The organism is Peptoclostridium litorale DSM 5388 (genome assembly GCF_900141635.1).
GTDB classification, from domain to species: domain Bacteria; phylum Bacillota; class Clostridia; order Peptostreptococcales; family Peptostreptococcaceae; genus Peptoclostridium; species Peptoclostridium litorale.
This window is the reverse complement of sequence record NZ_FSRH01000017.1, coordinates 1-57,671: the sequence shown is the minus strand read 5'-3', so window position 1 is coordinate 57,671 and position 57,671 is coordinate 1. Positions and strand designations below refer to the sequence as shown.

Genomic DNA, 57,671 nt, shown 5'->3' with positions numbered 1-57,671 from the left:
GTAGCTGATGCAGACTGTATTCTGTCAGGGTTAGCAACTGGCACTATACCACCTGTAGTAACTACAGCTATTGAAGCCTTTGAAAGGTCCTTTATAGGCGCAGCTATTTCAACTCTGTCTGATTTTGGTATTGGAAGTTCTGTCTGGAAAGGCTCTCCAGCGATCTTCTTAAGAAGCATCTCTACAACTCTCTCAGAAGCAGGCTTTTGTCCTTCTGGCCAGCACTGATGTCTCTTTCCTCTTGGGAAGAATCCTTCCTCGTCAGCTGTTCCAACTGGCTCTCCTGCAAGTATCTTGTTTGCAAGCTTAGCCATTTCTCCCATGTCTTTTCTCATTCTACCAGCGTTGTTTCCGCCAACCATTACGTACATGTCCTTTTTGAACATTAGAACTCCTGGGTTCTCTACGTGCATTGATGTAACAACAGGTACGTTGAACTTCTCTTTAACAGCCTTAGCTATAGCACCACACGCAGCTCCGTATCTACCTGCCTGGAATGCTGGTCCTGCTAGGAATATGTCGAACTCTTTTCCTTCTAGGAATCCAAGTATTCTCTCTATAGCCTCGTCTCTGTTAGAACCTATGAAGTTGTCTCCGCATATTACCGTATGACTAACCTCTGCACCTTCAAGAGCACTGTTAAGCATCATAGCGGCTCCAACTTGACCTTCTCTTATTTCTGGCTCATAATCAGCCTTGTCTTCTCCACCAACCTGACCGAAGAACTGGTTTAGATATAGAATTGCCTTTTTCATCTATGTGCACCTCCTCAAGTTTTCTATATATTAAAATTCCTTCATTGTTTTAACAGACCATCCAACAACCTGGTCTCCACAGAACATTGCGTTGTTTTCCATTATTATAGATCCATCTTCCTTAACTGATGATCCCAGTATTTCGTCGCCTTCCCATCCTCCAGAAAGACCGTCTCTTGCAAGTGCCTGAAGTTCTCCAAGTACTACTGGCATTGGAGGAAGCTCTATAAGCTCAGAAACGTTTCCGCAAGATACTATAGCGTTAGCTTTCTCATCAAGAGTAACTAGCGGCTGAGACATTCCATCTCTACCTGTACACTCGTTTGTAAGACCTACAGTCTTTATTCCTTCGTTCTCAAGTGCAACTATGCAAGCTATGAAGTCTGCATCTGGGTTTCCGTATCCTTCTTCTGCAACTATTGCAGCTTCAGCTCCAAGTGACGTAGCCATTTGAGCTACGAATAGAGCTGCTCTTTCCTTTTGCTCAAGAGCAACGTTAAGGTTAGACATTATAACGCCTAGGAAGTTTACAGTCTTTCCATGCTCTGCATAAAGTCTCTTAAGTGCAGGGAAGTTTTGGAAGTCGTAAGTTGACCACTTCGATGAACAAGGCATGAAGCTTCCTGATATTACTGCTCCGTCAAGAACTTCGTTTGGATGCATGAATGATGGAAGGAATTTGTTCATGTCCCATCCGTAAACCATGTCATTGTATCCAAGCTCTTCCATTTGCGACTGAGGCTGCATTACGAATACAACTCCTGGAAGCTTATTTACATCTGCAGATCTCTTTGTAACAGGCTCAAGCTCGAAAGTTTCAACTTCTTCAGGCTCCATGTCCTTAACAGCGCTTCCTATATATTCAGCAAGCTTGTGTCCAGCCCATCTAAGCGCCTTGTTTTTCTTTTGCTGCTCTCTTTGCTCGAAAGTCTCGTCAGTATCTCCAACAAGAACTATGTTCTTAAGAGTAGAGTAGTAAGTGTACTTAGCTCCTTCTCCACCCATGTCTATAAGTCCGTCCTGGAATCCACCCCAGTGCTTTCCTACAACAAGAACGCTACATCCTTTAAGCGCGTGAGTTCTTCCCTCTCCACATCTTGTAAGCTCGTTATCAGTGATTCCTGGGAAAAGTGTTCTTCCGTCAACCTTTACTCTTGGCTCTATTGCCTCTTTAACAGGGCAAAGACGAACCATGTCTCCTGGCTTAACTATGTGAAGATCAGCTTCTGTTATGTGCTCATCTTCCATTACAAAATCAAGAGCTTCTTGCTTGTTAACTGTAAGGATACCATTTTCGTAAGAAGTTTTTTCGCCGAAAACGATGTCCTTAACGTAAAAATTACCCATTTCTAATTTCATTAAGAAACACTCCTTTCATCTTTCAGAATAATAAGTCTTTTCAGAATACTTTTTTATTAAATTCACAGGGAGGGGCCCCATGAGTTATAGCATTGTATACAAAATAGTTAATTTTTTTATAAACATATCAACTCCCATGTTGATGTTTGCCTATACTTTTTGTAGTGCCGATAGTTTTTTTCTATCTGCAATACGTTTGTTACTATCTTATCATTCCAATCGCTTGGCTTGAAATAATTATATCATAACCCAGACTATTTTGTAAATTCGTTTATTTGCTAATCGTGATTAATTTAGATATTTTTATAACAAATTTGGCTTGTTTACTGGGTTTTAAATAGATTAAATTTATTTTTAATTTTTTTTCTATTATTTTTTCATATACTTAAACATTCATAATTATTTAAAAATATCCTATTTCTTCAAAAAACTTCCTTAAGTAACCGTTTTCCTTGTTTGATTATGCAAAATCTTTTTTTAATCATAAGTTGCATTATAATTAAGTTCCCTTATAACCCTGTAAAAAAGCCATTTTTTATGTTATAATCATTTGACAGATTCTATTAGCTGTAAAAAACAGGGTAAAGGTGATAGTTAAAATGTATAGCACAACTGCCGATGACAAAAAAAGAATTCAAAAGATAAGAATGATGAGTTATTTCATTGAAGCCACTCATAAGATAATCGAAGAAGAGGGCTTTGAATACATTACAATAAGAAAAGTTTCCGATTTAGCTGGATATAACAGCGCAACCATATACAACTATTTCGAAAATCTGGACCATCTGATATGTTTTGCGTCAATGAAGTATCTCAAAGAATACTCTCAAAATCTCTCAGTATATACAAAAGGTGCTAAAAATTCAATCGAAAAATTCTTGAACATATGGAAGGCATTTTGCATATATTCATTTAAAAAACCTAAGGTTTTTTATACTCTTTTCTTTGATAAATTCAGTCAGTCTTTAAAAAACATGGTTCAGGAATATTATGAAATATTTCCAGACGATCTGGGTGAACATTATGACGGGACTCTGCCAATGCTTTTAAAGCAGAACCTGAATGACAGAAACAAGGCAATACTTCTCAGCTGCGTAGAAGATGGTTACATAAGAGAAGACGACGTAGACGAGTTAAACGAAATGATTATACTCATATATCGGGGAATGCTTGAAAGGATACTCAAAGATACTGATTCATACTCTCCCGAAGAAGCAACTGAAAAAGTGATAGCGTACATAAGCAGATCGCTTAAAGCTTATCAGGTCGAACATTCAATAGATGATACTTTGAAACTAATAAGCTAGTATCATTATTTGGCATGCTAAACAGCCCCGGCTCAGATTGATGAGCCAGGGCTGTTTTTGTCATTTGCTGTCTGTTAATTTTATGTTTTTGTGCTCCTATATTCTTTTTAAAGCAATACGTTCTACATGCCAAGCACCTTTATATAATCGGCACCTGGGTCTTCAGTGCCTGTTATTGATGCATTTTGGCTTTTTAGAAATTTTATATACTCCACCATGTCTGACGTTATTCTCTCTCCCATGGCAAATATAGGTATCCCCGGTGGATATGCCATTACCGCCTCTCCACTTATCTGTCCTATTGCCCTTTCAAGTCTCACCGTTTTTTGACAGCTGTAAAAAGCATCCCTTGGAGAGACAACTACTTCTGGGTTTTTAAGTATCGGCTTTGCAGTGCTTATATTTTCACGCCTGTATTTTTTTGATATTTCAGATAGCGCCTCTACAAGCTTTTGGACCGCTCCCTCTGTATCCCCAATGCTTATTATGGCAAGCACGTTATAGGCATCCGCCATTTCCATTTGTATATTATACTCGTCTCTCAATATGTCATACATCTCGAAACCCGTAAGCCCTATTTCAGATACACATATTCCAAGCTTAGTCTCATCAAAACTGAATACATCGTCACCGTTTACAAGTTCGCCTCCAAATGCATACAGCCCTTCTATATCGTTTATCTCTTTCCTTGCATTTCTTGATATTTTTAAAACCCTGTCCATAATCTCCTTTCCTTCAACGGCAAGGTTTCTCCTGGCCACGTCAAGACTGCTCATTAAAAGATATGATGCACTTGTAGTAAGTGTAAGCTTTATGACTATCCTTACAAACTTATTATCTACTAGTCTATTTTTCACGAGCAATAAAGAACTCTGTGTAAGGGATCCCCCTGTCTTGTGCATGCTTACAGCGCTCATATCCGCTCCGGCTTCCATTGCCGATACGGGCAGCTGCTCATGAAAATGAAGGTGAGCGCCGTGCGCTTCATCCACAAGTACTGCAATTGAGTTTGAATGCGCCTCGTTTACTATTTCTTTGATATTCGATGTCATTCCATAATATGTCGGGTTTATTAAAAATAACGCCTTTGCATCGGGATTCTCCCGTATCGCCTTTTTAACATCTTCCAGCTTTACGCCGTTTGCAATGCCTAGCCTCTCGTCAACTCCCGGCTGGATATATACGGGTATGGCTCCGCTTAATACAAGTCCGTTTATGGCTGATTTATGTGCATTCCTAGGAAGTATTATCTTTTCTCCGGGCTTGCACACACTCATTATCATGGCCTGCACTGCAGATGTTGTCCCGTTCACCATGAAAAAACACTCCCGTGCCCCAAACGCCTTTGCTGCAAGGTTTTGAGCCTGCTTAATGACCCCTATGGGATTGCCTATGGAATCAAGCGATTTCATGGAGTTTACGTCCACCTGGAGAGTCGTTTCCCCTAAAAATTCGACCAGCTGTGGAATTCCTCTGCCATGCTTGTGTCCTGGAACATCAAATGGAATAACATTTTTTCTGTGATATTCGCATAATGCCTCGAAAAGCGGCATACTTGTTTGACTTTTCACATTCATCCCTCCCCGCTCGTTAAGCTATGGTATTCTCGTGTAGTTTCAATACTCCCAGAACAATTTAATCTAAAAAAGACGTTCAATGTCTTGAACGCCTTTTCATCTTTATATTTATTTGTACCCTCTTTGTTTGTCTTTATCACTTGCTTTTAATTTCCAGCAGTGCGTGTGTCTTTTCGTCTGCTATCCTGAGCATATGGCTTGAGTAGTCGATCTCAAAATTGGATATCGCCGAATATATGTCTATGTTTCTTAGTATGTGTACTGTACATACCTTTTCACCGTCGGCCGAAAGCCTTATTAGAATCCCCCTTGCCATACAAAACTGTATTCTGGATGCTATTACGGCAGGCATTGATTCGACACTCATATTGAGAGTGGTTCCCTTTATGTCGACAAACAGGTCCACATCCATATCTGTTTCCCTTATTTTTCTTATTTCAAAATCACTTTCTATTTCAAGCCCCATAATGTTCACATTTTCACCCGCTTGCTCTAAATATTAGACTCTATTATTCCCCTTACTCTTTCAGAGAGCATCTTTTCATCTTCTTTTGAAATATCACTTGTATCTATAGGCTCTGATATTACAAGCTGTACATTCGCAGCCCTTATGGCTTTTTTGCCCTTTGGCATTATATCCTTTGAACCCTTTATTGTAACAGGCACTATTTTTGCCTTAGCCTTTGTCGCAAGCTTTAGGCTTCCCTGTTTGAATTCTCCAAGCTCTCCGTCAACGCTCCTTGTACCTTCTGGAAATATGACCATCGAATAGCCGTTTTTTACATTCTCAGCTCCCTTTGAAATTGACTTGAGCGACTGCCTCACATCATTCCTGTCCATGAATATGCATCCCATCTTGCTCATCCAGCTGCTGAGTATGGGCATATTTTCCATTTCGACCTTTGCAATAAATGCCTTGGGTTTTTCTATGCACGACATTAGTATTGGAATGTCGAAATTGCTCTGGTGGTTGCTTACGAATACCACAGCCTCGTCCTTTGGAATATTGTCTGCTCCTTTTACTTCAACTTTCGATCCGCTCAGCCTAACTATTCCATCCGCCCAGTCTTTGGCCGTTTTTCTAATTATAGCATCCTTTTCTTCTTTCTCCCCTGTTTCTTCAAGCTTTGAAACCTTTTTAAGCTTTGGAATAGAAAGTAAAAGATATAATACTACATAAGCCGCAAGTATTATAGTCCTAATCATATCCAGTCCGCCTTTCCTTATCATAATGAATTATTGCCGCCATATTTATTTGCAACACTCTAATTATATAGTAATATGGGATTTTGCGCCATATATTCTAAAAATGCAAAAGAAAAGCCTGATTGACTCAGGCTTTATGCATATATATATATTCCATTGTAATTTTTCTTTTTTCTCATATACTCTTTCTTCATTGAGAATTTCGATTTAAGGTGTTCCTCCCTTTTTGCAAAATGTGTTATCTCTTCACTTGAAAAATCCTTTCTTATGTAGAGCACATCAAATATGTCTGAAAGCATTTCAAAATCCTTAATTATAAGCCTTACTTCCCTATTGCTGCCTATCTCTTTTATATTGCGTTCCATGATTTCATAAAGCTTTTCAAGTTCTTTTTTCACAACTTCCTTGTCTGGGGTATTCAAATAAACATATTTCACAAGTTCTCTGGTTATTTTTATTCCCATTTCAAACCCTCCCTGTATTTTTTACCGGGCGCGACTGAAATGCCAAAAAGCGCCTTCAAAGGAAGACGGCTCTTACGTCAATGTAACATACATCACGCATTTCCGGCAACCTGGCAATCGTAGGATAATCCCTTAGACCCATAGCTTTGCGTCCCTGCCTTTCAACAGGTTTGCCTTTTTCTAAACTGCTTCCGTATTGTTATTCTACCACAAAAATAGTATTCCTTGAATATTTTTTAAGTTTTTTTAGCATTAAATTTACTTTTTAATTTACATTCGACATATTTCTGCCTATATTCCAGTAGATCCAAATCCATTTTCTCCTCTGCCGCTTGCAGAAAGATCCTCCACTTCTTCCACATCCACTTTAAGAACAGGCTTTATAACCATTTGAGCTATTTTCATACCTTTTTCGACAGCAAAGCTTTTCTCAGAATGATTTATAAGTATTATGCAAACTTCACCTCTATACCCTTCGTCTATTGTTCCCGGAGTATTGAGCACTGTTATTCCGTTTTTAAGGGCCAGACCGCTTCTTGGCCTTATCTGTGCTTCTGTATTTTCAGGCAGTTGCATGCTTATTCCGGTTCTCAAAAGCGCCCTGTCTCCCGGATCTATTCTCTTTTCCTCTATCGAGAAAAGATCAAGTCCCGCGTCTCCATCATGGGCATACCTTGGAACCACAGCATTTTCGTCTATTTTTTTTATCTTAAGCTTCAAATCCACCCTCCTCCAATCAATAATAGTTATTATAGCATATTCGGTCATTTTTTGACAAAAAAAAGACCGCATTGTCTGCGGTCAAATAGTATAGCTATTCATTTTTTATGGCTTCAAGCGCACTCAGATTCATTGCTCTTCTTGCCGGATAGTATCCCGATGCAAGCCCCACAAAAGTTGAAAATACAAGGGCTGAAAGCACAAGCCATATTGGAATTACCGATATGCTGGCCTGTTCTCCAAACTCACCCATGAGACTCTTTCCTACATGGTTTATGAGAAGCGAGACACAGTAGCTAAGCAATATGCCCACGACCCCGCCGGTAAACCCTATCATGCCGGCTTCAAACAGGAAGAGTCTTTTTATGTCGGATATCTTTGCCCCTATTACTTTCATTACGCCTATTTCCCTAGTCCTTTCATATATTGACATTATCATCGTGTTCGTTATTCCCAGCGCCGCCACAAAAAGAGATACCGCCCCTATTCCTCCAAGAACCGCCTGTATTCCCGCAGAGGTCTTCTTCATCTGCTCCAGTATCTCGGTAAGGCTTCTTGCCTGAAATCCCATTCCCTCTATTACCGCCTTTACTTCCTCAACTCTTTCTATATCCTCGACTTTGACTTTAGCCTTTTCGTAGCCCTTGTCTTTTTTTCTATTTTTTTTATTTTCTTTTCCGTCCTCGGCGTCTTTGCTTTGCTTTTTCATCTGCTTTTCGTTTTTTTCTATCATTTTTTCAAGCGTCTCTATACTTGTATACGCACTCCAGTCGCTTTCATAGCTGCCTTCCTGGATTACGCCGACCGCATCCACCTTTATTGCGCTTGAATGGCTCTCCCTTGCTCCTCCGTCCATTGAAAGCTTGAGCCTTTCGTTCATAATGTCTATATTGTTTTCGCCCATGTCCTCATATGGATCCCTTGACTTTGGATCGTAAAAATTCTCTCCTGTCTTTGCTCCAAATATAAGGGCATTCTTGTCATGCTCATTTACAAACCTTCCCTTGGCAAGCTTTATTCCCATGTCCTTCATTTTAGAAGGGTCCATGGCTATTATGGACATGTCGGCCTGCAGGTTTCCAGCCGTTATTACAACGTATTTTTCAATAACGGGTGTCACAACTTCAACCCCAGATATGGCTTCAAACTGCTTTAGCATATCGTCGTTCAGCTGGACTTCCCCCTTTTTTTGCCTTTCGTCATCATCTCCATAGCGATCTCCCGAATAGACATCTATAACGTTTATGCTTCCCATCTTTTCAAGCTGGTGCTTGAAGTTCTCATTCATAGCTATACCCAGCGAAAGCATTATTACTATCGACGATGTCCCTATTATGACACCCAGTATTGTAAGTATTGTTCTGGCCTTTCTTCTCCAAAGGTTCTTAAAACCCATCGAAATAAGGTCTGAATTATTCATCTTCCTCAAGCTCCTTGGCTTTTTTGGCCTTTCTTTTCTTTTTAATCACTAAAAATGCAGCTGCAGCTGCAGCTGTTAAGAGTGTAGCTGCAATAGCGCCTTTTTTGCCTCCTTCAGGTTCTTCCATCTGAGCCTGAATCATGTCTTCTTCTGCAGGCGGCTCCTCTGCATTTATTGTGAATTCTTTTTCCACACGCTGTTTTTCCCCTATTGCATCTTCAAATTCAAACACTATTTTGCCGCTGAACTCCCCCACTTCCGCAGGCTCTATACTGGCTTCAAAATAGTCTGAACTTCCCGCCTCAAAGTCACCTACAAAATACTTTCCCTCTTGCACCTTAAAGTCTCCCTCGACAGTGACCATCATATTTGATATCTTGGATTTTCCCCTGTTGTAAAAATCGACGTAAATGTCATTCCCTCTTCCAACGTTCACCTCTGGTGGAAGCTGTATATCTGCAATTTCAAGATCCGTCTCATGTATAACAGGTATTGTTATTATCTCCTTGCTCACATACGGCTCACCCTCTAAATCTTCTCCGTACTCCATTTCGACATTGATTTCATAAGTCTTGTGCTCTGCGTCAGTCTTCGATTTTAGTCTTATTGACTTTTGAGTGCTTTCTTTGGGCGAAAGCCTGTCTACAACAAACGAGTTACTGCTTCCAACAGGAGTGAATATTGCATTTTCGGACTTTAGCGATATTTTCACATCCTCCACAGACTCATGCGCATTAGTGTTTGTAAGTGTAAGCGTAAGGTCAAACGGCTCTCCCGCTTTTACGTATTCGTTTTCAAAACTATAATCCTCTACTATTATCTTGGCTCTTCCTTCTCCTCCACCTTCAACGAACACACCTATATGCTGCACCGTCTTCTCGCTTGAGCCGTCCGGCTCCTCGTATTCTATGTTTATCGCCACCGGATGATTTTTCCTCTTTGCATCTGCATCCGCAAACATTGTAAACGAAAGGCTTTTTTGATCTCCAGGCTCCATGGTCCCAAGATTTCTTACGGATAGCGATTTCGACACTATTTCTCCTCCGCCGTCTACTGAAACCTTCACCTTTTTGGCCTCTCCGCCCCCGCTGTTTTTAAGATTGAATTTTATTTCAAAATCCGTTTCCGAAGGAACTTCCCCGCTTGGATATTTAATATCCAAGAGTTCAAAATAAGGCTCCTTCTCGTCTATTCCAATCACGGGCAAGAACACCTTCGACTCCCTTGAATACGACTGTGAATTCTCGTCCACATAATCCAGCTTCATTGCAAGGTCATAATTTCCGCTCTTTATGTCCTCATATGGTGTTATTTTGAATGATACCGCCTTTTCCTCTCCCGGCTTTATATTGTCTATAGTGGCTGTATTCGAGCCCGACATAGTAAGCCCTTCCGATTCAAATCCTGAAATAGTCGCATATATTTTTTTTGCATTGAAGCTTCCAGTGTTTTTTATGTAAAACTTCACATCTGAAGCCTGGCCCGCAGACAGCTTTTTCCCACCAAATTCTGTTTTTGAAACGCTCAGTATTGGCTCTATTTTGTCGTTTACCACCTTAACATATACAGTCTGAGTTGTCTTAAACTTGTCTGAATAGAAGTTTTCATACTCTACGGTAAACTCAATTGGATATGTACCTGTTTTCACGGCGGCCGGAACCAAGAACTCGTACTCTATCTTTTCACTTGAATACCTCCCCACTCTCGAGAGGGTCTTCTTTACTGTAGACGTATTTATCTCAAATGGAAATTTGTCGTTTATGACTGGCTCTATTTCTATATTCTTGGATGTGTCCGGAGTGTCATTTCCCACTGTCATTCCAAATTTCACCTTCTGGCCGGCACTCGCCTCGACCATTTTATCTGTCTTCACAGTGATTCTAGGATCATAGTTTTCAGTGCCTCCTGCATATGAATATCCGGCTTGCATAAGTGCCATGATGACAATCATTATTATCGCCGTTATGTTTCTTGATTTCCTCATTAAACAAACATCCCCCTCTATTTATTTTTCTCTTCTATTTTTTCAATATCTCCATCCAGTATATATACAACCTTGTCTGCAAATTCAGCTATGCTGGGGTCGTGAGTTACTATCACAAGGGTCTGATTGTTCTTCTTCGCCATATTGAGCATGAGCTCCATGACCTCTTTCGTCGTCTTTGAGTCCAGGTTTCCCGTAGGCTCGTCTGCAAAAACTATTCCTGGCTTTCCTACAAAAGCTCTTGCTATTCCAACCCTTTGCTGCTGGCCGCCCGACATTTGAGTAGGTTTGTGCATTATATGCTTTTTAAGTCCCACCGCCTCAAGCAGCTTTTCCGCCTTTTTTTCCCTCTCTCCTTTAGACATTCCCTTGAATGTAAGGGGCAGGCTTACATTCTCCAGTGCCGTAAGAGAGCCCATGAGGTTATACGACTGGAATATAAACCCTATGTTCTTCTGCCTGAAAATCGCAAGCTCTTTTTCACTCATTGACTCTATCTTTCCCCCGTTTACAGTGACCGTTCCCTTTGTAGGTTTTTCCAGGCCAGCCATGATATTGAGCAGCGTCGATTTTCCGGAGCCCGAGGTTCCAAGCAGGCAACATATCTGCCCTCTTTCTATCTCCATGTCTATACTATTTAATGCTATTACCTTCTCGCTTCCCACCTTGTATACTTTCCTCAAATCTCTTATTTTCACAGCCGGTTCTATCTCAAACCCCTCCCGCAATATTAATAAATGCACCTCGCTTAACTACTTCTTATAACATGTATATATTTTAGTGTCAATCCTCACCCTAAAGCCTTACTATATCAATTATATTAAGATATTATATGTCTGTAAAAATTCTTATAGTAGAAGACGAAGAGGATATAAGGCACCTTTTATATCTTCACCTTGCAAAAGAAGGCTACGAAATATTCGAGGCGAGAGATGGAGTTGAAGCTCTCGAAATATTCAACCGTGAAAATATAGATCTCTTGATAGTTGATGTTATGATGCCCCGAATGGATGGGTTCACTCTGGTAAAAAACATAAGGGAGTCAAGCCAGGTTCCCGTCATATTCCTTACCGCAAAGGCTGAAGAACAGGACAAAATTTTGGGCCTGGGTCTTGGAGCGGATGACTATGTTGTAAAGCCGTTTAGCATAATAGAGCTTTTGTCTAGAGTCAACGCCCATCTTAGAAGGTATATTCAATACTCTCCGAAGGGCCAGCCCTCAAATTTGATTAAAAATGGAATACTTAGAATAGACCTTGACAATTATGCGCTCCAAAAAAACAGTATTGAAATTGACCTCAACCCCAAGGAATTCAAAATGCTCAAGCTTTTCATGGAAAATCTCGGCAGGGTGTTTACTAAAAAACAGATTTACGAAGCCGTTTGGCAGGAACCCTATTTTGGGGACAGCAACACAATAATGGTCCATATAAGCCATCTTAGGGATAAGATAGAGCCCGACCCCAAGAATCCATCATATTTGAAGACAATAAGAGGCATAGGCTACAGGATGGAAAACAACAATGAGCAAACGTAAGTTTTGGATATTCGACAAAATATCCATATCCACCCAGTTTTTTTTGAATTACATGGTGCTTTTTTTCCTTTTGATTTTGATTATCGCAGCCACTTCATACATTGGGTTTTTGTATATAGACCGCCACGTAGAGCTCTATAGTGTTGATATGGAAAAACTCAGTGATGACATACATTCCATGGGCATTTATTCTGCATGTGCAAAGCATGGAATACCCGAAGACTCATATGTTGAAATCCTGGATAACAATTTTAAAATAACAGATTCATACAACAGTATTCATACAACTGGCTACAAATATCCACGAGATGATTTCATAGATCTTCTTTTAAGCAACAATCCCGATTTCCAGTTCTACAACTGCATCCAGTGCCAAACACTGCTATTGTTTGCAACTCCGGGATACACCGAAGGCATAGGAATAGAAAAGCTCATGGGACTTCTCCTTAAGACGTTCATGCTAAGCCTTGTTCTTGTGATGCTAATATATGCACGGCTCACATCAATAATAATACTGCACCCGATACAAAAGCTTTTGGACGGAGTGCGGAAAATATCCGCTGGCGACTACAGTGCAAAAATAGACTTTAGCTCACGAAATGAGCTCGGGGATTTAAAGAATGCCATAAATCACATGTCACAAAAAATACAGAGCGAAACCGAACTTAGGGAAATGTCAGAAGAAAACCGTAAAAAACTCATACTCTACATTTCCCACGATCTGAGGACGCCTCTTACAAATGTACTGGGATACTGTGAAACCATCAAAAGCGAAAAGGACATTGCAAATGAAACACGCGAAAAATATCTTGATATAATAATCTCAAGCGCCCAAAGAGCAGACAGGCTCATACAGGATTTGTTCGAGCTTTCCAAAATAGCAAATGACAGTGACTCAAGCACCTTTAAAACACTTGATATTTGCGAGGTTTTGCGTGAAACTCTTATAAATTTCATACCTGAACTTGAGCAAAATGAAATGGAGTACGAATTCGAGATTCCCGAAAAACTTATACTTTGCAGAGTAAACCCTCAAAAGCTTGAAAGGGCCTTCGGAAATATAATTCACAACAGCATAAAATACAGCGGCAGGGGGACAAAGCTCATGCTGTCTATAAAGCATGTCGACGACTCTGTGTTCATAACAATAAAAGACAACGGAGGGGGACTTTCAAGCGATTTTACGTGCGACATTTTCGAACCCTTCATAAGGGGCGAGCAGTCCAGAAATTCCAAAACCGGAGGCACAGGCCTGGGCCTTGCCATAACCAAAAGAATAATCGAAAGCCATTCGGGCAGGATAATAATAGACAAGTCATACAAAATAGGATGCAAGTTCATAATACTTCTGCCAGTTGCAGGTCTTGGCGAGTAAACTTTGCGCATACAACACCCGTTCGTATTTTTTCACAATGAATGCTTGACGTGCAAATGGTCACAGCCAAGGCTGTGACCATTTGTGTGTCATTTATTTTCCATGCTTATTCCTCAAATATCTGTCCATCTCTTTTGCGGCATTCTTTCCGGCTCCCATGGCAAGTATTACCGTAGCAGAACCTGTAACCACATCGCCGCCTGCAAATATGCCATTTCTGGACGTTCTGCCCGTTTGTTCGTCTGTTTCTATCCCATTCCAACTTGTGGTGTCAAGCCCTTTTGTAGTGGACGGGATAAGCGGATTTGGAGAAGTTCCAAGAGCCATTATGACCGTATCTACATCAAGCACGAACTCCGATCCTTCTATCGGAACAGGTCTTCTCCTGCCCGACTTATCAGCCTCTCCAAGCTGCATTCTTATGCACTTCATGCCCCTGACCCATCCGCTCTCGTTTCCAAGTATCTCTACCGGATTCGAAAGCAGTTCGAATATAATTCCTTCTTCCTTTGCATGGTGAACCTCTTCGGTCCTTGCAGGAAGCTCGGACTCTGACCTTCTGTATACCACAAACACCTTCGAGCCGAGCCTTGCGGCGGTTCTGGCTGCATCAATGGCCACATTTCCCCCGCCTACAACCGCAACCTTTTTCCCCGATTTTATAGGGGTGTCATAGTCTTTTCTAAAAGCCTTCATGAGGTTTGCCCTTGTCAGGAATTCGTTCGCAGAAAACACCCCGTTGAGATTTTCTCCGGGTATCCCCATGAACTTCGGAAGTCCCGCGCCTGTTCCTATGAATACAGCCTCATAACCTTCCTGTTCCATAAGCTGGTCTATAGTCACAGTCTTTCCAACCACCACATCAGTCTCTATTTTCACACCCAGCTTCCTTATGTTTTCTATCTCGCACGCCACTATCTCCTTTGGAAGCCTGAACTCTGGAATTCCATAAACCAACACGCCGCCTGCTTCATGGAGAGCTTCAAATATGGTCACCGCATATCCTTTTTTTGCAAGCTCTCCCGCACACGTTATTCCAGCAGGCCCGCAGCCTATAACAGCAACCTTTATACCGTTTTTTTCTTCCGTTTGCGAAAGGTCCACATTGTTTTCCCTTCCCCAATCCGCCGCAAATCTTTCAAGTTTTCCTATGGCGACCGGCTCTCCCTTTATTCCCAGCACACACCTCTCCTCGCACTGCACCTCCTGCGGACATACTCTTCCGCAGACTGCGGGAAGAGTTGTATATCTCGCAAGCTCTTTTACAGCCTTTTCAAATTCTCCGTTTGCAATATGCTGTATAAATCCAGGTATGTTTATCGATACGGGACATCCGTTTATGCATGGCGCATTCCTGCAGTTCAGGCATCTTTTAGCCTCTGCAACAGCTTCCTCCTCTGTGTATCCCAGACACACCTCTTCGAAATTTTTCACCCTTTCTTCGGGCTTTTGCTCCGCTATGGGAGTCTTTTCCTTTCTGTCCACATTTATTCGTGACAACTGTAGCACCTCCATCATAATGACTATAATTTCAAACTTTCGCCCCTATATATGCACATGATTTTTCAATAATATTTTAAATTATACCCATAGACCTTATTTCTCTAACCCATATCCACACAACACAAAAGACAGCCTGTCGGCTGCCTTTTATCTTCATATTATTTCACTTTACTTTTCATTCTATTTCGCTATCAGCACAGGCACGTTGCATTGGTATACAACCTTCTTGGCAACGCTTCCCAAGAGAAAGCGCTTCCCGCTTCCAAGCCCTCTGCTGCACATTATAACAAGGTCAAACCCTTCCTCTTCGGCCATGTCTATTATAACCGCAGCTGGATTTCCCTTCTTAATTGTCGTGCTCACCTTCAATCCGCTTTGCCTGAAAAAGTTCTTTGCGTCTTCAAGTATTTTTTTTGATTGTTCCCTTGCAGCATCCTCCTCAAGCTTGAATTCAACCTGAGTGTGTGCGCTATATTTTTCACGTTCTATACGGTTTTCAACATTCAATATGAATATTTCACTGTCATATGCACTTGCTATTTCAATAGCCTTTTGCGCTGCTATTTCAAATATCTCCGATCCATCTACCGGAAGCAGTATTTTATTAATATCCAATATAATCCCCCCATTCTGTATATAGAATCTATACCTATATTTCTATGGGGTTAAACACAATTGGGTGGTGGGCAGTATTTGAAAATGGGGATCAAATAAGTATTTATATCTATTTTCTCAAAACTTGGGGATTTTGATTTTGAACCTTTTTACTCTTATAGAATCAAACAGTTCAGTGAATTTCTAATGGCTTGTAAAAATACTGTATTCAACATACTGCCCTGGCTGCACTATGATTATATTACTTTGTTTACAAATTATCAAATCTGTTTATGTCCCATTTTCCCTTTTTAAATAACGTATCCTATATATATCTAGTTTTTTCTCACTTTATCACGTTGTGCATAAATATTCATAACTTCCTACAGTTTTCACGATGTGTATTCATTATCGTATGCTCTACATTCAGCCACAGTATGTTTTCACATTATAATGGGCAACAAGATTCATACATGATGTACACTCTGCATGCTTTTTAATATATAATATAAATATTGTTATAAAAATAAAAACATTACACATGTATTCGCAAGGAGGTTCACACATAGTGCGAAAAAATCGTATTCTCATCCCTATCGAAGATCTCTATCCAGGCCTTGTAGTCGCAGAGCCTTTTTTCGATTCCAACGGTGTAGTTGTAATTGGTGAAGGGATTATATTAAACTCAAAAATCATATCCAAGTTAAACGAAAAATATCCAGCAAAAAGCATGTCAGTGCTTGATGAGTATTTGGATGAGATCTTCATGTCAAAAGAAAATAAGAAACAAAAGATAATAGATGCTGAAATAAAATTAAGTAATGTTTCAAATGGCATAAAATCAATAATGAATGATATAGAAAGGAAAAAACGCCCAAGTATAAAACTCGTAACCGGAATGTCAGTCCAGCTTATGGAAAGCTTCAAGGACTACAATCTTGCACTCGAAGGAATTCTACGAGAAAGACCTGTTGACGAATATACCCAGAGGCACTGTGTCAACGTAGCTATATTGTCCATAATGCTAGGCAGATGGCTTTTTCTTTCTGACAACGAAATTTTGTTACTCGCCCAATCTGCCCTGCTTCACGATATAGGAAAAGTAAAAATCAACTCCAATATACTGAATAAGCCTTCAAAGCTTTCTCCAATTGAATTCGAAGCCATAAAAAAACATTCAATAATTGGATATTCAATAGCAAAGGAAATACCAAACATTGACACCTGTGTCCCGCTTGGAATACTTATGCATCATGAGAAGATAGACGGTTCCGGATATCCGCTCGGCCTTTCAAACGATAAAATACATATATTTGGAAAGATAATTGCAATAGCAGACATATTTGATGCAATGACATCCACAAGGCCTTATCATTCAAGGCAGTCCCCATTTTCAGTCCTCGAAATGATGCAACATGAATTTTGGGGCAAAATAGACACTTTCTGCCTGTCCACCTTTGTAAAAAACATGTCCATGTATTACGAAGGAGAAATAGTACGACTTTCCAATGGAAAGCTTGGACAGATAGTAAAAATGAATCCTTCAAGGCTTTCTGCGCCTCTAGTAATGGTCGGCGAAGATTTTATAGACCTGAGTGTGGAAAACTATATAACCGTATCAGAGTTGGTTTCTTTTCCCATTGACACTTAAGTCTCGGCCGCTTCACCATTGTTTTCCAGTGCCTCTGGCCAAGTATAATATGGATTTAAATTTAAGTCGTGTTTTTTAGTAAAAAATTGACAATCTATTTTTAATATGTTACTATGATTTCATGTAACATATTATTTTTTTGGTAATACAGTTACAAATTCACTAAGATTTTGGAGGAGTTTTCAAATGAAAAAAGGTACTGTAAAATGGTTCAACGCTGAAAAGGGTTACGGATTCATATCTGTAGAAGGTGAAGAAGACGTATTCGTACATTTCTCTGCTATACAGACTGACGGCTTCAAAACTCTTGAAGAAGGTCAAGCTGTAGAATTCGAAATCGCTGAAGGTTCAAAAGGCGTTCAAGCTGCAAATGTAGTTAAGCTTTAATAGTTAGTAGTGATCTTACAAAGGATGTATTGGCTTCAATACATCCTTTTATTTTTTATATTTTTTATTAAAGTATCCTAACTTCTTTTCCCGTTTCAAAGAAGTATATATACCCTTCCGCCACGGACTTTCCGGTGATCTTTTCTATGGCCTCGCTGTAAAGACCCAGTTGCTCTCTATAGCTTTGAGCCCTTTGAGCTTCAAGTCCATACTCTATCTTGTCGCTTTTATAGTCCACCAGTACCATGCTCTCCCCTTCTTGGAAGTAGCAGTCTATTATTCCCTGAATGAGTATATTGTCGCCGCACTCTTGAAGCCCTTCTATGATATCTTCAGCGCTTTTTTTCATTACAAATGGAGCTTCCCTGAACACTTTTTTTGACTTTTTAATCCTCATTCCGATTTCGGATTCAAAAAAACCTTTTATCTTCAGTATGTCTATTTGCCCTTTTTCCTCTTCATTGAGCAGTTCCTTCAATACCATCTCTTCAAGCTGGCTGTCTATTTCATTTTCGCTACGAGCCCTATGAATGTCTATATTCTTCATTGCAAAATGGAGTATAGTCCCCCTCTCAGCGGCGCCAAAACTCCTCTTCTCTTCCATGAACATGGGCTTTTTGACAAGGGGTGGTATATTATACCCTATCGTTTTAATATTTGCATCTGCAAGCTGTGTTACAGACATCTTAGACGGTATTTTCTCCGCATTCCTGTGGGGATATTCCCATGAAAACCTGCTGTTTATGATGTCGTCATATTCTCCTGGCCTTTGCATGTCCTGGCTGTATAGGAGTTCTTTATACTCCCGCAACCTCTCTTCCTTGAAGCTCTCTTCGATATTTATATCCGTCCTGTCTAAAATGCTGACTTTGAATTTCGAACTGTCAATGTCACATGTGTCGTCCATGCCTGCAATGCACCTTATCTGCCCTGCGTCCTCGTGCCTCGAAACGGCGCTGCATATCCAGTCAATATGAGAAGACGCCTTAGAAAGCATGTATGGGTTTATGGGGGTGCACCATTTTTTGCATGCATTTTCTATATTCCCAACGCTTCCCATCATTATTAGCCGGTCTACAGCCCTTGTCATTGCTACGTACAGTATCCTCATCTCTTCTGAAAGGCTCTCGATGTCCATTCTCTTTTTCACGGCCGTCTGGGCAAGAGTCTTTTTGTATATCCTCTTTTGATAGTCAACATATTTAGGAACAGCCCCCAGCTCCTTGTGAAGCAGCACGTCAGAGCTCGAATCCCTGAGGTTGAAACGCTTTCCAAGGCCCGCAATTATTACAACCGGAAACTCTAGCCCCTTGCTCTTGTGAACGCTCATTATCCTTACAAGATTTTCATTTTCTCCAAGGATTTTTGCACTCCCCATGTCGGCATTGCTTTTAAGAAGCTTGTCCACAAATCTTATGAAATTGAACAGTCCGTTTATGGACGAGTTTTCAAACTGGGCCGCCCTGTCAACCAGTATTCTAAGATTCGCCTGCCTCTGTTCCCCAGAAGGCATGGCCCCTACATAGTAGTAATAACCGGTTTCAACAAGCAGTTTCCATATGAATTCATCAAGCCTTAGTATCAGTGCATCCTCAGCCCATCTTTCAATTTTCGAAAGAAATTCCTGAACCTTTTTTGAAAGCTCACCCTCTTCATTTGCACACTCCATTACCGCCTTGCTGTAGCTTATTCCATTTTTCCCAATCCTTATGTTTATAAGGTCCTCTATGGCGAATCCTCCTATGGGCGACTTCATAACACTTATCATTGGGATGTCCTGCATCTTGTTGTCTATAAGCCTTAAAAGATTCAGGAATATCTGTATCTCTATTACGTCAAAATAACCTCCCGTGTCATCTGAATAAACAGGTATTCCCTCTTCCCTGAGGACCTCCTTGAACGATGGGGCCCAGTTTTTTATGGTCCTAAGAAGCACCACTATGTCCTTGTACTGGATTTCCCTGTATTCGCCTTTTTTAGGGTCATAAGTCCTCTTTCCTATGAGGGATTTTATCTTCTTGGCTGCGAACCTGGCCTCCACCTCTATTGTCGACAGCTCTTCAATCTCCGCGTCCACCTGCTCGTCTTCGCCGTTTTTTCTTATGACGTCTATTTCCACACTCGGGTATTCACAGTCTGCAAACTTTGCACCAGGGTTTAGGCGCGCGTGTTCATCGTACTCGACCTCTCCCAGTTCCTTTGACATTATGGACTTGAATATGAAATTGACAGCCGAAAGTATATCCGGCCTGCTCCTGAAGTTCATTGAAAGGTCAACTCTCATGTCCCTTGACTTTGCATCCTTTTTGTAGTTTTCATATTTTTGTATGAACAAGTTTGGATCGGCAAGCCTGAACCTGTATATGCTCTGCTTCACGTCCCCGACCATAAAAAGGTTATCCTCCCGCTTTATCCTCTCCACTATGGTTTCCTGCACTATGTTGCTGTCCTGGTATTCGTCTATGAATATATACTCGAATTTCCTCGAAAGCTCTCTTCTGACTCCTTCGTCTTCGAGTATTTTGAGTGTATAGTGCTCAAGGTCGTTAAAGTCGAGAAGGCCCTTTTCGAGTTTGTGTTTTGAGTACAGCCTGTCAAAGTCCCCTACCATGAGGCTCAGCTTTTTCATGGCAGGATACATGAGTCTGAGCTCATTGGCATGCTCTTTTACAGACCTGCCTTCAAAGTCAGATTTTATGGAATCTACAATGGCCTTGTATTGGTCGCGAAGTCCCTTTGCCTTTTCCCTGAGCTCGTCATCTATCTCGTCTTTTCTGCTGCCCCTTATGCTCGCAAGCCTCTTGTGGGAAATATCCGAAATATCATTGCACAGCTTTGAAAGCCCGGACTCTAGACTGCTTATCAGGCTTTCTACGTTTTCAATGTCACATTCAATTGCCTCCCTGTACTCGGCAGGGCTTTTTAGCGGGTCCATGTTGCATATGCTGTGCGCCTGGGAGAGCATGTCCCTTGCCGCCATAAGCTCCACTCTTATGCCCTTTTTGATCTCCGCTCCCCAAGGGCTGCCTTCGAAGCCTTCTTCGTCAATATCGAGCCCGTCTATACTTTCTTCAAGCCATTTGAGAGGGTACGGCTGGCTCTGTATGAAATAGTATATGGACAGCATGAGCTCCTGGACTTTAATGTCCTCTCTGTTGCCCCCGAAGCTTTCCACAAGTGATATAAACTCCTCGTCTGCCTTTTCATATTCTCTTTCAAGCAGATCTTCAAGAGTCTCCTGTATTATTATTGAGCTTTCCGTGGTGTCGGCTATCCTGAATGATGGGTCTATGTCGACCATGTGGAAATGGCTTCTCACAACATCTATGCAAAATGAGTGCATTGTGGTTATAAAAGCCTTGTTCAAAAGGGTTATCTGCTTTCTTATGTGAGCGCTGTTCGATCCGTCCTCTTCTATTTTCTTTGAAAGCGCCGAGAGTATCCTCTCCCTCATCTCTCCTGCCGCCGCATTTGTGAATGTCACTATCAAAAACTTGTCTATGTCTATCTTGTCTATTGTAACAATATCTATTATCCGCTGCACAAGTACAGCCGTTTTTCCCGAGCCCGCCGCCGCAGATACAAGCAGATTGCTCCCCCTTTGGTCTATGGCCGCCTTCTGGTCGCTTGTCCACCTATTCATGCTCTTCTCCCTCTTTCTCCTCGTCTCTTATCCTATTTACAACCTGCTCGTCTGAAAGCGATTTAATGTTTCTGTATTCATTTCCATCCAATGATGTGTCGAACTGGCATATTGAAGAAAATTTGCAGTATTTGCACGAGGTTTCCTGTCCGTCCTTGCATGGATTAACTTTTATGTTACCCTTTAATATCTCCGCCCCTATTTCACATATGAGATTTTTGACATGCTTTATGAGCTTTCCAAAGTCCTCCTCGTCAATGGCGCTTGACCTTGAAGAGAGTGTACCGTCCTTTTTTATGTGTGCCGGAACTATGTCCGAATATCCCCCCTCTTCCATTTGAATGTCCATGGCCTTTACTATCTTTGCGTCCTTTAACACGATTCCGTTCATTTTGAGCTTTTTGAGTATCTGACTTTCTATTTCCCCCGGGTCAATGCCCGCGGCGTCAACCATTGGGTCGTCTATTTTAAAGTAAAACATGCCCGCGGGGTGAAGCTCGTCATACTGAAGTATGTCCCTATTTTCCAAAAGTGCGTCCATATAAACTATCAGCTGAATCTGAAGCCCGTAGTATGCATCCGAAAGGGTGAATTTCTTGTTTCCCGACTTGTAGTCTATTATCTTCACGTATCCGCCTTCGGCGCTTTGGAGTATGTCAACCCTGTCTATGCGGCCTTCAAGCTCTATCTTGTCGCCATTTGCAAGCTCTATTACTATGGGAGGTATTACAATTTTATCATCTTGTTCAAATCCAGAATCCGAAAACTCTATCTCGTGACCCAGCGGAGTAAATTCGCCTCTTTTCACATGCTCCACAAGAGTCCATGCAGCTCTTTTGCCTACCCTCTTTATCTTATTTACAAGGTATTTGTACCTGCTTGAGCTCTCTAGGACATTGTTTCCAAATTTGTCCACTACTTTGTCTATGACTTTTTCTATTATCTCATCGCTTTTTGCCCTTTCCAGCGACGACCATCCTATGCCCTCATTTGAAAGCTCCTTCGCAAACTCTTCAACCGAATTGTGAAAAATCGTTCCAATGTCAGGCATTGAAACAGTGTATTCGCTTCGCTCCTTGGGCGTAAGTCCGTAGTTTACAAAATATGAAAACGGACAGTTCACGAATTTTTCTAGCCTGGATATGCTCGACCTGAGCGGGAGTGAGTACAGCTTTCCTGCAAAACTTTCTCCCATGTAGGCCTGCTGGTTGCTGTGGAAGAACCCTTCCCTTAAAAAGTCCAGTCTGTCCTTCCAATACTCGCTCTTTTCATACCAGCTATATACATCCCACCACAGCTCGTCCATTCCTCCGACGTCCATTTGCTCTCTTATATTTCTAACCATGTGCCTGAGTGTTGGGAGCGGCCTGCTCACAAAATCAGTTTCACATATGTCTTCCTTTGATACGTCAGAGCTTTCCTGAATTTTGGGAAACAGCTTTTTAAATCGCTCTATTAGTACTGACGGCCTAAGTGCCTTTCCCTCTTCGTCAGATATTGCATGGCTAAGATATAGATATCTTGACGGCTTTGCAAGTGATGTGTATATTGAAAACTTCTCTTCCGCACTTTTTATCAGGCTGTCAGTTCCCATGTTGACGCCCTGCGCTTTAAGCCTTAGCTTTTCATCATCCTGGAAAAGTCCTTCTTCCATAAACCCTCCAGGAATCACTCCATCATTGACGCCGACTACAAAAAGTGCCTTTATAGAATGGCTTTTGGATCTTTCAAGACTTCCCACAAGCACCTGGTCCATAGCCGGAGGTATAACCCCTATCCTGCATTCTGTAAACCCCGCTGACAGTATGCTTGAAAACTCCCTCTTGTCCACCTTGTGATCTCCCATTATTTCCACAAGCTGGTCGAATATCTCCATGACCATGTTCCATATTTGTGTGTTTTCATTTACATATTCAAGCCTGCCCTCTTCCCTTAGTGTTTCTATCCAGTTTTCTATCTTCTCTCCCGTTTTGCATCCGACCAAGAATTCATAAAGAGCCTTCACAAAATGTCTTGTTTCATGCCTCCCAGACATATTTTCCATGAAGTCTTCAAAATTTACTATTAGTTTTTTTCTGGCATTTTCCGCCATTTCCCTCTCGTCGTCTTCTCCCGCCCTGAATTCCTCCAGCCACATTTTCGACTTTATGCCATATTTAAGGCAGTAGTTTTCAAGGTGTTCCCACTCGAATCTTTCAAGGTCTGTAAATCCGGTCTTTACGTATCTGAATACGTCTTCATACCTAAAGCCCCTTGTAACTATGTCTATCGCCCCGCCCACAAATCTTATTATGGGATTGTTTGTTACGCTCCTCTTCTCATCTATGAAAAACGGTATGCCGTATTCCGCAAAAACCCGCTTTATTATTTTGGAATAGTCCTGCATGGCCCCTGTAACTATCGCCATGTCATTCCACCTGTACCCCGACTCCCTCGCAAGCTTTAAAATTTTTATGGCGCAGTTTTCAATTTCGCTCTGCCTGCTGCCTCCCGCAAATATGCCTATTGAATCCAAATCCTTTGCGTATCTTGAGTATGGGTAGGAGTATATGTTTTTTTCGACGTGCAAAAGCTCAGCCGGTTTTTGGGGCATACCGTCCGATACGGTTTTCCCCTGGGACACGCCTTCTTCCTTCCCTATTTTCATAAGCCTTTCAAGTGTCGTTCTCGTAGGCAAAAACAAGTCGTAGTCGTTCGACCTCTTGTCGTTTGCTGTTAGTGATATATTGACCTTGTCGACCTTATTCACAAGGCTCCTTATTACCTCCAGCTCATTTTCAGTGAACCCTGAAAATCCGTCCATCCAAACTACTGCCCCTTCCAAGAATTCACTCCTGCCTATTCCCTGTGCAAGAAGCCTGAGCCCGTCATGCTCGTCCATATAGCTTTGCGATATGTTCTCCACGTATTTGGAGTATATAAGCCCTATTTCGCTGAGTTTTCTCGACAGTATTTCATCCTCGATCTCGCTGTCAAGGGAGACTATCTCTTGGGGCTCAACCCTCGCCTTTCTCATGTCGTCTATAAGGTCTGCGCACATGGAGAGGAACCCTTCCTGCCTTGAAACCTTTGAATATATGTTGAGTTCCTTAGAGTAGGTCTCAAAAAGACTTCTAAGCCTCATCACCTTGCCTATTTGGCTTATCTGTACTCGCTTTATCCCTCCTACTTCCGAAAGTATTCTGTGTGCAAGCCTTTGGAAGCTCAAAACCTCTACCTGCATAATGCCTTCCAGACCCGAGCTGTTTATTATGTCCGTCTCAGCCTGGAGAGTAAACTGCTCAGGAACCATGAGTATAAGCTTTTTATCCGGATCGCATTTAAGCGAATGTACTATTTCTTCATATATTTTATGAGTCTTTCCAGACCCGGCTCTTCCAAGTATGTATCTAAAACCCATACAATCACCCCTGAATATTATTATCAAGCGGAACCTTTGTTCTTCTTATTATACCAGATTTTTGAATCTACTTGAAATACAAAGACCGCCCATTATCATACAGCTGTATGATAATGGGCGGTCTTTGTATTTATTTATCTAAAGTTCCAGCTTGTCTGATATCTCGCACATCGCACAGAGTGAAATCTCTGCAAATTCAGCAAAAGGTATTCCCAGTTTTTCTATGGATTTCATTGCATCCCTGTCTGCTCCGGCTGCAAATCTCTTATCTTTCATCCTCTTCACTATAGACTTGGCCTTTACGCTTGCAATCTTCTTGTCAGGGTATACAAGTGTTACAGCCGTTATGAATCCAGTTATAGGGTCTGCGGCGTATATGGCCTGGTCAAGATTTGATTCTATGGCCACTCCGCTTCCCATGTTGTGGGCGCATATTGCATGGTAAAGCTTCTCATTCCCAAAGCCCTCTTCCTTTAATATCTCCACAGCTTTTGGACCGTGCAGCTTTGGATTGCTTCTGTAGTCCACAATGTCGGCATCAATGTCGTGAAGCAGCCCCGAAATCGCCCAGAGCTCCTCGTTTTCCGGATCAAGCTTTTTGGCAAGTGCCCTCATTACAGCCTCAACTGCATAAGAATGTCTTATAAGGTGATCAGTTTCCAGATATTTCTCCACAAGTCCCGCTGCTATTTGCCTTTCCATTTCAAGCATCCCCCCTATGTTCTTATCAAAATTCGTTCCTAAGCCTTTTGTATATTATACCTTTAATATTGAACGGCATCAACAATTACAGTAATTGGGATTTGTTTTGCACGCTGAATTTGTCGACATGTTTTTTTGTGTTTTTCGTCAAAAAAGTAACCCTGCATCGCCGCGCATGATATAATACGGGTATGTGCACACATGCGCATATATAAAATGAATATTTGGCACACCTGTCGAAAGGCAGGGCCGCAAAGCCATGGGTCTAAAGAGTTTTCTCCAGGACAGCCAGGCCGCCCTTTCGCAGGTATTTCAACTTTGGGGTTTGACACAATTATATCTCAGGGTATTTTTTTACCCATTTTTAAATATTTTTTCAAAATCAAAGGAGGTATTATTTAGTGACAAAAAATCAAAAACGCACTTCTGTGAAATGGACCCTAGTATTCATTTCAATAGCAATTCTGATTGCAGGTGTATCAGCCGTCTTAATCTCATGCCTTGACTCAGCCTATGACAAAATGACATTCCAGATGAAACAAAACGGCAACTCAATAGCGGGGCAGGCTTCAAAGCGCATATCCGAATCCGTAGCCAGCTATGACGAATCCTCAGTGTTGAAATTCCAAAATATAATTGACGAGCTCGGAAACGAAGAGGGCATAGTATATGCGCTTGTTATCGACAAGAATTTAAACGCCATAGCCCACAGCGAGCACGACAGGATAGGAATAAGTCTTGACGACGAGGGGAGTAAGACAGCTGCACTCAATGGAAAAAACTATTCCAGCACATTTGACTATGAAAAGACATCCGAGACTGTATATGATGTGCTGATGCCGCTTTCAATAGGCGGGGAGCATTTTGGCGCACTCAACATAGGACTTTCCATGGAAAGCCTCAAAAAGTCAAGAACTGAAATGATAATAAATTCATCCATACTGTGCATGGTACTCATACTTATATCATCTGCCGTACTCTACCTCCTGATATCAAGGATACTAAGGCCTCTAACCCAGCTTATGGATTCTTCTGCCAAGGTGGCTTCAGGGGATTTGACCGAGGAGATAAAAACCTCAAAATCCGATGAAATAGGCATGGTCTCCATGAGTTTCAATTCAATGACCCAAAACCTCAAATCGATAGTAGAAAACATATCTTCAGTATGCATAGAGACTCAGGAACACTGCAGTGAAATACTCGCATCTTCACAGGAGGTCTCTGCAGCATCAGAGCAAATAGCTGCGGCAACACAGGGAGTGGCCTCCGGCACCGAGGAACAGACAAAGTCAACAGCCCAGGCGCTTTCAAGTTTGCAGGAAATAACCGACTCCATAGGTGAGTTTAAGCAGGAGGTTGAGTATGTTATAAACAATGCGGACGACACAAGCAGGCTTGCCCTTGACGGAAAAATCAAAATGAACGATATGGCAAAGCAGATGGATGAGATAAAAGCCAGCGTGGACAAAGCCTCGAGCGCCATACAGGATTTGAATATAATATCAGTTGAAATAGGGAATATAATAGATGTAATGGACGGAATATCCAGTCAGACAAATCTTTTGGCTCTTAATGCCGCAATAGAAGCTGCAAGGGCAGGGGAATCAGGAAGAGGGTTTGCCGTTGTAGCAGAAGAGATTAAAAAGCTTGCAGAAGCCTCGCTTAGCTCTTCTGAAAACATAAGGCATCTCATACAAAGCACTCAAAAAGGGACTCATGATGCTCTTTCAGCCATTGAAGCAGGCAGCCAGGAAGTCCATACTGGAGTCACCACAATAGAGCATATAGAATCCGCATTCGAAAGCATACTCCAAAGCTTTGAAAACACTAAAACCAGTATACACAGTGCCAGCAGTCATATTGAATTCATAGATCAAAATTCACACGGTATAATTTCAAAAGTCGAAAACATAGACCAGGTGTCCCAAAGCAGTGCTGCAAATTCAGAAGAAGTAGCCGCATCGGCGGAAGAGCAGTCTGCAGCCTCTGAACAGATGTCAAGTTCAATACAAAGCCTTATGGAAATGATAGACAGTCTGAGCACAGAAGTGAGAAAATTCAAAACAAACTAATGTAAATCAAAAGCCCTGCAAATGAAATTTGCAGGGCTTTTGATTTACATTAATATTGATATTTCTATTTTGATAATCACTATTTGAATATCATTCCGTATACGACCATAAGCACAACTATCGCAATACCTACAGTTAGTATCCTCTCCATATTCTGGTAAAGCTTGAATGCCGTGCCTACAAGCTTTCCGTCGTTTTCAAGGTTTATTCCCACCTTGCTTTCTCTTTCTATCGCTTTGGCTTCTTTTTCCATATGTGCAAACACCTCCAAATGCATTTACTCGTATTCTATGGCGTAAAATTCTTCCATTCCCTCTATTGTCTCCACTTTCCTCACTCCGACTATGTCGTAGTCCCTGTTTGGAGTGATAAGGACTATCTCCTTGTCCTGTTCAAGACTTTGCAGTATTTCTATAAGCTGTTTAACCCTCATTATAAGCACCCCCATAATAAAGTATCTGTCTCTTATCCTCTTTCGACATACCTCTTATAGTTATTATACCCCACGGGGTCCAATAAGTCCTCTAATTCAAATTTATTTTGAGCCATGGCCATTATTTCATCTGAAATCGCCTTAACCGTTTCAATATCCTTGCCGTCTCTTATGGCCTTATTAAGTTCATGTCTTTTCATCTCTGTAACCACTTTCATTCTGGCTTTTTCAAGAGTACTTTTTTCACCCATCTAAGCCCACTTCCTTATGCTCTTTTTCCGCATCCATTAAGGCCAGTTTTTCTTTGAGCTTAGGAAAGAGCTCAGCCTTGGACTGAATTTCATTTGGATATGTTACAAACACTGTTTCCACTTCATACCTGTCAAGTACTCGGTTTTCTTCCGCCAGCTCTTCAAATACCTCTTGTATTTTACCCTCTACAACCTTTGTGTTTTCAAAAGTGCAAAAAGGAAGCACCCCCAGATAGCTGCAGCTTCCAAAGCTCATGAATATGTCCGTATCCCAAAACAGCTGCTTTATCTTAGGATATACAATCCTGCCCACTTCATCAAGCCTATTTCCAACATCTTCCTCATCGTCTCCATCTTTGTTTGATATCACGCACATAAAAGCCGAGAGTTCATATCTCCCCTTTTCAGCCTTTTTAATCTCCCCTGATATATACCTGTTGAAATCCATGGATACCTTTTTCTTGTCAAATGAATCGTCGGATTCATAGCTGAATTTCATGTTGGTGAGTATCCTGTCCAGCAAAAAATCATCGTCGAAGGGCTTTAGTATATAGTCTGCAGCCCCATTTTCAATGCTCTTTATAAATATCCCTTTCTTATTCTGCCCCGTAAGCACTAAAAAAGGTATCTCATGCCCCCTTTTTTTCGCATGAGCCATTATGTCAAGCCCATCCTCCTTTTCCAGGTTCACCTCTGTTATTATAAGACCGATTTCATTCTTGTTCTTTCCAAGCACTGCAAAGAACTCATTTGAATTTACAGCTTCATGTATGCCTATGCTGTACTTTTTTAGTATGCCTTTTATTCTGTGCCTTATATACGCCGAATTGTCCAAAACAAGTATATTATTCATGTTATATTCCTCTCTTCCCGCAAGAGTTGACTTTTTATCGTTAAATCAATTATATCTCTTAGCGCCTGCTTTCTCAACAATTCCATTATAAATTCTGGCAAAAAAAGCCTGGAAATTCATCCAGGCTAAATTAGGCTTAGTCTATATTGCTTCAATAATTTTTTGTGTTATAGCGTTGAGATCTTCCTGCGACGGTACATATTGCTGCTTTATCTTCTCGACAACTTCGCATCCTGCAGCTTTAAGGTCGGCTTCGACATTTCCAACACTTTGGCCTCCCCAGCCGTACGATCCAAAAGCTATCGCCTTTCTTCCCTTTGGCGCAAGCCCTTTCATGTATGTCAAAAATGATGCTACGCTTGGCAGCATGTTGTTGTTGAGTGTAGGAGATCCTACGCATACATATTCTGCATCTATAAGTTCCGTCATTATGTCTGAAATATGGCTTGCCTGAAGGCTTATAAGCCTTATTTGGTATCCCTTTTCCTCAAATGCCCTGCTCACCGCCCCTGCCATCATTTCAGTCGACTTCCACATGGAATCGTATACTATAAGGGCTTTTTTCACAGTTTCATTAGATGACCATTTCTTGTATTCAGTTACTATGTCGCCGACATGCTTTCTCCATATTATTCCGTGGCTTGGCGCTATTATCTCTATGTCGAATCCACCTGCGGCTTCAAGCTCCTTTTTAACCTGAGAACCATATGGAAGCACTATATTGGCATAATACTTTCTTGCTTCTTCCATAACTATGTCAAGCGGGTATTCGTCGTCAAACCTTTCAGAAGATGCAATGTGCTGACCGAAAGAGTCATTTGAAAACAGTATTTTTTCCTCTGGCATATATCCAACCATATTGTCAGGCCAGTGAACCATGGGAGTTAAAAGGAAGTGCAAACTTCTTTTTCCAAGCTCCAGTACATCGCCGCTTTTTACGACCTTGAAGTTCCAGTCTTTCTTGTAATGTGCCGTAAGCCCCTTTTCACCACTTGCACATGTTACGATCTGCGCATTTGGAGCTACCTCCATTATTTTAGGAAGAGCTCCCGAGTGGTCCATTTCAACGTGATTTGAAACCACATAATCTATTTTAGACGGGTCTACAACTTTTGATATCCTCTCTATGAGCTCATCTGCCAGATGGCTCTTCACTGTGTCTACAAGGGTTATCTTTTCATCGACAATAAGATATGCATTGTATGTCGATCCCCTTTGAGTAAGGTACCCGTGAAAATTCCTAAGGCTCCAGTCAATTCCACCCACCCAGTAAACACCTTTTTTAATTTCTACAGACTTCATGTCATAACCTCCTATGTGCATATTATTTGATTTCTTACATGCATTCACTGCAAATACCTTTAAAGTAAACATGCCTTTCTTTTATTCCAAAGCCCTCAAGGCCATTTATATCCATTCTTGAAATATCAAAATCAAAGTCGTATACATTGCCGCATTTTTCACATTTGAAATGCCCATGGTCTGAAATGTCCGCATCATACCTCGTCTCATTTTCCTCTATAACTATCAAAAGAGTTATGCCTTTTTCTATGAAAAGGTTAAGCGTGTTATATACGGTTGTCTTTGAAAGCGTAGGTATTTCAGGCAATAGAGCCCTATATATAAGATCGACAGTTGGATGGTTCCTCTTCTCCATCAAGTATTCAAATATCCTTATCCTCTGGTATGACGGCTTTATACCGTGCTCTTTCAAGTATTCGCCTATGCCGTCAATATTCATCTGCTTTCTCATAATACCACTCTTCCTTTTTATATGGATGAACCTTTTTCATCGTGGATAAATTCCATCTTTGTAACCGTTACATTTTAATTATATTATTTGTTTGACATCCTGTCAACAATTCCCTTTCTTTATTTACTATTTCATTTCAATAGCAAAAAACGTTCACCCAAATCTTTATTGTGATTCATCCTTTTTAATTTTGGGTAATTATTTTCATGTGAAATCATATGTGATTCTGGTCAAATTCAAAATATATTTTAGCAAAAGGAGGAATTTTTATGAAAGATGCTCTATGCGTTATAAAATATGCCATGCAGATGAAAAAAAACGAACAGGAATTTTTCAGCAATTTCAAGAGCAAGGTTAAAAACCAAAACATAAGGCAGCTGTTTGAATCTCTTGAAGGTCTTGAAAAAGAGCACTATGAAGTTCTAAAAGCACAGTATGATTCGGTTGAAAAAGAAAACGAGTTTTGTTCAATAGATCTTTCTATTGAAGACGAGGCGAAAATATATCAAAAAGAAAGCCTTGAGCTTGAGAATGTATCTCTTGAATACGATATGTCAGACATCCCCATACTCAGGATGGCATATCTCATTAAAAACGACTTTGTAGAGTTTTATAAAAATGCCGCTGAAAACCTGAGCGATCCCAATGCCAAGGGAATATTAAGCACACTTTCCGAATGGGAAAAAACTCATAGGGACGGTCTTTTCCAGGAGTATAAAGACCTTATGGAGCACAACTGGTTTGAACAAAAATTCTATCCATTCTAAACCTTTTAAAACCACCAAATTAAATATTGCTTTTTACAAAATAAAGCCGGGATATCCCGGCTTTATTTTTATCTATATTAAATATAATACTTTTTTACCACTTAATTCATAACTCTGCTCCCTTCGCCTTATATTCCAACAAACTGTTTATATCAGTGTGTTTTAGTAGTATTATATACTTAATAGGTTTTTGCAATATTTTATATGCCTGCTTATGGCACTTTTGTCAACGGACTTTTCAAACACATTATATATATCCAAAGGAGGTGGAGCTATGGCTGTCGACAATCACAAAAAACACATTATTGAAGTCGACATAGACGACATTCATGAAGGCATGGTTTTGGCAAATGAAATTTCTGATGGCAACGGTGTAAAGTTTATTGGCGACGGAGTCAAAATATCAAAGCTCATAGTCAAGAAATTGAAAGACAATCCTCCTTCTCAGAATATTTTAATATACAAAAAAAGCATACATCCTCAAAAAATTCCTTCTATAATTGCAAAAAATGCACAGCGCCTAAAAATCGAAATGAAAAATCTGTGCACGGCCACCTACCCGGATTCTGATTTCAAGAAGCTTGAAGCTTCTGTAGACGCTGCTGCTAATATGCTTAAAAATAAGATATTCAACGCAGATTCGGCCAAGCTTATAAACATTAAATCATTAAATCAAATTACCGACCTCATACAGGGCAGCTCTCAGCGCGACGGACAAGTAATAAAATACATAATGAAAATAAGAAAAAAAGATGATTCTCTGTACAAGCACTCCATAAACGTATCGCTTCTAAGCTGCATGCTTGGAAAGTGGCTTGGATACAGGGGGGATTCTCTCAAAATACTTACAAGGAGCGCAATGCTTCATGACCTTGGTAAGGTTAAAGTCGACGAGTCAATACTGCACAAACCTGGAAAATTGTCTTCCGATGAATTCAGTATAATAAAAAAACACCCCGAAATAGGATACAAGATGCTAAAGGAGATCAACTATATGAGCGATGATGTAAGGCTTGGAGTTCTTCTGCACCATGAAAAGGAGGACGGCAGCGGCTATCCGCTTGGAATAAAAGGGGCTCAAATACACCACTATGCCAAAATAATAGCGATAGCGGACATATTCGACGCCCTGACCGCAGACAGAATTTATCACAGCGGCCTGTCTCCTCTTCGGGTTCTCGAGATCTTTGAGAGAGAGTCTTTTGGCAAACTGGATGTAAAGTGCACAATGGAGTTCATACGCCATATATCCGATTTTTACGAGGGCTGCAGCGTATCTTTAAGCAATGGTCTACAGGGGCGTATAATAAAGATGCACACCAATGATATATCAAAGCCGCTTATACTTGCAGAAAATAAATTCATGGACCTTAGGACAAGGAGCGACATATCAGTAATGGATGTATTTCCTGATTAAGTAAAATATTCATTTTATAAAAATCTGCTGAGGAAAGACTTTATCCTCGGATGCTTTGGATTTTCAAACACATCCTCTGGAGATCCCTGCTCTACTATCTTACCCTTGTCCATAAATACCACTCTGTCGGATATCTCCTTTGCAAAGGCCATTTCATGAGTTACTATGACCATTGTCATATGCTCCTTTGCAAGCTCTTTTATTACCCCCAGCACCTCTCCGACAAGTTCCGGGTCTAAGGCCGAAGTTGGCTCGTCAAACAGCATTATGTCGGGATTCATTGCAAGAGCTCTGGCTATTGCCACCCTTTGCTTTTGGCCTCCCGAAAGCTGTGATGGATAAGAGTTTTCCTTGTCCGAAAGCCCAACATCCTCTAGAAGCTTTCTTGCAAGCTTTTTGGCATCTTCTTTCTTTTCCTTTTTGACTATTACGGGAGCTTCTATTATGTTTTCTATAACCGTCTTATGCGGAAAAAGATTGAAATTTTGGAAAACCATGCCCAGTTTCCTGCAGTTATTCTTGTCAACCGGCTCCCCTTCTATCTTTATGCTTCCCGATTGGATCTCCTCAAGCCTGTTGAGGCATCTAAGAAGGGTGCTCTTTCCGGATCCCGAAGGCCCTATTATAGTTACTATCTCTCCCTTTTCAATTTCCAGGGATACATTTTCGAGCACTGTAAAGTCATCAAACTTCTTGGTTATATCTATAACTTCTATCATAAAATCCTCCCGCGTTTTAATAAACAGAGTATTTTTGCTCTATTTTTTTGAATCCGGCCACTATTACCCAGCTCATTATAAGATAAAGCACTGCAGCTATTACAAATGGTATTATCGTGAAATCCCTTGTAAGGACCTCTTTTGCAGCCCTCAGAATGTCACCCATTCCTATTGCAGTCACAAGCGCCGTATCCTTTACCAGCGTTATGGCCTCGTTGCACATGGGAGGCAAAACCCTTCTTATTGTCTGAGGTATTATTATCCTTCTCATAGTCTGAGTATAGCTCATTCCAAGAGAGTGAGCAGCCTCATACTGTCCCTTGTCTATAGACTCTATTCCAGCCCTGAATATCTCAGTAAGATATGCCGCATAGTTTATTATGAATGTAAGTGATGCAGCCGTAAACGGGGTCATGGTTATGCCCATGAGAGGAAGTCCGTAGTATGCAAAGAAAAGCTGAAGTAGCAGAGGTGTTCCTCTAAACACCCATGTATAGATGTCCAGCAGTGCATTGAGAGCTTTGTTCTTGGATATCTTTCCAAGTGCAAACAGTATTCCCAGGGGCACGCAAAAAACAGCCGTGGTCACATAAATCTTAAGGCTGACAGAGGCTCCCTTGAGTATGAACAACGTTATATTCCATATATACTCCATTTTAATCCTCCAGTTCATTTTTGTAGATTACACATTAACGCTTTACCACATTAAATATTATCATAAAAAAAGAGTTTTTGCTAAGCAAATACTCTATAATAAAAGAATTTTTTGCAAAAAAGACCGGAAAATGAATTTCCGGTCTTTTTGCTCTATTTTACGACTATATCTTCTCCAAACCATTTCTTAGATATCTCTGCCGCAGTTCCATCTTCTTTCATTTCTTCAAGGGCCTTGTTAAGCTCTCCAAGGAATGCCGCATCTTCCTGTCTTAATCCAACTCCGTAAGACTCTTTTCCAAGGTCATCAGAAAGAACTCTGTAGTCATCGGCTGCCTTGTTTTCAGCTATATAGTATCTTCCTACAACTCCGTCAACTACTACGCCCTCAAGCCTTCCCGCCTTAAGGTCTAGAAGGGCTTCTACGTTGTTTGAATACTTTCTGACCTCTTTAAGTGAGTCAGTAAAATCTGCATTGTTGTCAAGAGCTTCTTGAGCCGTACTTCCCATCTGTATTCCTACAGTCTTTCCTTCAAAATCACCTTTTGATTGAATGTCTGAGTTCTTTTGAACCACTATTATCTGATTGTTGCTCAGGTAAGGATTTGTAAAAGCTATATTCTTCTTTCTATCCTCTGTTATAGTCAGGCCATTCCATATTACATCTATATCTCCGTTTTTAAGGCTCAGTATTACTCCGTCCCAGTCAACCGGCTTGAATGTTACATTTACGCCCATTCTGCTTGCAGCTTCCTTTGCAAGGTCTATGTCAAATCCAACTATCTCGCCAGACTCATCTCTAAATCCCATAGGCGGGAAACTGTCATCAAGACCTACTACAAACTCTCCCTTTTCCTTTATCTTCTGAAGCGACTCGTCTGCAGAGCTTTCCTCTTTCTGCCCGCATCCTGCAAATATAAGTGTTCCCATTATAACCAGTGATATTAAAGTCAATAATCTCTTTTTCATAATTTATTCCTCCCGCATCTTTATATTCTGCTACTTCTTTTAACAATTCCCATTATACTTTCTTGCTTTACTAAAGTAAAGTGGAAAAGCCATAAAAAATAAATTTTATGGCTTTTCCACTTTTTATGAGGTTTATGTAAAAGACATGGATTGTCTTTTGAACAATAAAAAATGCCTTGCATATGTCATACAAAGCATTCTTATCATTCCCTGGATATCGCCAAAAAGGCAATGTCATCATTAAATCTTGTAGTGTGGCTGTGTTGAGAAACTTTTGAAAGCATTATGTCGAACTGTTCTTCAAAACTCATATATCTATTTAGGAACATGAGCCTTCTCAACCGCTCTATTCCCATTTCTTCACCTTCAGGGCTTCTCTCTTCAACGGCCCCGTCTGTAAGAAATACTATATTGTCTCCCTTGTCTATATATACCGTCCTGTCTTCGTATTCAAACTTTATAAAATCAAGCCCAAGCCCGTTTATCGGCAGACCGCTTATTTCGTACAGTTCAGTGGTCTCATGTGCTCCCATAACATGTATGGGGGGCACATTGTGTCCTGCATTCGAAAGTGTTATCTTGTTTTCTTTAAGGTCTAGTACTCCTACTATTATTCCTATATATATCTCTTCGACCATTTCAATGTCCATAAATCTGTTTTGCAGCTTTTTAAGCATTTTCGAGGGGACTAAAGGCTCGCCTTTCTTTTCATAATACCTTACAAGACCCTTTATAGTCTGCTTCAAAAACACCGTGAGCAGCGAAGCGCCCACTCCATGCCCTGAAATGTCGGCCATGTAAAATACAACGCTGTCATCACTGCCCCCTATTACATCGTAAAAATCCCCCCCTAGATAATATGAAGGTTTGAAATTCCTGTAGAAATTATAGTCTCCAAACCTCATATAGCCTGCTGGAAGTATTTTCTTTTGTATGTTTTGAGCAAGCTTAAGCTCTCTCCTGCTCTTTTTGTTCTGTTCGAGTATTATTTTTTTTTCTTCGTTTATTATGGCATTTTTTTGAAGTATTGTCTGCTTCTCCCCCATGAGCTCTTCTATAAGAATCTGGTTTTTCATTACAAGACCGCATATGGGACCATATCTTTTGAGTATGTCTATTTTATACTGTGGTATGTCTTCAACACTTTCAAACTCGAATTTAACCCCACCTATGTTCTCACCTGTATACTTTATAGGCATGACTATGCTGGATGGGTTCTCACTTATTACATAGACCTTCTCTACATACACAAAGAAATAGTCTTTCCCAAGCTCGTTCCTCATAAGATTGATTTTTCTTATCTCTCCACCTTCATATGAGTAACGGGCATACAGGTCTTCCTTCGATTCCTTCCTTATGAGCATAGTCCTGCTTGCCCCAAGGAACTCCGAAAGATGCCTTATTATAAGTCCTGTTACTTTTTCTATTCCTCCTGTTTTTAGAAGCGCTTCCAAAAACTCTATAAGCAAAACCACTGCGTCGTTTTCAGAATTCAGCTTGTCAACTGTTTTCTTGAGGAGCTTGTTTTCCTCAATTATGAATTGTGAAAGCTGTTCATTCAAGTAAAATCACATCCTAAGTTTTTTTTGTGGGAATACGAAACTTAATTCCTGTGTACATTTTCTATTTTACCAAATTTTCGTAGAATACCCAATAGATACTTTGTCTAACTTTTATCTTTATATAGAGGTAAACCGTTTGACACTAACACCTTTCGGGATTAATCATATTTTTGAAATATTTTTTCAATTTTATTTCATATATATATTTTATTTATTAATATTTTAATATTATCATATTCACAGTATTATATTTCTAAAGGCTTCTTTAAATTACACAAATTAATGAGGGAGATGAATTTATTGTATTACTCTGACTACCATGTACATACTCATTTTTCAGATGACTGCAGCGAAAAAATGCACGACATGATAAAATCAGCCGTATCGCTGGGACTCAAGGAGATAGCTTTTACAGACCATGTGGATTTTGACTATCCGGATCCTGAGTGGCCATTTGTAATAGACTATGAAAAATATTATGAAGAGTTCAAAATGCTAAAGTATGAATACTCTTCAAGCATAAATGTGCTCCTTGGAATAGAGGTCGGTCTTCAACCACATATAAAGCAGGAGATAAGCGCCCTTATATCAAGCTATCCCTTCGACTTTGTAATAGGTTCCGTTCATGCTGCGGACAGGATGGACTTTTGCAGGCATGCCTTCTTTAAAAATAAAAGTCAGCATGAATGCTATATGAGATATTTTGAAAACGTGCTCGAAAACATAAGGCTGTATAAAGGCATGTTCGACGTTCTAGGCCATATGGACCTCATAGTTAGGTATGGAGGGTACGAATCCAAAAACCTCGAATACGAAATGTTTTCAGATATAATAGACCAAATACTTCGCCTTCTGATATCGAACGGCCAGGGCATTGAGATTAACACTTCCGGATTCAGATACGGGCTTGGAAGAGTCCATCCGCACCCTTCAATAATAAAAAGATACAGTCAGCTTGGCGGAAAAATCATAACCGTAGGCTCTGACGCCCACAAAAAAGAGGATATTTGCGCCGATTTCGAATCCACATACACTATGCTTAAAGATTTAGGACTTACAAGCATTTGCAGCTTTAAATCCAGAAAACACTCATTCATAGAAATATAGCAGTATCATATATAAATTCAGACCCATCCGGCAGTATGCCAAACGCATCCGAATTATAACCCTGCCTGACATACTGCGCTTTGGCGCTGCGTAATTTATTCAGTGATATCTATCCATATATAATGACAAAACAAACAGGCTCATTTATAATATTATTAGACATTTAATTAAATGCCGCTGTAAAAAACAGTTTAGTAGGGGTGATTTTTTTTGAATATAGCCATAGTTGGTGCAGGTACCGGTGGAAAAGGCATAATACATGCAATTTCACTCATAGACAGTCTCCAAATTGTAATGATAGTCGACCGCAATACAGACGCACCTGGAATGAGACTTGCAAGAGAGCTAAAGTTGCCTTGCTCTAGTTCCATAAACGACATCAATCCGAGCAGCACAGACATTATAATAGAGGCAACAGGAAGTTCAAGCCTTTCAGAAAAACTTATAGACATGTTTTCCCAAAGATGCACTGTTTTAGACTCAAATGCCGCACTTCTCATCATGACTCTAGTGGAAAAAAACATAGAGGCTCTGGACATGGTGAACAACCAGATAGAAATAATAGGTGAGACTTCAAGTGCTGTCGAGCTTGAGCTAAACAATATTTCATCATCCATAGGCAGCATACATGATATTTCAGACAATCTCCTGGTTTCTTCTCAAAATTCTACGCAGTATATACAGCAAAGCGACAAAATAATACAATATGTAAACAAAATAGCAAAACAGACAAAGATACTGGGAATAAATGCTTCAATAGAATCGGCACGTGCCGGGGAGCATGGAAAGGGATTTGCCGTAGTTGCAAACGAAGTGCAAAAGCTTGCAAATGACAGTGAAAGCTTTGCCCATGAGATAAACGAAATTCTGCTAAAGCTCGAAGAAGAGACCTTGAATGTTAATAAAGAGGTCGACCAGCTCAGGAATCTTTCCAACATCCAAATCAAGGCCTCCGATGCCGCAAATACGGCCGTTAAAAAGCTTGTTTTGGAGACTTCTGAAAAATAAGTATCCATAAAGCAGTTCCCGAGCATGTTTAAAAATAAGAATTAAAATCCCAAAATTTATTTTTGGGATTTTTTGTTTTTGATTTTCAAAACTTCCAATATGGACATATATATACTATAACTAGTACTTTAAGTGCATGGGAGGTTTTGGAATGTCTGTTGAATCTAAAAAGCTATGTGAATTTGCGCAAGTCAAACTTGAAAAATTCATAAGAGAATACAAGAACTGCAAAAAAGAGTTTACAAATGAACACGTCCATGATATCAGGATTGCCCTAAGGCGGCTCATGGCACTCACTGAAATAGTGAATCCTATTTTGGGCGTGTCCGATAAAAAGACCAAAAACAGCTTGAAGCTCATTAATCAAAAGCTTAAGATGTTCGGCCCTCTGAGGGATGTACACATTTCACTACTCTATATTGATGAAATGAAAAAAGAATTTCCCGATCTGGAGGCTTTTTTTGACCATTTGAATGTACTCGAAGACAGTCTTTCAAAGGATCTGTCTAAAGAGTTTAAAAAAATGGACATTTCAAATATCAAGGAGACATCGAAATCTCTCCAGAAAAAGCTTTCGAAAGAATCCAAGTCTGATAATCTCTACGATATGCTTTTAAGCTCCGCCACCGCCTCTTTCAATAATGTAACCTCTCTTTTAGAAGATGTTAATCCCGAAGACATAAAGAGCATACACAGTGTCAGAATAGCATTCAAAAATTTCAGGTACATGATTGAAGTGATAGACAGCATAAATCCAGTCGGACAAGATTTCCATGACAATATGAAATCTGTTCAGGACATTCTAGGAAGCATACAGGATTTAAACGTAGTCGAGGGGCTTCTTTGTGATTTCATAGAAAAAAAACACTCCGCAGAATGCGGAATACTTTCAATAGAATACCACGAGCTTTTGAAAAGGCAAAAGGCCCTCGTTGACAGTTTTTTGCAGAGCAATGAAAAAATATATTCACTCGACCCCCACAATCTAAGCGTTTAAGAGTTTCACTATCTGCGCCCGCTTCAGTCGCCTCAATATTAAAATCCACTTATTTAACCCTTGATTTTGTAAAATTATATCACAATATGAATAAAAAATGCCATCGGCACCGATGGCATTTTTTATTCATATTGTCCAGATTTTGCATTCAAAAGCTTCGTAGGCCATTAACTGTAGTTTTGTTCTACTGAAACACCGGCTTCACTCTCTTGTCTATGTCAAGGCCGTCCGTCTTGTGGTTGAGTATGACAATGTCGCCCTCATCAAGTCCGCTGTCTATAATAGAGTAGTCGTCCGTTTCATATCCCACAGACACCTTCTGGATTACTGCCTTTTCGGAGACTATCTTCCATATCGCATCTTCCCCCTCATGCTTGAATATGGCCCTTTTGGGGACTGCAATTGCTCCTTTTTGGCTTCTTTTGAGGAATTCCACGTCCACGCTGTAGCCCGGTTTCAAAATGGAATAGTCCCCCCTCAGGTCTATTTTAACATCGACCCTTCTCTCCACCAGGCCTATTGCAGACACGCTCTCCGATGCATATGGATTTATCCTCTTTATGCTCCCCTCGAATGTAAAATCGTCCGGCTCGTGTTCGAGCACTATCTTCACATCCATTCCGGGTCGAAGGTCTACAGCATCCTTCGCAAGCACCCTTGACTCCACCTCTATCCCTCCATCTCCAATGAGAGTCGCAATGCTCTGCCCTGGCGCTATATACTGCTTTTCATCTACATTCACGCTCTTTACTATTCCCGCCTTGCCCGCATATATCCTGGACTTTCCAATCTTGTATCTAAACAGTTCTATTTGAGCCCTTACAGCTTCCCGCTGCCCCTGGAAATAAAGCAGCCTGGCCTGAGGATCGCTATACTGGCTTTCAAGGGCGCTCAACGCTTGTATCTGCTGGTTCATTACATTTTCAGCAATCTCCATTTCCTTTTTCAGCCTCTCAATATCATCCTGAGATATGGCCTCCTGCTCATAAAGCCCCGTGCCCCTTTCATATCCCTTTAATGCCTCTTCATATTCCTTTCTTGCATTTTCAACTGAAAGCCTCTGGCTTTCTATCGCTTCCTCTTTTCCCAATAATGTCTCGGTATTTTGCTGTCCTGATATGCTCTTTAGCTGGCCTTCAAGCTGATCTATCCCCCTTTCAAGCTCGCTTGTATCCATGCTTAGTATTACGTCCCCGCTTTTGATCCTTTGACCTTCCCTTATGTTCAGGCTTTGTATCTCTCCCGACTGCGATGAGTATATGTCGTCCTCATATGCGGCTTCTACAGTTCCTTCCTCCTCGAATGTATCGCGTATGTCTATTTTTTGCACCCTTTGCCCTTCAACTTCCAAAGGTTTTGTGCTTTCATACAGGTATAATATTATTAATGCAATTACTATGAGTACCGCTACAATCCACTTTAAACTTTTTTTCAATATTTTTTTGTTTTTCATATTCTCACCCCCCTATTCCCTCTCTTTGAGCACATCCACAAAATTGAGCCTTCTTATCTTTCTGTACACTGAAATCTGTGCGAATGCTATTGATACGAATGTGACCACAGCGCTCGCCAAAAATGAAGCAGCATCTATCCCAAGGGGTATGCTGAAAAGGTCGGTGCTTACACCTCTTGCTATACCATCTCTCATAATATAAGCAACTGGAACGCCTATCGCAATTGCCCCTGCGCTTATAGCCCACTGCTCTATAGCTATTATTCTGAAAATCTCCGCCTTTGTCATCCCAAGGACCCTGAGCGATGAAAGCTCCCTTTGCCTTTCCGAAAATATTATAGTTGATGATGTATATATCACCGCAAATCCAGCTATTATACCAAATACTACAAATATCCACTGCATGTAGGCATATGATTCCATAAGCTCGTTGAATGTCTCTATTGTCTTTTCGCGCCTTTCTATAGAAACTACGTTTTGAGCGTTTATATAGTCGTCATTGAGTCTTCCCAGCTGCCCGTCCTCTATGTCGAGAAGGAGCGACGTGGCCATGTCCCTTTGCCCTATGAGTTTGCAAAACGAGGATATCTCCATGTAGGTGTTCACGCCGAAGTGCTGTGGTATTATTCCTGTTATTGTTACGCTTATCTCATCCTTTGCGGCCCATGGACTTTCTATCTCGACTGTGTCCCCAACGCTTATGTCCATGATGTTTGCAATTTTTTCCGATATGATCATGCCCTCGATTGGCGGTCTCAAAATATTGCCACGGCTATCTATTATGTTGTACATACGCCCGTCAATCTGCATTCCTATGCATATTGCCTCTTTTTCCCTCCAGCTGCTTTTAATCTTTATGGGGGCCTCCAAAAAAGCTTCTGCCTCCCTTATATAGTCCCTATTCACTATCTCCCTGTATGTCCCATTTCTATCTATAGGGGTGTAGAAGCTCATTTTCACGTCATACGTCTGGACCTTTTCAAACTGCTCTTTCATCATTATTTCTATTACCCTTTGGAATGAGACTGTGGTAGTCACTATGCTGAATACAAACACTATCCCAATCATCGTAAAAAGGCTTCTGGCCCTATTCCTGAAAAGGTTCCTAAAAGCCATCTTTGTCTGGGTTCCAAACATTTTCCAAAGGGCCCTTATCCTTTCAAGCCATATAGTGTGGACCTTGACTAATACTGGCGGCCTTAGCGCATCCGCCGGCTTGAGCATTAGTATTTTTCGTGTTCCGCTGTATCCTGCCACTATGCTGAATAATATGGATATAATATTTGCCTGGACAAAGTATTTCATGGAGAATGTGCTGCTCAAATTCGGAAATGCGAAAAACTCCCTGTACAGCTCAGTATAAAAATATGCAAGCCATATACCCGCAAGCCCTCCGAATATCCCCCCTGCAACTCCCACTATCATGCTGTAGCTCATGTAGTGCAAAAGAATTTCCCGCTTTGTGTATCCAAACGCCTTTAGTATGCCTATCTGACCCCTTTGCTGCTCGACTATACGCTTTAGCATTATATAGAGCACAAAGCTTGCTACGGCCAAAAATATCAATGGAAATACAAGGGCTGTCCCCTGTAGCTGTTCAAGCTCGCCTGTTAGTATGGAGTGGCTCACCTGGTCCTCTCTTTCATATATGCTCTTGAGTCCGTATTTCTTGAGCTTGTCTTCAAGCCTGCTCTCTACTTCATCGTAAGTATATCCTTCTTCTATGGTAAATGATATTTCGTTGTAAATTCCCTTTTCCCTGAAGAGGCTTTCCATTTTTGAATACTCTATATATGCTATTCCAAAAGTGCTGGGATCTGGGTATATCTCCTGAAGGCTTCTCATTGCATATATGAAGTCGGGACTTATTGCAGAGCCTATTATGTCAAGTTCCACCCGTTTGCCTTCCGCGATTATCTCTATGCCGTCGCCCGGCGAAACTGAATTCTCATCGTAGAATTTGACATCAAGCCAAACGCCGTCGCTTGATTTTTCAAGTGGGGCGCCTTCCTCCACAAATGGCGAGTTGAGAAGCCTTTCCTCTTCCAAGTCAACGGATACAAGCCGGAGGTATCTTGGGACAGAAAGGTCCTTTTCATAAATCCGAACGTCCTTTACAAACCGCCCCTGAAGACTTTCCACTCCTTCCGTCCCTTGAAGCTCGTCAACAGCTCCCACAGGAACACCTGTAAGGCTTGCAAATCCGTGCGCAAAATTTGAGTCCTCATAGAACTCATCCATCGCGGCCTGAAGATTTTCCATCACCATGAACATGGAAGTGTACATGCTAAGCCCTATTACTATTACAAGAGCGCTTGATATGTACACAAGCTTGTGGTGCATTATGTCCCTCATCATTTTCTTGTAAAGTATCACCACGACACCTCCTCGGGTCTTAGAGGCTTTTCATTTTTCTCTATTTTTTCAATCATTCCATCCCTTATATAAAATACCCGGTCACCTATCTTTCCTATTCCAGCATTGTGGGTTATTATCATGACGGTCTTTTTTAACTCCCTGTTGAAATCCCTTAAAAACTTTAGTATCTCGACTCCCGTGGAAAGGTCGAGTGCACCTGTGGGCTCATCGCAAAGCAGAAGATCCGGATTCTTGGCAAGCGCCCTGCCTATGGCAACACGCTGCTGCTCCCCCCCAGAAAGCTGCGAGGGAAAATGGTTTTTCCTCTCGCTGAGTCCTATTTTCTCAAGCACATAGTCTATCTCCAGGGGTTCGTTTGCTATCTCCACAGAAAGCCCTATGTTCTCCCCCGCGGTGAGATTTGGCATGAGATTGTAAAACTGGAATACAAATCCAACGTTGTTTCTCCTGTACTGTGTAAGCTCCCTCTCGCTGGCACCGGATATTGCCCTTCCGTCATATATCAATTCCCCCTTGGTGGGAGAATCCATGCCCCCTATTATGTTTAAAAGGGTACTCTTTCCCGAGCCGCTGGGTCCAAGCACCACTATGAATTCCCCTCTGTATACCTCAAAATCAACGCCCTTCAGGGCGTTGACTGTCACTTCCCCCATCTGATACTGCTTCCATATCCCCCTGCCTTCTATTAAAACTTCCATATTCAGCCCCCCTGCATACACCTATAACTTTTTAATACCCCCAATACAAATCTATAATAGGTTTTATGCAATTTTAAGGCATTAAAAATCCCCCGCGCATGCGGGGGATAGAATGTCAAATCCCCGAATATAACATATATAATCTTATGTTGTATACTGCATATGCTACTTTACACTTCTATCTCATGAACCCTTTCAAATTCAAAATGCACAATGTCACCCGTATCATAGTTGCATTTTGAATTTACGCAGTCCACCTGGAGCAGCGTTTCTTTTCCGTCAATTTTTGCATTTACAACATAGCTTGTGAAAAATCCCAAAAAGCTCTTTTCAACTATCGCGCCGCTGTATCTGCCGTCTTTGCTTGATATGACTATGTGCTCAGGCCTTACAACCACCTTTGAAGCGCCCATCTCCAGTATGTTAGCCCTTCCTATGAAATCAGCTACAAATTCGCTGCATGGCCTTTCATATATATTAATCGGACAGCCTATCTGCTCGGCTCTGCCCCCGTTCATTACGACTATCCTGTCCGATATGCTCATGGCCTCTTCCTGGTCGTGAGTCACAAACACCATTGTTATTCCGAGCTTTTTTTGTATATGCTTTATCTCGTTTCTCATCCTGACCCTGAGCTTTGCGTCAAGGTTTGAAAGGGGCTCGTCCATAAGCAGCACCTTCGGATTGAGTATCAGCGCTCTTGCAAGGGCGACCCTTTGCTGCTGCCCGCCCGAAATCCTTGTGACATTTCTTCCCGAAAGCTCGCCAAGCCCTACAATATCGAGCATTTCCCTGCCCTTTTGATCCATCTCTCCCTTTGAATACATTTTGAGATTTTTAAGCCCATATGTGACATTTTGAATGACATTCATGTGCGGAAAAAGCGCATAGCTTTGAAATACTGTTGCCACGGGCCTTTTCTCGGGAGATGTCCCTGTTATGTCCTCCCCTTCGAGTATTATCCTCCCGCTTGACGGCGCCAAAAATCCCCCCAGAATCCTGAGTGTCGTGGTCTTTCCGCATCCGCTGGGGCCAAGCAGCGACACCAGCTCTCCCTTCTCTATTTCAATAGAAAAATCATCTACCGCCCTAAACCCTTCGAATTCTTTTGTTATATTTTCGATTTTAAGATACATCCATTATAACCCCCTGCTATCCCTCTCTTATAATTATCCTCGAAAAAATTATGTTTATTATAATCGTGGCTATTATTATCATGCTCGCAAGCACAGCTGCAAGCCCGTAGTCCCCGTCCCTTATGACATTGAACAGCTCCACAGTAGCAACCTTTGCCGAAGGGGTTATGAGAAATATTATGGCTCCCACGGTGGTCATTGTGGCCGTGAATGTATTTACAAAGCTCACGAGGAATGCCGGCTTTAAAAGAGGCATTATTATATCTGCAAGTATTCTCATGTTGGAAGAGCCCAGATCCCTTGCCGCATCCTCAATGTCGCTTCCTACGTTGCCAAGCACCGCGCTTGCGGCCTTTGTGCTTATTGGAATCTGCCTGTACACGCAGTTTATCACCACTATCAGGCCCGTTCCAGTGAGCGCAAGCGGATAGTCGTTGAATGCAAGTATATAGCCTATTCCAAAGAGCGGCCCCGGCATTATGTATGGAAGGGTGGCTATAAAGTCTATAACCCTTGAGCCTTTGACATTTCTCCTTTCGACGTAATACGAAAGCAGCAGTCCTATGACACTCGTTGCAATTCCCGCTGCAAAGGCATATCTTATGCTCCTGAAAAAGCTTGGCATCTTTGAAAATTTCACCGATTTTATGTATTCCATTGTGAATATTAGCTGTCCGGACTTGTAGTCTGAAATAGCCGACAGGAATATTGATAAATACTGGAGGGTCATAAATATAAGGAATGTCCATGTGAACAATGCAAGAACGCTCCTAAGCCCAATGCCCATGTCAAAATCCACATCAAGCATCCTCGGCGATTTTAAGCCCGTCGCCGAAAACAGTTTCGAATCCCTCATATTGTACCTGTATGTGAAAAATACCACGAGCGAAGGTATGAGTATCATGACGCTTATAGCCGCAGCCCGGGGTAGGTCGCCTCTTCCTATGAGGGAAATATACGCCTCTGTTGCAAGCACCTTGAAATTTCCCCCTATTATTATTGGAGTCCCAAAGTCCGCAAGGCATTTTACAAATGTTATGAATGACGATGCGACTATGCCCGGTTTTGAAAGTGGAATCACCACCCTTCTTATGGTCTTTGCCGCACTTTCTCCAAGGTCGAGTGATGCCTCTATTAGGCTCCTGTCTATTCCAGACATCATCCCCATTATGACAAGCGATGCCAGTGAAATATTGCCGAACACCTGCATTAGAACTATTCCGTGCCAGCCGTAAGGGTTTATTGTAAGACCCAAAAGCCTGTATGTTATTATACCCCTTTTGCCAAAAAGAGTTATATATGCAAGTGACGATACGAACGGCGGAGATATCATTGTAAGCATTAGAACCGCCATTATAATATTTCTCATTTTCTTTGCCGAAAAATTCGAATATAGCGATATACAAACCGCAAACACTATGGTACATGCAGTAGATACAGTAGACACGAAAATGCTGTTATAAAAAAGCCTTCTGCCTCCTGTGAAAATCTCCCTGTATAGTTCAAGTGAAAATATTCCTTCCGGAAAAAAGCTTTTGACTATTACCTCTGATATCGGCCACAATATGAACACCATTATGGAGATGACTATACTAGCTATTATGGACATATCAAACAGATCATAAAAACGGGTATCCAAGTTTTTGGATACCCGAGTTTTCAAATTAGGCATTTTTTATTTTGCCATCCTTTGCGCCCAGCTTTCAAGTATTTGGTCTCTTTGAGATCCGAATTTTGAAAGATCTATGTCTATAAGGCCTTCAATATTGATGTCATTCATCATCTCCGGAACTGAAACATCTTCTCTGACCATTACTCTAGGGTCCTTGTCTCTTATGACTTCCTGGCCTTTTGCAGAAAGAGCCCAGTCTACAAAAGCCTTTGCGGCGTCAATATTTTCAGCATTTTTGAATATTGCAAGTCCAGCAGGAACCCAAGGTATTCCGTCTTCAGGATATATTGTCTTTACAGGGTATTTCTCCTCCATCGACACGAATTCTCCCGACATAGGAATTATGCCCACAGCCATTTCTCCTGCTGCAACCTTCTTTGGAGGCTCTCCGCCCCTTTGAGCGTAGAAAGGTATGTTATTTTTAAGCTCTTCAAGGTATTTCCATCCTTCTTCCTCTCCCATTCCCTGAAGCAGGCAGTTTACAACCGCATAGTTTGTTCCTGATATGGATGGATCAGCCATTAGCACTTCGTCCTTGTACTCCGCCTTTGCAAGGTCTTTCCAGGTCTTTGGAGCCTGTAGACCTTTTTCAGCCATTACATCGGTATTTACCATAAATCCTGCCGTTACAAGAGATACTCCCGTCCAGTATTCATCACCTTTGTACTTTTCTCCAACAGATTCTTCCTCAGGTGACACATAAGACTCTAAAAGCCCTTTTTCTCCGGCAGACATGAAACTGTCAGCCCCTCCGCCAAACCATACGTCAGCCATGGGCTTTCCTCCTTCAGCCTCTGTCCTTGCAAGAACCTCTCCTGAAGACATGTCTATGAATTCAACTTTCACTGCCGTATCCTCAGTGAACTTTGCGAATATCTCCTCTTTCCCTCCATATGCCGCAACAACTCTTATAGTCGAACCCTCCAGCATAGATGTTCCAGCCGTTTCCTCCTTCTCTCCCTTGTCATTAGACGTACATCCCACAAGAGATGTCGCTATCATGAATATTGAAACCATCACTGCCAATATTCTCTTCATTTTGAATCCTCCCTAGTATTTTTTATGTATTTATGCAGGGTTTTGCCCTGAATATATTATATATCAGCATATACTCCATTAGAAATAAATGTTACTAATAGAATATTTGCCCATCATAGGTTTTTTCTATGCTAATCCCATGACAAACAGCTCTCCTTTAACACTGTTTTCATTATAAACTTTATAAAATCTGATAAAGCCCATACATGTTAAATTATATATCATATGTATGGGAGATACTTCTTAAGCTTTGAATCTAACTATAAAGCCCCCACCATAGGTGAGGGCTCTTTTATACCGCCTTTTCAAACAATATCTTGTTATATAGCTTGTCGTACATGTCTATTTTTTCATATCCGCTGCCCGTATGTACCGCTGGGCACGTGTTACCTGCCTTTACCGCCTCTATAAAGTCCTTTACATCCCTTATGCCACCAGGAAATACCGTTGCATACTTGCCTATCGCTTCTATTGTGTGGGCGTCGCTTGCCCCCAGTGAAGGCAGTCCCAGCTCAGCTGCAAGCCCGTATGCATAAATATTGTTGTGAGGCCTTGTGCTTCCGTTGAATGCCTCTATTCCAGAAAGACCTCTTACATCCCTTATTGTGTTTCCCATTCCCCTGTTATTTTGCCTGAATGGGTGGGCGCTCATTGCGACCCCTCCCGCCCTGAGCGTCATATCTACAAGCTGCTGGGCATGGACCTTTTCGCTTGGAAGCTTGTCCAGTCCAAATACAGTTATGTCGCCCTCATGGGTCAGCACTTCCGCTCCCACTATTATCAAAAATCCAGTTTCCTTTGAGTACTCGTGGGCCTTTTCCATTATATCATTGCTTTCATGGTCTGTTATGCAGACTCCGTCAAGTCCCATCTGTCTGCCTCTCTTCACTATGTCCTCAAGCGAAATCTTGCTGTCAAGAGAATATGTCTTTTCGTGCATGTGAGTATCTATTATCATGGCATTCTTCCCCTCCAACACTGTTGTCCATATTTGTGTTCAAAAATTAATACTATTATAAAGTGCGCCGCCGTCTGCAGCACCTCGGATTTTCAGTTCACATATTCATTATATCTCAAAAAAATGCAAGTTTAAAATCGATTTTAATTATATTTATTTATAGCATCATAAGTTTCATCTATAATAAGCTTTGCATTACATCCAGCTCAAAACGAGGAAGGAGCAATAAAAATGTTTTGCAGAGTAAAGCAGCTTTTTAAACTATACTACGAGGAGCAGAGCCATTTTACAGACAAGAAAAGAAACAGTTCTTCGAGCTGCAGCGCAGCAGCGTCCAAAAGAGGAAAAGATACCCTAAGTTTTCATACAGAGTCGACAGTGTTCCAAACGTGACATTTGACGACATAGCTGGCCACTTGGAGGTCAAAAAGGACCTCCAGTTTATAATCGATTTTCTTAAAACCCCTCAAAAGTATAGACAGCTTGGAGCCAGAATGCCAAAGGAGATAATAGTCATAGGTGCCACAAACAGGTTCGACATGCTCGATAGCGCTCTTACAAGGGTTGGCAGGTTCGACATGCATGTATGCATACCTCTTCCCGAGTATGAGGACAGGATTGAAATGATAAAAATTCACTCGAAAAACAAGCGCAGCATAAAAAATTCAGACCCCGATGGAAAATGAAACCATATATGAATCTGAAATAGACCAAATAATAGAGCGCAATAGAAAGAAAATCGCTTAATCCCCTTGTCCAGGCTCATTTTCAACCTGGATTTTTTCATCAAAAAAGCCGCCTTTGCAAAGACGGCATAAATTCTTAATGGATAAATAACTGTATAATTTTTTGATAATCTGTAAAAAACACTTAAAATTACTCTATCCCACGGCCGCTTTATGGAATGCATATGTCCATTGCAGAGCTTACTATTGTAAATTCCGCTGGAAATCCGCCTCCGTCTTCACCATCTATGTCTATTTTAAGCCCCTCATTCACACTCTCCACGTATAGTCTGTCAGTTTGGAAATGCTTTACCATGTCACTACCCAAATGGTCTCCTCTTAATATCTTGAGGAAGAGATTCGCTGTATCTATTATATCTGTCTTTTTTATTATTATAACGTCAAACATATTGTCATCGAGCTTTGCCTCTGGTGCAAATTTTTTAAATCCCCCTACAACAGGAGTATTGACAACTGCAAATATTGCCAAATTCTCTTCAAATTCCTCATTAGCATATGAAAACTTCATGGGAAGCGACTGGAATATCTGTTTTGGTATCTCCTTTATACCCTCTGCATAGTAAGCAAACCTGCCAAACATAGTCTTGAGTTCAACATTGGTCTTGAGTGCGACATCTGTGAAAAGACCGCATGCTGCAATATTTATGAAATATTTTTTATTCACCTTGCACACATCTATCCTCTTCATGCTCTTTTTCTTTATCATGCTGCATATGCCCTCTATATCACTGGGCAGATCAAGATATGTGGCAAAGTCATTTACAGTGCCTGCAGGAACTATTACAAGTGGCACATCGAGCCCCGTGTTCATCATTCCGTTCACAACCCTGTTTACAGTTCCATCCCCGCCAATCGCCATTACCATATCCACATTCTCGGCTTTTGCGGATTCCATGCAGGCCCTATAGTCAAAATCAACTGTAGTATCCACTTTTTTAACCGTTTCAAATGTTCCATCAAGCACGAGCCTTCCGACTATTCCTTCAAGATTTTTTTGAATAGTAGTCCTTCCCGAAGACGGATTGTTTATTATTTTTACATTCATTATGTTTTCCTCCAAAATACCCAATTTAAGCACTTTTACATAATGTGGCTATATCTCCACACTTCAAAACTCAAAATATATCATGACAAATCAGCTGCAACTATCCTTATTTTACCACAAACAGCTGCTTCAATGTATAATAAACGTTCATGGCTTTACACTCATTGCAGTTTAATGAACTGTAATTACGCTGCCTCTTATTGGCCTAATGACAGCATCAATCATTTCGGCTTTATCTATATGGACAAAATCCAACGTCTCCAGTGCCAATACATGCTGGAATATATGAATTAAGTCTTTTTTATGGGGTATCATTAATTTATAAAAATAGTAATAGGGGGCGTTGCCATGACCAACGATAAATTCATAGACAAAGTGCTTTCAAAAACTTTTTGGGGAAGCTTTTTATTCCTTGACGGCCATGGGCTAAATGCTGAAAATTTCGAAGGGATCTTTTACAATGGCGAATATATAGACGACGAGGATGAACTTGCAGTCCTTCGAGATTGGATAATACAAGCCATGAAAAGCAAATCTGTAGAAAACATAGAAGACGGCGATGCCATATGGAAAAAATATCCCATAGAACTTTTGGAGAATGGGGATGTTCTAGATTCGTCACTGATTCAAACAGAGCCCACGCATGACATATTCTTTGTCATATTCCTGAATGACAACACTTGGGAGATACAAATCGAGGAACTCGACTATGAATTCGAAGGCGAGGATTTAGACTCATATGATGAGTCAGTAGAAGATGAAAGCATAGATATTTACGTAAACCCCGAAGAAATAGAAGATGATATTGAAGAAATAGAAGAATATGATGATGAAGATGATGATATTGAATAGACAAAAATAGAATTAGCCATGTGAAGTAAATCACATGGCTAATTCTATTTTTTCTCTAAATGACCCCTATATTCATTTTGATCACAATGTCCATGTATTCAAAAATCATATGCTTATCTTTCTGGATACTAGTCCTTCCAGGTTGTCGTACTCGCTTACAATCATCCTGTCAAAACATATCTTTCTAAGGACTATCTCCAGTATCCCAACTCCTGCCGTTATTATGTCGGCCCTTTTAGGCTGAAGTCCATTTAGCATCATCTTCTCACTTGTCTTGAGCCTTTTAAGTGTCTTGAGAAGCTCGCATATTTGAGGGTATGTTATTATGCTGCTGTGTATCTTGTCCATATCGTATACTTCCATTTCGGCAAGCATTGCAGCTACTGAGGTTATAGTCCCTCCTATGCCTACCACCTTTTTTATGTTGTACCTGCATATCTCTCCAACCGTGTCATCTATCTCATTTGAAACGTGATTTTCCATGCTCATGTATTCAATTTTGTCAACGGGATCTTTTTTGAGGAACTTCTCTGTCATTCTAAGCGCCCCTACATTCTCACTTTTCATGAACTTTATTCCGTACTTGTTCCCGACTATGAATTCAGTCGATCCCCCGCCTATGTCCACAACCAGTATGTTTTCATCCTTGTCCTGTATTCCTTCAAGAACTCCCATGAATCCAAGATCTGCTTCTGTGCTTCCGCTTATTATCTCAACAGCCACGCCTGACTTTTCAAGCGCCCTTTGCAAGAACTCACCTGAATTTTTACTGTCTCTAAGAGCGGAAGTCCCCACAGCCCATATTTGCTTGCATCCCTTTTCCCTTGCAAGCTCTGTAAAGTCTTCAAGCGCATCTACGTTGCGCTCTATGGCATCGTCATTTATTATTCCCTCTTCGTCGACGGATTCACCAATTCTGGTCGTATTAATGTGTTTTTCCCTTTCCTTGAACCTTCCGTCCTCATAGTCGGCTATAAGCAATCTCATAGAATTCGTTCCTATGTCTATGGCTGCAACCCTCATGACTTTCAACCTCCTAAAAACTCACTCTAATCCTTATCTACATCCACATACATTATTTCACCCGGTTTTATCATTTTAAGCCTTTCCCTGGCTATCTTTTCAATGTTATCAATATTTTCTGCCTGCTCTATGTCCTTTTTTATGTCATCTATGTCTTTTTTTTCGGCTTCGATCTTTGCATGTATATCTTTTATTTGAGACTTGTATTTTCTTATGGTAATTTCCTGTTTTACAAGCGCAGTAGCTATATAAAGCATTATGAGAACTATAATACTGTTAAATATAAGCTTTTCAACATTAAACCTCTTTTTTGAAACACCCGAAGACTTACTCATTTAATACTACTCCCCTTGGATTTACTGTATCACTTCATACATTTCCTGAGCCTCTTTTTTCAGGACATGTTCCCTCACCTCAAGAACTTTTACCTTGCTTATCTTTTCGCCAAATCTGATCTCTATTGTATCGCCTGCATTTACCTCTGTAGATGCCTTTGCCACCTTGCCGTTTATGCTTATTATGCCGCTTGTGCAGGCTTCTTTTGCAACAGTCCTTCTCTTTATAAGTCTTGAAACCTTCAAAAATTTATCTAACCTCATTTTATACTCCTCCAAATGCATACCGCTTTTATTTCATTTATATTAATTATACCATATCTCCCTGCCCTTTACACTTTATGCGCTGCCATAAGCCCTCTTTAGCCATTTTCCCCTTGTGCCCCACAACAAACTTACCGCGTATATATCCTTGCCGATTTTGATACATCTGTATATTAACAAAGGGCACGGAATAATCCGCGCCCTTTTATGTATAATCATTTAAAACTACTTGTTAACTACCTCTTTTAGTCCTTTTCCAGCTTTGAATACTGGAGCCTTAGACGCTGGTATTTCTATCTCTTGCTCAGGATTTCTAGGGTTTCTTCCTGTCCTAGCTGCTCTTTCTCTAACTTCAAAAGTTCCAAATCCTACTAGTTGAACTTTCTCATTGTTTATAAGAGTCTCTTGTACAGATTCAATAAATGCATTAAGTGCAGCTTCTGCATCCTTTTTAGTCAGGTTACTCTTTTCAGCCATCTTAGCTACTAGTTCAGCTTTATTCACAATAACTACCTCCTCAATAAAATATATTAAAATAAAAATTTTAATAAGCCATTTTAAATTTAAAGCCCCTTTGATTTAGACTGCTCCCATAATTCGTCCAGCTGCTCCAGTGTCATATCTTCGACTTTCTTTCCAACTTCTTTGACACCGTTTTCCACAAATTCAAATCTCCTTATGAATTTCTCGGTTGTCTTGTTGAGAGCCTCTTCCGGGTCTACATTAAGGAACCTAGAAAGATTTACAATTGCAAACAGCAAATCCCCTAACTCTTCCTGTATGTATTGTATATCGCCAATTGCATGCGCGTCAACCACTTCTTTGTATTCTTCTTCAACTTTTTTGTACACATCTTTTATTTCATCCCAGTCAAATCCAACGTATGAAGCCTTTTTTTGAACCTTTTGAGCCTTCATTAAAGCCGGAAGATGCCTTGGAATCCTTCTGAGGCCTTGTGTTACAGTTTCTTCGCCCTTTTCCTCCTTCTTAAGCTGCTCCCATTTTTTCATGAAGCTCTCCTCTTCAAAGTCTTCTCCTGCAAAAACATGGGGATGCCTGTGTATGAGCTTTTTACATATGGCATCTGCAACCTCGTCAATATCAAAATAGCCTTCTTCCTTGCCTATTTGGGAGTGGAACACCACCTGAAGGAGCACATCTCCAAGCTCTTCTATCAATGAATCGATGTCTCCGCTGTCTATGGCATCTACAACCTCATATGCCTCTTCCACTATGTGTTTTTTAAGTGACTCATGAGTCTGCTTTATATCCCACGGGCATCCGTCTTTTGACCTTAGCTTTTCCATTATCTTCTCAAGTTCATATACATTTTTGAATTTTTCATTTGTTCCCCTTGGTATGTATATGCTTGTAAGATCGTCAAAGTAGTCAGCAGAATGGTCGAGCTCGCAAAGTTTTACCTCTTGCATACTCTCAAGACCCCTTATGCCGGCAGCCTTGACTATATATATACCCTGTTCATCCTCATAATACTCCATAAGTTTTAATTTTGTGTCAGATGCTACAAACTGATCGTATACCTGCGTTATTACAACATGTTTGCCACTGCTTAGCTCCCTCGAGTCAAGGCTTAGCGCGTCAAGAAGTATAAATCCGTCGGCAGGATTGGTCCCAATCATGTTGAACATCGCATCTACAAAGCTCATAGACGGGATTATTCTCACATCAATCCCTTTTCTGGCAGCCTTTTCTTCTATAAGTCCCACCGTTGTTTCCGCAACCCTTGGATGCCCTGGAACTGCATATGTTATGTCAATGTCCTTAGCCTTTTCAACCACATACTCCGCTATTTCTTCATACACCTGCTCAAAGCTCTCGCCCAACTCATAAAACGAATCCATATACTCTATATCCATGCTCTCATCCACAATATCTTTTATCATCGGGTGCTGAGCAGTCCTGAATATAAGCTTTTTTGAATTTTTTACAGCTTCAAGCGCCCCTGAGCTTATAAGGGCTATGTCTCCAGGCCCTAGTCCTATTATTTCTATTCTTGCCAATAGTTTCTCCTCCCTTATCATGCCTTGAATTATAGCACCTGCTAAACTAAATTATACAACATATTTGTGCCGCTTAAATATCTACTTGATTATTTCTATGGATTTGCATCTCGAATCCTTAATTCCCTTTATATTCATTCCATGGGCCTTTGAAGTCTTTATATAGTCTATTACTTCGCTTCTTATGATTTCTCCCGGCACCACAAGCGGTATTCCTGGTGGATAGGGTATTATATATTCCCCGCTTGTCTTTCCTGTGGCGTTTTCGAACAAAGCATTCTCTCTTTGGGCATAAAACGCCTCAAACATCTCCATCTCCTTTACTGCTGGCTCCTGTGGATAGCCTGAGAAGCTTTGTACGGGGAGGGGCCCTTTTCCCTGCTCTATTCCCTTAAGTGCATCTTTCAGCCTGTTAAAATCGCTTCTGTCGTTTCCTATCGAACTCACAATCATAATCCCATATGGCGTTGCAAATTCAATTTGTATGCCGTAGTCCTTCCTGAGCACCTTTTCTATTTCATACCCTGAAAATCCTGTCTCAAGGGTGTTTATAAATATTTTAGTCCTGTCGAATCCATGCGAATATCCTTCATACAAACTTAGTCTCTTTGCCTTTTTCAAAAAACTTTCAATAATTTCTATGTTCTGGAGTAGCTCTCTCATAAGCTCTTTTCCGTACTGCTCATATATTCCCATGCAAACATCTATGGAACTCATCAATATATATGAAGGACTTGAAGAGTGAATCATTGCCAAAAATCTCTTTATGGCGCTTACATCTGCCCTTCCTCCTGAAATATGCATTATTGACGACTGAGTGAATGCAGAGAGGGTTTTATGAAGGCTAAATATGCATATGTCAGCCCCTGAGGCAATTGGGCCTTTGGGCAGATTTTCACTCAACTCAAGGTGTGAACCATGGGCCGAATCTACTATCAATATCATTCCATTTTCATGAGCCATTTGGCTTATCTGCTCTATATCCGCCACATCTCCGTAATATGTAGGGCTCGTTATATATACCGCCTTTGCGTCCCTGTTTTTTTGTATGGCATACCTTACATCCTCAGCAAGTGATGGAAGCGGTATGGCGTTTTTTTCGTCCGTTTTCGAATCTATATATGCCGTACTGATCTGTCCCATTATGCATGCATTAAAAGCGCTCATATGGCTTGACCTGTCCATTATAAGCTTTTCTCCAGGCTTTACGCTTGCCATTATAGCCGCTTGTATTCCACAAGTCGTGCCATTTACAAGGAAAAAGCTCTTGTCGCTTCCAAATGCCCTGCTCGCCCTCTCCTGGGCTTTTTTTATAACATCCGAGGGACTGTGCAGATTGTCTGTTCCCTCAATTTCTGTAGTATCCATTACATGAAGGTTTTGGACGTATTCATACAGTCCCAGCCTTTCATACAGCTTTCCGTTTTTATGCCCTGGCACGTGAAATGAAGCCATATTGGCATTTTTAATTTCAAAAAGCCTGTTTGCAAGAAAATTTGATTCCATATCCGCCCTCCCACTAAACTGTGTATTGGAGGCATGTTCATACCTCACATGCATTTGAACGCAAAAAAACCTCCGAAATATCGGAGGTCTATCACGCAGCCACGTCCTATTCTCCCGGGACCTTCCGGTCCGAGTACCTTCGGCGCTAAGGAGCTTAACTTCTGTGTTCGGTATGGGAACAGGTGTATCCTCCTCGCTGTAATGACTGCATTATGAAGATTTATCGAACCTTCAAAACTGCAAAGTTTTAATATTATTGGTCAAGTCCTCGATCTATTAGTACCCATCAGCTGAATGCATTGCTGCACTTACACCCTGGGCCTATCAACCAGATAGTCTTTCTGGGATCTTACCTTCTATGAAGTGGGAAATCTTATCTTGAGGTTGGCTTCGCGCTTA

At 41.0% G+C, this 57,671-nt stretch carries 53 protein-coding genes, 2 rRNA genes and 2 riboswitches (1 of these 57 running past the window's edge); of the genes, 14 read left to right on the top strand and 41 right to left on the bottom strand.

The genetic code is table 11. The features are described 5' to 3' along the window. Together grdH and BUQ87_RS13505 are read right to left on the bottom strand one after the other, a co-directional pair. Positions 1–755: the 5' portion of a betaine reductase selenoprotein B gene (gene grdH, locus BUQ87_RS13510; RefSeq protein ID WP_081823014.1), read on the bottom strand. It extends 559 nt beyond the left edge of the window; 755 of the gene's 1,314 nt are visible here — the first part of the coding sequence; it begins with the start codon at positions 753–755; its stop codon lies off the left edge, out of view. Positions 756–785: 30 nt separating this feature from the next. Next, positions 786–2,114, bottom strand: coding sequence for a glycine/sarcosine/betaine reductase component B subunit (locus tag BUQ87_RS13505; protein WP_038265814.1), 1,329 nt, complete (start codon positions 2,112–2,114; stop codon positions 786–788). Between the two features lie 599 nt (positions 2,115–2,713). Here BUQ87_RS13505 and BUQ87_RS13500 point away from each other — a divergent pair. Next, positions 2,714–3,421, top strand: a complete 708-nt coding sequence (locus tag BUQ87_RS13500) for a TetR/AcrR family transcriptional regulator (protein ID WP_038265813.1) — start codon at positions 2,714–2,716, stop codon at positions 3,419–3,421. Positions 3,422–3,543: 122 nt separating this feature from the next. On the opposite strand, the gene BUQ87_RS13495 is transcribed toward BUQ87_RS13500, so the two are convergent. From BUQ87_RS13495 to BUQ87_RS13460, 8 genes are all read right to left on the bottom strand, one after another. After that, positions 3,544–4,998: an aminotransferase class I/II-fold pyridoxal phosphate-dependent enzyme gene (locus tag BUQ87_RS13495; protein ID WP_038265811.1), complete on the bottom strand. Its 1,455-nt coding sequence runs from the start codon at positions 4,996–4,998 to the stop codon at positions 3,544–3,546. Between the two features lie 136 nt (positions 4,999–5,134). Further along, positions 5,135–5,473 carry a hypothetical protein gene (locus BUQ87_RS13490; protein ID WP_052636166.1) on the bottom strand — a complete coding sequence of 113 codons (339 nt, stop codon included), beginning with the start codon at positions 5,471–5,473 and terminating at the stop codon, positions 5,135–5,137. A 17-nt stretch (positions 5,474–5,490) separates the two neighbouring features. Then, on the bottom strand, positions 5,491–6,204 hold the full coding sequence (locus BUQ87_RS13485; protein ID WP_038266276.1) for a lysophospholipid acyltransferase family protein: 714 nt from the start codon (positions 6,202–6,204) through the stop codon (positions 5,491–5,493). A 134-nt stretch (positions 6,205–6,338) separates the two neighbouring features. After that, on the bottom strand, positions 6,339–6,668 hold the full coding sequence (locus BUQ87_RS13480) for a hypothetical protein (RefSeq protein WP_038265808.1): 330 nt from the start codon (positions 6,666–6,668) through the stop codon (positions 6,339–6,341). A 101-nt stretch (positions 6,669–6,769) separates the two neighbouring features. Further along, a riboswitch (cyclic di-GMP riboswitch) is annotated at positions 6,770–6,853 on the bottom strand. A gap of 106 nt (positions 6,854–6,959) precedes the next feature. After that, positions 6,960–7,388 (bottom strand): dUTP diphosphatase, encoded by a 429-nt coding sequence (dut, locus tag BUQ87_RS13475; RefSeq protein WP_330391370.1) that lies wholly within the window; start codon positions 7,386–7,388, stop codon positions 6,960–6,962. Positions 7,389–7,482: 94 nt separating this feature from the next. Then, on the bottom strand, positions 7,483–8,808 hold the full coding sequence (locus BUQ87_RS13470; protein ID WP_038265804.1) for an FtsX-like permease family protein: 1,326 nt from the start codon (positions 8,806–8,808) through the stop codon (positions 7,483–7,485). Further along, positions 8,801–10,792 carry a COG1361 S-layer family protein gene (locus tag BUQ87_RS13465; protein WP_038265800.1) on the bottom strand — a complete coding sequence of 664 codons (1,992 nt, stop codon included), beginning with the start codon at positions 10,790–10,792 and terminating at the stop codon, positions 8,801–8,803. Before BUQ87_RS13465 ends, BUQ87_RS13470 begins: the two co-directional genes overlap by 8 nt. A 17-nt stretch (positions 10,793–10,809) precedes the next feature. After that, the gene (locus tag BUQ87_RS13460; protein ID WP_278309059.1) at positions 10,810–11,490 is read right to left on the bottom strand and encodes an ABC transporter ATP-binding protein; all 681 of its coding nucleotides are present in this window, start codon (positions 11,488–11,490) and stop codon (positions 10,810–10,812) included. Between the two features lie 134 nt (positions 11,491–11,624). Between BUQ87_RS13460 and BUQ87_RS13455 the strand changes: the two genes are divergently transcribed. Both BUQ87_RS13455 and BUQ87_RS13450 read left to right on the top strand, forming a co-directional pair. Further along, the gene (locus tag BUQ87_RS13455) at positions 11,625–12,329 is read left to right on the top strand and encodes a response regulator transcription factor (protein WP_038265797.1); all 705 of its coding nucleotides are present in this window, start codon (positions 11,625–11,627) and stop codon (positions 12,327–12,329) included. Beyond that, on the top strand, positions 12,316–13,704 hold the full coding sequence (locus tag BUQ87_RS13450) for a sensor histidine kinase (protein ID WP_052636164.1): 1,389 nt from the start codon (positions 12,316–12,318) through the stop codon (positions 13,702–13,704). Before BUQ87_RS13455 ends, BUQ87_RS13450 begins: the two co-directional genes overlap by 14 nt. A gap of 93 nt (positions 13,705–13,797) precedes the next feature. Here the strand turns inward: BUQ87_RS13450 and gltA are convergent, their stop codons facing one another. After that, positions 13,798–15,222, bottom strand: a complete 1,425-nt coding sequence (gene gltA, locus BUQ87_RS13445) for an NADPH-dependent glutamate synthase (RefSeq protein WP_408635095.1) — start codon at positions 15,220–15,222, stop codon at positions 13,798–13,800. Between the two features lie 165 nt (positions 15,223–15,387). Then, positions 15,388–15,822, bottom strand: coding sequence for a universal stress protein (locus BUQ87_RS13440; protein ID WP_038265794.1), 435 nt, complete (start codon positions 15,820–15,822; stop codon positions 15,388–15,390). Between the two features lie 547 nt (positions 15,823–16,369). On the opposite strand from BUQ87_RS13440, the gene BUQ87_RS13435 reads away from it, so the two are divergent. Both BUQ87_RS13435 and BUQ87_RS13430 read left to right on the top strand, forming a co-directional pair. Further along, positions 16,370–17,452 (top strand): HD-GYP domain-containing protein, encoded by a 1,083-nt coding sequence (locus BUQ87_RS13435; RefSeq protein WP_052636163.1) that lies wholly within the window; start codon positions 16,370–16,372, stop codon positions 17,450–17,452. A 186-nt stretch (positions 17,453–17,638) separates the two neighbouring features. After that, on the top strand, positions 17,639–17,839 hold the full coding sequence (locus BUQ87_RS13430; protein ID WP_038265792.1) for a cold-shock protein: 201 nt from the start codon (positions 17,639–17,641) through the stop codon (positions 17,837–17,839). Between the two features lie 67 nt (positions 17,840–17,906). On the opposite strand, the gene addA is transcribed toward BUQ87_RS13430, so the two are convergent. From addA to BUQ87_RS13415, 3 genes are all read right to left on the bottom strand, one after another. Beyond that, positions 17,907–21,482 carry a helicase-exonuclease AddAB subunit AddA gene (gene addA / locus BUQ87_RS13425; protein WP_038265789.1) on the bottom strand — a complete coding sequence of 1,192 codons (3,576 nt, stop codon included), beginning with the start codon at positions 21,480–21,482 and terminating at the stop codon, positions 17,907–17,909. Continuing rightward, the gene (gene addB / locus BUQ87_RS13420; protein WP_038265786.1) at positions 21,475–24,882 is read right to left on the bottom strand and encodes a helicase-exonuclease AddAB subunit AddB; all 3,408 of its coding nucleotides are present in this window, start codon (positions 24,880–24,882) and stop codon (positions 21,475–21,477) included. The genes addA and addB overlap by 8 nt, the downstream gene beginning before the upstream one ends. A gap of 138 nt (positions 24,883–25,020) precedes the next feature. Continuing rightward, positions 25,021–25,584, bottom strand: a complete 564-nt coding sequence (locus BUQ87_RS13415) for an HD domain-containing protein (RefSeq protein WP_077216585.1) — start codon at positions 25,582–25,584, stop codon at positions 25,021–25,023. A 216-nt stretch (positions 25,585–25,800) separates the two neighbouring features. Further along, positions 25,801–25,885: riboswitch (cyclic di-GMP riboswitch) on the top strand. A 100-nt stretch (positions 25,886–25,985) separates the two neighbouring features. Between BUQ87_RS13415 and BUQ87_RS13410 the strand changes: the two genes are divergently transcribed. Beyond that, positions 25,986–27,656 carry a methyl-accepting chemotaxis protein gene (locus BUQ87_RS13410; protein WP_038265780.1) on the top strand — a complete coding sequence of 557 codons (1,671 nt, stop codon included), beginning with the start codon at positions 25,986–25,988 and terminating at the stop codon, positions 27,654–27,656. 79 nt (positions 27,657–27,735) lie between these two features. Here the strand turns inward: BUQ87_RS13410 and BUQ87_RS15330 are convergent, their stop codons facing one another. The 6 genes from BUQ87_RS15330 to BUQ87_RS13390 form a co-directional block, all read right to left on the bottom strand. Then, positions 27,736–27,909, bottom strand: coding sequence for a hypothetical protein (locus BUQ87_RS15330; protein WP_159434344.1), 174 nt, complete (start codon positions 27,907–27,909; stop codon positions 27,736–27,738). A gap of 24 nt (positions 27,910–27,933) precedes the next feature. Next, positions 27,934–28,089 carry a hypothetical protein gene (locus BUQ87_RS15325; RefSeq protein WP_159434343.1) on the bottom strand — a complete coding sequence of 52 codons (156 nt, stop codon included), beginning with the start codon at positions 28,087–28,089 and terminating at the stop codon, positions 27,934–27,936. Between the two features lie 32 nt (positions 28,090–28,121). After that, positions 28,122–28,340, bottom strand: coding sequence for a hypothetical protein (locus BUQ87_RS13405; protein WP_038265779.1), 219 nt, complete (start codon positions 28,338–28,340; stop codon positions 28,122–28,124). Then, positions 28,333–29,193, bottom strand: coding sequence for a response regulator (locus BUQ87_RS13400; RefSeq protein ID WP_038265776.1), 861 nt, complete (start codon positions 29,191–29,193; stop codon positions 28,333–28,335). The genes BUQ87_RS13405 and BUQ87_RS13400 overlap by 8 nt, the downstream gene beginning before the upstream one ends. Positions 29,194–29,334: 141 nt before the next feature. Beyond that, positions 29,335–30,495, bottom strand: a complete 1,161-nt coding sequence (locus BUQ87_RS13395) for an FprA family A-type flavoprotein (protein WP_038265773.1) — start codon at positions 30,493–30,495, stop codon at positions 29,335–29,337. Between the two features lie 34 nt (positions 30,496–30,529). Further along, positions 30,530–30,946 (bottom strand): Fur family transcriptional regulator, encoded by a 417-nt coding sequence (locus BUQ87_RS13390; RefSeq protein ID WP_038265770.1) that lies wholly within the window; start codon positions 30,944–30,946, stop codon positions 30,530–30,532. A 269-nt stretch (positions 30,947–31,215) separates the two neighbouring features. Here BUQ87_RS13390 and BUQ87_RS13385 point away from each other — a divergent pair, with 269 nt between their 5' ends. Next, the gene (locus BUQ87_RS13385; protein ID WP_038265767.1) at positions 31,216–31,713 is read left to right on the top strand and encodes a ferritin family protein; all 498 of its coding nucleotides are present in this window, start codon (positions 31,216–31,218) and stop codon (positions 31,711–31,713) included. A 274-nt stretch (positions 31,714–31,987) separates the two neighbouring features. Then, on the top strand, positions 31,988–33,130 hold the full coding sequence (locus tag BUQ87_RS13380) for an HD-GYP domain-containing protein (protein WP_052636162.1): 1,143 nt from the start codon (positions 31,988–31,990) through the stop codon (positions 33,128–33,130). 14 nt (positions 33,131–33,144) lie between these two features. Here BUQ87_RS13380 and BUQ87_RS13375 read toward each other — a convergent pair whose 3' ends face one another. From BUQ87_RS13375 to BUQ87_RS13360, 4 genes are all read right to left on the bottom strand, one after another. Next, a complete protein-coding gene (locus tag BUQ87_RS13375; protein ID WP_052636161.1) occupies positions 33,145–33,849 on the bottom strand; it encodes an amino acid ABC transporter ATP-binding protein in 705 nt (234 codons plus the stop codon). Between the two features lie 16 nt (positions 33,850–33,865). Then, entirely contained in the window at positions 33,866–34,504 is a 639-nt protein-coding gene (locus tag BUQ87_RS13370; protein WP_038265761.1) for an amino acid ABC transporter permease, read from the bottom strand. Between the two features lie 152 nt (positions 34,505–34,656). Then, the gene (locus tag BUQ87_RS13365; RefSeq protein WP_038265759.1) at positions 34,657–35,472 is read right to left on the bottom strand and encodes an amino acid ABC transporter substrate-binding protein; all 816 of its coding nucleotides are present in this window, start codon (positions 35,470–35,472) and stop codon (positions 34,657–34,659) included. A 203-nt stretch (positions 35,473–35,675) separates the two neighbouring features. Further along, positions 35,676–37,034: a PP2C family protein-serine/threonine phosphatase gene (locus BUQ87_RS13360; RefSeq protein ID WP_038265756.1), complete on the bottom strand. Its 1,359-nt coding sequence runs from the start codon at positions 37,032–37,034 to the stop codon at positions 35,676–35,678. A 300-nt stretch (positions 37,035–37,334) separates the two neighbouring features. On the opposite strand from BUQ87_RS13360, the gene BUQ87_RS13355 reads away from it, so the two are divergent. The 3 genes from BUQ87_RS13355 (at position 37,335) to BUQ87_RS13345 (ending at position 40,146) form a co-directional block, all read left to right on the top strand. Continuing rightward, complete coding sequence (locus tag BUQ87_RS13355; RefSeq protein ID WP_159434342.1) at positions 37,335–38,141, top strand: histidinol-phosphatase HisJ family protein; 807 nt, start codon at positions 37,335–37,337, stop codon at positions 38,139–38,141. Between the two features lie 210 nt (positions 38,142–38,351). Next, positions 38,352–39,149 carry a methyl-accepting chemotaxis protein gene (locus BUQ87_RS13350; protein WP_038265750.1) on the top strand — a complete coding sequence of 266 codons (798 nt, stop codon included), beginning with the start codon at positions 38,352–38,354 and terminating at the stop codon, positions 39,147–39,149. 151 nt (positions 39,150–39,300) lie between these two features. Further along, complete coding sequence (locus tag BUQ87_RS13345) at positions 39,301–40,146, top strand: CHAD domain-containing protein (RefSeq protein WP_038265747.1); 846 nt, start codon at positions 39,301–39,303, stop codon at positions 40,144–40,146. 184 nt (positions 40,147–40,330) lie between these two features. On the opposite strand, the gene BUQ87_RS13340 is transcribed toward BUQ87_RS13345, so the two are convergent. The 7 genes from BUQ87_RS13340 to BUQ87_RS13310 all read right to left on the bottom strand — a co-directional run bounded on the left by BUQ87_RS13340 (position 40,331) and on the right by BUQ87_RS13310 (position 49,480). Then, a complete protein-coding gene (locus BUQ87_RS13340; protein WP_038265745.1) occupies positions 40,331–41,599 on the bottom strand; it encodes an efflux RND transporter periplasmic adaptor subunit in 1,269 nt (422 codons plus the stop codon). Between the two features lie 12 nt (positions 41,600–41,611). Next, positions 41,612–43,975, bottom strand: a complete 2,364-nt coding sequence (locus BUQ87_RS13335; RefSeq protein ID WP_052636160.1) for an ABC transporter permease — start codon at positions 43,973–43,975, stop codon at positions 41,612–41,614. Further along, the gene (locus BUQ87_RS13330) at positions 43,972–44,676 is read right to left on the bottom strand and encodes an ABC transporter ATP-binding protein (protein ID WP_038265742.1); all 705 of its coding nucleotides are present in this window, start codon (positions 44,674–44,676) and stop codon (positions 43,972–43,974) included. The genes BUQ87_RS13335 and BUQ87_RS13330 overlap by 4 nt, the downstream gene beginning before the upstream one ends. 170 nt (positions 44,677–44,846) lie before the next feature. After that, positions 44,847–45,812 (bottom strand): ABC transporter ATP-binding protein, encoded by a 966-nt coding sequence (locus tag BUQ87_RS13325; protein ID WP_038265740.1) that lies wholly within the window; start codon positions 45,810–45,812, stop codon positions 44,847–44,849. Between the two features lie 16 nt (positions 45,813–45,828). Then, positions 45,829–47,421 (bottom strand): ABC transporter permease, encoded by a 1,593-nt coding sequence (locus BUQ87_RS13320; protein ID WP_242943846.1) that lies wholly within the window; start codon positions 47,419–47,421, stop codon positions 45,829–45,831. Between the two features lie 66 nt (positions 47,422–47,487). Beyond that, positions 47,488–48,522, bottom strand: coding sequence for an ABC transporter substrate-binding protein (locus BUQ87_RS13315; protein ID WP_038265734.1), 1,035 nt, complete (start codon positions 48,520–48,522; stop codon positions 47,488–47,490). Positions 48,523–48,814: 292 nt separating this feature from the next. Then, complete coding sequence (locus tag BUQ87_RS13310; protein WP_038265731.1) at positions 48,815–49,480, bottom strand: PHP domain-containing protein; 666 nt, start codon at positions 49,478–49,480, stop codon at positions 48,815–48,817. A 231-nt stretch (positions 49,481–49,711) separates the two neighbouring features. Here BUQ87_RS13310 and BUQ87_RS15320 point away from each other — a divergent pair, with 231 nt between their 5' ends. Then, positions 49,712–49,873: a hypothetical protein gene (locus BUQ87_RS15320; RefSeq protein WP_159434341.1), complete on the top strand. Its 162-nt coding sequence runs from the start codon at positions 49,712–49,714 to the stop codon at positions 49,871–49,873. Beyond that, complete coding sequence (locus BUQ87_RS15600; protein ID WP_038265728.1) at positions 49,870–50,166, top strand: AAA family ATPase; 297 nt, start codon at positions 49,870–49,872, stop codon at positions 50,164–50,166. Before BUQ87_RS15320 ends, BUQ87_RS15600 begins: the two co-directional genes overlap by 4 nt. A gap of 211 nt (positions 50,167–50,377) precedes the next feature. Here the strand turns inward: BUQ87_RS15600 and BUQ87_RS13300 are convergent, their stop codons facing one another. Further along, positions 50,378–51,271: a diacylglycerol/lipid kinase family protein gene (locus BUQ87_RS13300; RefSeq protein ID WP_038265725.1), complete on the bottom strand. Its 894-nt coding sequence runs from the start codon at positions 51,269–51,271 to the stop codon at positions 50,378–50,380. Positions 51,272–51,619: 348 nt separating this feature from the next. Between BUQ87_RS13300 and BUQ87_RS13295 the strand changes: the two genes are divergently transcribed. After that, positions 51,620–52,123 (top strand): hypothetical protein, encoded by a 504-nt coding sequence (locus tag BUQ87_RS13295; protein ID WP_038265722.1) that lies wholly within the window; start codon positions 51,620–51,622, stop codon positions 52,121–52,123. A gap of 105 nt (positions 52,124–52,228) precedes the next feature. On the opposite strand, the gene BUQ87_RS13290 is transcribed toward BUQ87_RS13295, so the two are convergent. The 8 genes from BUQ87_RS13290 to BUQ87_RS13255 all read right to left on the bottom strand — a co-directional run. Continuing rightward, positions 52,229–53,146, bottom strand: coding sequence for a Ppx/GppA phosphatase family protein (locus BUQ87_RS13290; RefSeq protein ID WP_038265719.1), 918 nt, complete (start codon positions 53,144–53,146; stop codon positions 52,229–52,231). Positions 53,147–53,172: 26 nt separating this feature from the next. After that, positions 53,173–53,481, bottom strand: a complete 309-nt coding sequence (locus BUQ87_RS13285; RefSeq protein ID WP_038265716.1) for an FtsB family cell division protein — start codon at positions 53,479–53,481, stop codon at positions 53,173–53,175. 21 nt (positions 53,482–53,502) lie between these two features. Then, the gene (locus BUQ87_RS13280; protein ID WP_038265713.1) at positions 53,503–53,745 is read right to left on the bottom strand and encodes an RNA-binding S4 domain-containing protein; all 243 of its coding nucleotides are present in this window, start codon (positions 53,743–53,745) and stop codon (positions 53,503–53,505) included. A gap of 225 nt (positions 53,746–53,970) precedes the next feature. Next, positions 53,971–54,249, bottom strand: a complete 279-nt coding sequence (locus tag BUQ87_RS13275) for an HU family DNA-binding protein (RefSeq protein WP_038265710.1) — start codon at positions 54,247–54,249, stop codon at positions 53,971–53,973. Positions 54,250–54,308: 59 nt separating this feature from the next. Further along, positions 54,309–55,766 carry a bifunctional methyltransferase/pyrophosphohydrolase YabN gene (gene yabN / locus BUQ87_RS13270; protein WP_052636159.1) on the bottom strand — a complete coding sequence of 486 codons (1,458 nt, stop codon included), beginning with the start codon at positions 55,764–55,766 and terminating at the stop codon, positions 54,309–54,311. A gap of 81 nt (positions 55,767–55,847) precedes the next feature. Further along, a complete protein-coding gene (locus tag BUQ87_RS13265) occupies positions 55,848–57,272 on the bottom strand; it encodes an aminotransferase class I/II-fold pyridoxal phosphate-dependent enzyme (protein WP_038265704.1) in 1,425 nt (474 codons plus the stop codon). Between the two features lie 93 nt (positions 57,273–57,365). Further along, positions 57,366–57,482: ribosomal RNA gene (gene rrf, locus BUQ87_RS13260) — 5S ribosomal RNA — on the bottom strand. A gap of 46 nt (positions 57,483–57,528) precedes the next feature. Beyond that, positions 57,529–57,671 (bottom strand): 23S ribosomal RNA (locus BUQ87_RS13255); the annotation flags it as partial.

Excerpts from the sequence above, each read along its gene's own strand:
- BUQ87_RS13505 (WP_038265814.1), bottom strand. The coding sequence starts at position 2,114 with ATGAAATTAGAAATGGGTAATTTTTACGTTAAGGACATCGTTTTCGGC.
- BUQ87_RS13500 (WP_038265813.1), top strand. The coding sequence starts at position 2,714 with ATGTATAGCACAACTGCCGATGACAAAAAAAGAATTCAAAAGATAAGA.
- BUQ87_RS13495 (WP_038265811.1), bottom strand. The coding sequence starts at position 4,998 with ATGAATGTGAAAAGTCAAACAAGTATGCCGCTTTTCGAGGCATTATGC.
- BUQ87_RS13485 (WP_038266276.1), bottom strand. The coding sequence starts at position 6,204 with ATGATTAGGACTATAATACTTGCGGCTTATGTAGTATTATATCTTTTA.
- BUQ87_RS13480 (WP_038265808.1), bottom strand. The coding sequence starts at position 6,668 with ATGGGAATAAAAATAACCAGAGAACTTGTGAAATATGTTTATTTGAAT.
- BUQ87_RS13470 (WP_038265804.1), bottom strand. The coding sequence starts at position 8,808 with ATGAATAATTCAGACCTTATTTCGATGGGTTTTAAGAACCTTTGGAGA.
- BUQ87_RS13465 (WP_038265800.1), bottom strand. The coding sequence starts at position 10,792 with ATGAGGAAATCAAGAAACATAACGGCGATAATAATGATTGTCATCATG.
- BUQ87_RS13455 (WP_038265797.1), top strand. The coding sequence starts at position 11,625 with ATGTCTGTAAAAATTCTTATAGTAGAAGACGAAGAGGATATAAGGCAC.
- BUQ87_RS13450 (WP_052636164.1), top strand. The coding sequence starts at position 12,316 with ATGAGCAAACGTAAGTTTTGGATATTCGACAAAATATCCATATCCACC.
- gltA (WP_408635095.1), bottom strand. The coding sequence starts at position 15,222 with ATGATGGAGGTGCTACAGTTGTCACGAATAAATGTGGACAGAAAGGAA.
- BUQ87_RS13430 (WP_038265792.1), top strand. The coding sequence starts at position 17,639 with ATGAAAAAAGGTACTGTAAAATGGTTCAACGCTGAAAAGGGTTACGGA.
- addA (WP_038265789.1), bottom strand. The coding sequence starts at position 21,482 with ATGAATAGGTGGACAAGCGACCAGAAGGCGGCCATAGACCAAAGGGGG.
- addB (WP_038265786.1), bottom strand. The coding sequence starts at position 24,882 with ATGGGTTTTAGATACATACTTGGAAGAGCCGGGTCTGGAAAGACTCAT.
- BUQ87_RS13415 (WP_077216585.1), bottom strand. The coding sequence starts at position 25,584 with ATGGAAAGGCAAATAGCAGCGGGACTTGTGGAGAAATATCTGGAAACT.
- BUQ87_RS15330 (WP_159434344.1), bottom strand. The coding sequence starts at position 27,909 with ATGGAAAAAGAAGCCAAAGCGATAGAAAGAGAAAGCAAGGTGGGAATA.
- BUQ87_RS15325 (WP_159434343.1), bottom strand. The coding sequence starts at position 28,089 with ATGAGGGTTAAACAGCTTATAGAAATACTGCAAAGTCTTGAACAGGAC.
- BUQ87_RS13405 (WP_038265779.1), bottom strand. The coding sequence starts at position 28,340 with ATGGGTGAAAAAAGTACTCTTGAAAAAGCCAGAATGAAAGTGGTTACA.
- BUQ87_RS13400 (WP_038265776.1), bottom strand. The coding sequence starts at position 29,193 with ATGAATAATATACTTGTTTTGGACAATTCGGCGTATATAAGGCACAGA.
- BUQ87_RS13395 (WP_038265773.1), bottom strand. The coding sequence starts at position 30,495 with ATGAAGTCTGTAGAAATTAAAAAAGGTGTTTACTGGGTGGGTGGAATT.
- BUQ87_RS13390 (WP_038265770.1), bottom strand. The coding sequence starts at position 30,946 with ATGAGAAAGCAGATGAATATTGACGGCATAGGCGAATACTTGAAAGAG.
- BUQ87_RS13385 (WP_038265767.1), top strand. The coding sequence starts at position 31,216 with ATGAAAGATGCTCTATGCGTTATAAAATATGCCATGCAGATGAAAAAA.
- BUQ87_RS13380 (WP_052636162.1), top strand. The coding sequence starts at position 31,988 with ATGGCTGTCGACAATCACAAAAAACACATTATTGAAGTCGACATAGAC.
- BUQ87_RS13375 (WP_052636161.1), bottom strand. The coding sequence starts at position 33,849 with ATGATAGAAGTTATAGATATAACCAAGAAGTTTGATGACTTTACAGTG.
- BUQ87_RS13370 (WP_038265761.1), bottom strand. The coding sequence starts at position 34,504 with ATGGAGTATATATGGAATATAACGTTGTTCATACTCAAGGGAGCCTCT.
- BUQ87_RS13365 (WP_038265759.1), bottom strand. The coding sequence starts at position 35,472 with ATGAAAAAGAGATTATTGACTTTAATATCACTGGTTATAATGGGAACA.
- BUQ87_RS13345 (WP_038265747.1), top strand. The coding sequence starts at position 39,301 with ATGTCTGTTGAATCTAAAAAGCTATGTGAATTTGCGCAAGTCAAACTT.
- BUQ87_RS13340 (WP_038265745.1), bottom strand. The coding sequence starts at position 41,599 with ATGAAAAACAAAAAAATATTGAAAAAAAGTTTAAAGTGGATTGTAGCG.
- BUQ87_RS13330 (WP_038265742.1), bottom strand. The coding sequence starts at position 44,676 with ATGGAAGTTTTAATAGAAGGCAGGGGGATATGGAAGCAGTATCAGATG.
- BUQ87_RS13325 (WP_038265740.1), bottom strand. The coding sequence starts at position 45,812 with ATGTATCTTAAAATCGAAAATATAACAAAAGAATTCGAAGGGTTTAGG.
- BUQ87_RS13320 (WP_242943846.1), bottom strand. The coding sequence starts at position 47,421 with ATGTCCATAATAGCTAGTATAGTCATCTCCATAATGGTGTTCATATTG.
- BUQ87_RS13315 (WP_038265734.1), bottom strand. The coding sequence starts at position 48,522 with ATGAAGAGAATATTGGCAGTGATGGTTTCAATATTCATGATAGCGACA.
- BUQ87_RS13310 (WP_038265731.1), bottom strand. The coding sequence starts at position 49,480 with ATGATAATAGATACTCACATGCACGAAAAGACATATTCTCTTGACAGC.
- BUQ87_RS15320 (WP_159434341.1), top strand. The coding sequence starts at position 49,712 with ATGTTTTGCAGAGTAAAGCAGCTTTTTAAACTATACTACGAGGAGCAG.
- BUQ87_RS13300 (WP_038265725.1), bottom strand. The coding sequence starts at position 51,271 with ATGAATGTAAAAATAATAAACAATCCGTCTTCGGGAAGGACTACTATT.
- BUQ87_RS13295 (WP_038265722.1), top strand. The coding sequence starts at position 51,620 with ATGACCAACGATAAATTCATAGACAAAGTGCTTTCAAAAACTTTTTGG.
- BUQ87_RS13290 (WP_038265719.1), bottom strand. The coding sequence starts at position 53,146 with ATGAGGGTTGCAGCCATAGACATAGGAACGAATTCTATGAGATTGCTT.
- BUQ87_RS13285 (WP_038265716.1), bottom strand. The coding sequence starts at position 53,481 with ATGAGTAAGTCTTCGGGTGTTTCAAAAAAGAGGTTTAATGTTGAAAAG.
- BUQ87_RS13280 (WP_038265713.1), bottom strand. The coding sequence starts at position 53,745 with ATGAGGTTAGATAAATTTTTGAAGGTTTCAAGACTTATAAAGAGAAGG.
- BUQ87_RS13265 (WP_038265704.1), bottom strand. The coding sequence starts at position 57,272 with ATGGAATCAAATTTTCTTGCAAACAGGCTTTTTGAAATTAAAAATGCC.